This is a genomic window from Micromonospora mangrovicola (assembly GCF_047200535.1).
In the GTDB taxonomy this organism is placed as follows: Bacteria; Actinomycetota; Actinomycetes; order Mycobacteriales; family Micromonosporaceae; genus Micromonospora.
Map to the genome: position 1 here is coordinate 1 of NZ_JBJZOG010000017.1, position 56528 is coordinate 56528.

Annotated in this window: 51 protein-coding genes and 9 tRNA genes (1 of these 60 running past the window's edge); 47 read left to right on the plus strand and 13 right to left on the minus strand. The window is 74.0% G+C overall.

Features of this window, described 5'->3' with window-relative positions; translation table 11 throughout:
- Both ACL02O_RS09740 and ACL02O_RS09745 read left to right on the plus strand, forming a co-directional pair.
- Nucleotides 1–256, plus strand: a 256-nt coding sequence (locus tag ACL02O_RS09740) for a GntR family transcriptional regulator (RefSeq protein ID WP_412817673.1), incomplete at its 5' end; no start/stop codon positions are given.
- 60 nt (nucleotides 257–316) lie between these two features.
- The gene (locus ACL02O_RS09745; RefSeq protein WP_412817674.1) at nucleotides 317–1534 is read left to right on the plus strand and encodes a sensor histidine kinase; all 1218 of its coding nucleotides are present in this window, start codon (nucleotides 317–319) and stop codon (nucleotides 1532–1534) included.
- Nucleotides 1535–1671: 137 nt separating this feature from the next.
- On the opposite strand, the gene ACL02O_RS09750 is transcribed toward ACL02O_RS09745, so the two are convergent.
- Together ACL02O_RS09750 and ACL02O_RS09755 are read right to left on the minus strand one after the other, a co-directional pair.
- Nucleotides 1672–1812 carry a hypothetical protein gene (locus ACL02O_RS09750; RefSeq protein WP_412817675.1) on the minus strand — a complete coding sequence of 47 codons (141 nt, stop codon included), beginning with the start codon at nucleotides 1810–1812 and terminating at the stop codon, nucleotides 1672–1674.
- 140 nt (nucleotides 1813–1952) lie between these two features.
- Nucleotides 1953–3347, minus strand: a complete 1395-nt coding sequence (locus tag ACL02O_RS09755) for a serine/threonine-protein kinase (protein ID WP_412817744.1) — start codon at nucleotides 3345–3347, stop codon at nucleotides 1953–1955.
- 548 nt (nucleotides 3348–3895) lie between these two features.
- Between ACL02O_RS09755 and ACL02O_RS09760 the strand changes: the two genes are divergently transcribed.
- From ACL02O_RS09760 to ACL02O_RS09795, 8 genes are all read left to right on the plus strand, one after another.
- Nucleotides 3896–4537 (plus strand): RNA polymerase sigma factor, encoded by a 642-nt coding sequence (locus tag ACL02O_RS09760; RefSeq protein WP_412817676.1) that lies wholly within the window; start codon nucleotides 3896–3898, stop codon nucleotides 4535–4537.
- A 16-nt stretch (nucleotides 4538–4553) separates the two neighbouring features.
- Nucleotides 4554–5291: a hypothetical protein gene (locus tag ACL02O_RS09765; protein ID WP_412817677.1), complete on the plus strand. Its 738-nt coding sequence runs from the start codon at nucleotides 4554–4556 to the stop codon at nucleotides 5289–5291.
- Nucleotides 5292–5456: 165 nt separating this feature from the next.
- Nucleotides 5457–6692, plus strand: coding sequence for an ergothioneine biosynthesis glutamate--cysteine ligase EgtA (gene egtA, locus ACL02O_RS09770; protein WP_412817678.1), 1236 nt, complete (start codon nucleotides 5457–5459; stop codon nucleotides 6690–6692).
- The gene (gene egtB / locus ACL02O_RS09775; protein ID WP_412817679.1) at nucleotides 6689–8026 is read left to right on the plus strand and encodes an ergothioneine biosynthesis protein EgtB; all 1338 of its coding nucleotides are present in this window, start codon (nucleotides 6689–6691) and stop codon (nucleotides 8024–8026) included. Before egtA ends, egtB begins: the two co-directional genes overlap by 4 nt.
- Before the next feature lie 84 nt (nucleotides 8027–8110).
- The gene (gene egtC, locus ACL02O_RS09780; RefSeq protein WP_412817680.1) at nucleotides 8111–8869 is read left to right on the plus strand and encodes an ergothioneine biosynthesis protein EgtC; all 759 of its coding nucleotides are present in this window, start codon (nucleotides 8111–8113) and stop codon (nucleotides 8867–8869) included.
- Nucleotides 8870–8887: 18 nt separating this feature from the next.
- A complete protein-coding gene (gene egtD, locus ACL02O_RS09785; RefSeq protein WP_412817681.1) occupies nucleotides 8888–9853 on the plus strand; it encodes an L-histidine N(alpha)-methyltransferase in 966 nt (321 codons plus the stop codon).
- A 239-nt stretch (nucleotides 9854–10092) separates the two neighbouring features.
- The gene (locus tag ACL02O_RS09790) at nucleotides 10093–10680 is read left to right on the plus strand and encodes a TMEM165/GDT1 family protein (RefSeq protein ID WP_412817682.1); all 588 of its coding nucleotides are present in this window, start codon (nucleotides 10093–10095) and stop codon (nucleotides 10678–10680) included.
- A 162-nt stretch (nucleotides 10681–10842) separates the two neighbouring features.
- The gene (locus ACL02O_RS09795; protein ID WP_412817683.1) at nucleotides 10843–11046 is read left to right on the plus strand and encodes a hypothetical protein; all 204 of its coding nucleotides are present in this window, start codon (nucleotides 10843–10845) and stop codon (nucleotides 11044–11046) included.
- A gap of 34 nt (nucleotides 11047–11080) precedes the next feature.
- On the opposite strand, the gene nhaA is transcribed toward ACL02O_RS09795, so the two are convergent.
- A complete protein-coding gene (gene nhaA, locus ACL02O_RS09800) occupies nucleotides 11081–12400 on the minus strand; it encodes a Na+/H+ antiporter NhaA (RefSeq protein ID WP_412817684.1) in 1320 nt (439 codons plus the stop codon).
- 162 nt (nucleotides 12401–12562) lie between these two features.
- On the minus strand, nucleotides 12563–12700 hold the full coding sequence (locus tag ACL02O_RS09805; RefSeq protein WP_412817685.1) for a hypothetical protein: 138 nt from the start codon (nucleotides 12698–12700) through the stop codon (nucleotides 12563–12565).
- Between the two features lie 456 nt (nucleotides 12701–13156).
- Between ACL02O_RS09805 and ACL02O_RS09810 the strand changes: the two genes are divergently transcribed.
- Complete coding sequence (locus ACL02O_RS09810; protein WP_412817686.1) at nucleotides 13157–14608, plus strand: tyrosine-protein kinase domain-containing protein; 1452 nt, start codon at nucleotides 13157–13159, stop codon at nucleotides 14606–14608.
- Here the strand turns inward: ACL02O_RS09810 and ACL02O_RS09815 are convergent.
- On the minus strand, nucleotides 14589–15143 hold the full coding sequence (locus ACL02O_RS09815; RefSeq protein ID WP_412817687.1) for an arsenate reductase/protein-tyrosine-phosphatase family protein: 555 nt from the start codon (nucleotides 15141–15143) through the stop codon (nucleotides 14589–14591). The genes ACL02O_RS09810 and ACL02O_RS09815 overlap by 20 nt on opposite strands.
- A gap of 144 nt (nucleotides 15144–15287) precedes the next feature.
- Between ACL02O_RS09815 and ACL02O_RS09820 the strand changes: the two genes are divergently transcribed.
- From ACL02O_RS09820 to ACL02O_RS09875, 12 genes are all read left to right on the plus strand, one after another.
- Nucleotides 15288–16517 carry a glycosyltransferase family 4 protein gene (locus ACL02O_RS09820; protein WP_412817688.1) on the plus strand — a complete coding sequence of 410 codons (1230 nt, stop codon included), beginning with the start codon at nucleotides 15288–15290 and terminating at the stop codon, nucleotides 16515–16517.
- Between the two features lie 76 nt (nucleotides 16518–16593).
- Nucleotides 16594–17187, plus strand: coding sequence for a hypothetical protein (locus tag ACL02O_RS09825; protein ID WP_412817689.1), 594 nt, complete (start codon nucleotides 16594–16596; stop codon nucleotides 17185–17187).
- A gap of 74 nt (nucleotides 17188–17261) precedes the next feature.
- Complete coding sequence (locus ACL02O_RS09830) at nucleotides 17262–18365, plus strand: DUF4012 domain-containing protein (protein WP_412817745.1); 1104 nt, start codon at nucleotides 17262–17264, stop codon at nucleotides 18363–18365.
- 12 nt (nucleotides 18366–18377) lie between these two features.
- Complete coding sequence (locus ACL02O_RS09835) at nucleotides 18378–19010, plus strand: hypothetical protein (protein WP_412817690.1); 633 nt, start codon at nucleotides 18378–18380, stop codon at nucleotides 19008–19010.
- A 64-nt stretch (nucleotides 19011–19074) separates the two neighbouring features.
- Nucleotides 19075–19497 (plus strand): protein-tyrosine phosphatase family protein, encoded by a 423-nt coding sequence (locus ACL02O_RS09840; RefSeq protein WP_412817691.1) that lies wholly within the window; start codon nucleotides 19075–19077, stop codon nucleotides 19495–19497.
- A gap of 362 nt (nucleotides 19498–19859) precedes the next feature.
- Complete coding sequence (locus tag ACL02O_RS09845; protein WP_412817692.1) at nucleotides 19860–21785, plus strand: glycosyltransferase; 1926 nt, start codon at nucleotides 19860–19862, stop codon at nucleotides 21783–21785.
- Complete coding sequence (locus ACL02O_RS09850; RefSeq protein WP_412817693.1) at nucleotides 21782–23413, plus strand: glycosyltransferase family 39 protein; 1632 nt, start codon at nucleotides 21782–21784, stop codon at nucleotides 23411–23413. Before ACL02O_RS09845 ends, ACL02O_RS09850 begins: the two co-directional genes overlap by 4 nt.
- Nucleotides 23410–24438 carry a glycoside hydrolase family 6 protein gene (locus ACL02O_RS09855; RefSeq protein WP_412817694.1) on the plus strand — a complete coding sequence of 343 codons (1029 nt, stop codon included), beginning with the start codon at nucleotides 23410–23412 and terminating at the stop codon, nucleotides 24436–24438. The genes ACL02O_RS09850 and ACL02O_RS09855 overlap by 4 nt, the downstream gene beginning before the upstream one ends.
- 131 nt (nucleotides 24439–24569) lie before the next feature.
- Nucleotides 24570–25853 carry a D-alanyl-D-alanine carboxypeptidase family protein gene (locus ACL02O_RS09860; protein ID WP_412817695.1) on the plus strand — a complete coding sequence of 428 codons (1284 nt, stop codon included), beginning with the start codon at nucleotides 24570–24572 and terminating at the stop codon, nucleotides 25851–25853.
- A gap of 201 nt (nucleotides 25854–26054) precedes the next feature.
- Nucleotides 26055–28400, plus strand: a complete 2346-nt coding sequence (locus ACL02O_RS09865; RefSeq protein ID WP_412817696.1) for a flippase-like domain-containing protein — start codon at nucleotides 26055–26057, stop codon at nucleotides 28398–28400.
- 32 nt (nucleotides 28401–28432) lie between these two features.
- Complete coding sequence (locus tag ACL02O_RS09870) at nucleotides 28433–29656, plus strand: MGDG synthase family glycosyltransferase (RefSeq protein ID WP_412817746.1); 1224 nt, start codon at nucleotides 28433–28435, stop codon at nucleotides 29654–29656.
- Nucleotides 29657–29682: 26 nt separating this feature from the next.
- Nucleotides 29683–30375 (plus strand): polysaccharide deacetylase family protein, encoded by a 693-nt coding sequence (locus tag ACL02O_RS09875; protein ID WP_412817697.1) that lies wholly within the window; start codon nucleotides 29683–29685, stop codon nucleotides 30373–30375.
- 291 nt (nucleotides 30376–30666) lie between these two features.
- Here the strand turns inward: ACL02O_RS09875 and ACL02O_RS09880 are convergent, their stop codons facing one another.
- Nucleotides 30667–31731, minus strand: coding sequence for a fatty acid desaturase (locus tag ACL02O_RS09880; RefSeq protein ID WP_412817698.1), 1065 nt, complete (start codon nucleotides 31729–31731; stop codon nucleotides 30667–30669).
- Between the two features lie 155 nt (nucleotides 31732–31886).
- On the opposite strand from ACL02O_RS09880, the gene ACL02O_RS09885 reads away from it, so the two are divergent.
- Together ACL02O_RS09885 and ACL02O_RS09890 are read left to right on the plus strand one after the other, a co-directional pair.
- Nucleotides 31887–33545 carry an NAD(P)/FAD-dependent oxidoreductase gene (locus ACL02O_RS09885; RefSeq protein WP_412817699.1) on the plus strand — a complete coding sequence of 553 codons (1659 nt, stop codon included), beginning with the start codon at nucleotides 31887–31889 and terminating at the stop codon, nucleotides 33543–33545.
- A complete protein-coding gene (locus ACL02O_RS09890; RefSeq protein ID WP_412817700.1) occupies nucleotides 33542–34981 on the plus strand; it encodes an ATP-binding protein in 1440 nt (479 codons plus the stop codon). Before ACL02O_RS09885 ends, ACL02O_RS09890 begins: the two co-directional genes overlap by 4 nt.
- Nucleotides 34982–35017: 36 nt before the next feature.
- Here ACL02O_RS09890 and ACL02O_RS09895 read toward each other — a convergent pair whose 3' ends face one another.
- From ACL02O_RS09895 to ACL02O_RS09905, 3 genes are all read right to left on the minus strand, one after another.
- Nucleotides 35018–36229 carry a low temperature requirement protein A gene (locus tag ACL02O_RS09895; protein WP_412817701.1) on the minus strand — a complete coding sequence of 404 codons (1212 nt, stop codon included), beginning with the start codon at nucleotides 36227–36229 and terminating at the stop codon, nucleotides 35018–35020.
- 134 nt (nucleotides 36230–36363) lie between these two features.
- Nucleotides 36364–37050 carry a peptide chain release factor H gene (gene prfH / locus ACL02O_RS09900; protein ID WP_412817702.1) on the minus strand — a complete coding sequence of 229 codons (687 nt, stop codon included), beginning with the start codon at nucleotides 37048–37050 and terminating at the stop codon, nucleotides 36364–36366.
- Complete coding sequence (locus ACL02O_RS09905; protein ID WP_412817703.1) at nucleotides 37047–38222, minus strand: RNA ligase RtcB family protein; 1176 nt, start codon at nucleotides 38220–38222, stop codon at nucleotides 37047–37049. The genes prfH and ACL02O_RS09905 overlap by 4 nt, the downstream gene beginning before the upstream one ends.
- Before the next feature lie 349 nt (nucleotides 38223–38571).
- On the opposite strand from ACL02O_RS09905, the gene ACL02O_RS09910 reads away from it, so the two are divergent.
- The 3 genes from ACL02O_RS09910 (at nucleotide 38572) to katG (ending at nucleotide 42504) form a co-directional block, all read left to right on the plus strand.
- Nucleotides 38572–39663 (plus strand): SdiA-regulated/phytase-like domain-containing protein, encoded by a 1092-nt coding sequence (locus ACL02O_RS09910; RefSeq protein ID WP_412817704.1) that lies wholly within the window; start codon nucleotides 38572–38574, stop codon nucleotides 39661–39663.
- Between the two features lie 170 nt (nucleotides 39664–39833).
- Nucleotides 39834–40238, plus strand: a complete 405-nt coding sequence (locus ACL02O_RS09915; protein WP_412817747.1) for a Fur family transcriptional regulator — start codon at nucleotides 39834–39836, stop codon at nucleotides 40236–40238.
- A 61-nt stretch (nucleotides 40239–40299) separates the two neighbouring features.
- Nucleotides 40300–42504, plus strand: a complete 2205-nt coding sequence (gene katG, locus ACL02O_RS09920) for a catalase/peroxidase HPI (RefSeq protein ID WP_412817748.1) — start codon at nucleotides 40300–40302, stop codon at nucleotides 42502–42504.
- Between the two features lie 168 nt (nucleotides 42505–42672).
- Here katG and ACL02O_RS09925 read toward each other — a convergent pair whose 3' ends face one another.
- Nucleotides 42673–43689: a LacI family DNA-binding transcriptional regulator gene (locus ACL02O_RS09925; RefSeq protein WP_412817749.1), complete on the minus strand. Its 1017-nt coding sequence runs from the start codon at nucleotides 43687–43689 to the stop codon at nucleotides 42673–42675.
- Nucleotides 43690–43943: 254 nt separating this feature from the next.
- Here ACL02O_RS09925 and ACL02O_RS09930 point away from each other — a divergent pair, with 254 nt between their 5' ends.
- Both ACL02O_RS09930 and ACL02O_RS09935 read left to right on the plus strand, forming a co-directional pair.
- Nucleotides 43944–44909: an acetylxylan esterase gene (locus tag ACL02O_RS09930; protein ID WP_412817705.1), complete on the plus strand. Its 966-nt coding sequence runs from the start codon at nucleotides 43944–43946 to the stop codon at nucleotides 44907–44909.
- A gap of 95 nt (nucleotides 44910–45004) precedes the next feature.
- Nucleotides 45005–45844, plus strand: a complete 840-nt coding sequence (locus ACL02O_RS09935) for a M15 family metallopeptidase (protein ID WP_412817706.1) — start codon at nucleotides 45005–45007, stop codon at nucleotides 45842–45844.
- 37 nt (nucleotides 45845–45881) lie between these two features.
- Here the strand turns inward: ACL02O_RS09935 and ACL02O_RS09940 are convergent, their stop codons facing one another.
- Nucleotides 45882–46922, minus strand: a complete 1041-nt coding sequence (locus ACL02O_RS09940) for a M36 family metallopeptidase (RefSeq protein WP_412817707.1) — start codon at nucleotides 46920–46922, stop codon at nucleotides 45882–45884.
- Between the two features lie 102 nt (nucleotides 46923–47024).
- On the opposite strand from ACL02O_RS09940, the gene ACL02O_RS09945 reads away from it, so the two are divergent.
- A complete protein-coding gene (locus ACL02O_RS09945; RefSeq protein ID WP_412817708.1) occupies nucleotides 47025–47531 on the plus strand; it encodes a DinB family protein in 507 nt (168 codons plus the stop codon).
- 57 nt (nucleotides 47532–47588) lie between these two features.
- Here the strand turns inward: ACL02O_RS09945 and ACL02O_RS09950 are convergent, their stop codons facing one another.
- Nucleotides 47589–48314: an alpha/beta hydrolase gene (locus ACL02O_RS09950; RefSeq protein WP_412817750.1), complete on the minus strand. Its 726-nt coding sequence runs from the start codon at nucleotides 48312–48314 to the stop codon at nucleotides 47589–47591.
- 440 nt (nucleotides 48315–48754) lie between these two features.
- Between ACL02O_RS09950 and ACL02O_RS09955 the strand changes: the two genes are divergently transcribed.
- The 3 genes from ACL02O_RS09955 to ACL02O_RS09965 all read left to right on the plus strand — a co-directional run bounded on the left by ACL02O_RS09955 (nucleotide 48755) and on the right by ACL02O_RS09965 (nucleotide 50401).
- Nucleotides 48755–49147, plus strand: a complete 393-nt coding sequence (locus tag ACL02O_RS09955; protein ID WP_412817709.1) for a hypothetical protein — start codon at nucleotides 48755–48757, stop codon at nucleotides 49145–49147.
- Between the two features lie 83 nt (nucleotides 49148–49230).
- Nucleotides 49231–49608, plus strand: coding sequence for a hypothetical protein (locus ACL02O_RS09960; RefSeq protein WP_412817710.1), 378 nt, complete (start codon nucleotides 49231–49233; stop codon nucleotides 49606–49608).
- A gap of 232 nt (nucleotides 49609–49840) precedes the next feature.
- Nucleotides 49841–50401 carry a GNAT family N-acetyltransferase gene (locus tag ACL02O_RS09965; protein ID WP_412817711.1) on the plus strand — a complete coding sequence of 187 codons (561 nt, stop codon included), beginning with the start codon at nucleotides 49841–49843 and terminating at the stop codon, nucleotides 50399–50401.
- A 182-nt stretch (nucleotides 50402–50583) separates the two neighbouring features.
- Here the strand turns inward: ACL02O_RS09965 and ACL02O_RS09970 are convergent, their stop codons facing one another.
- Entirely contained in the window at nucleotides 50584–50718 is a 135-nt protein-coding gene (locus tag ACL02O_RS09970) for a hypothetical protein (RefSeq protein ID WP_412817712.1), read from the minus strand.
- An 8-nt stretch (nucleotides 50719–50726) separates the two neighbouring features.
- Here ACL02O_RS09970 and ACL02O_RS09975 point away from each other — a divergent pair, with 8 nt between their 5' ends.
- The 13 genes from ACL02O_RS09975 to ACL02O_RS10035 all read left to right on the plus strand — a co-directional run.
- Nucleotides 50727–52733, plus strand: coding sequence for a GTP-binding protein (locus ACL02O_RS09975; RefSeq protein WP_412817713.1), 2007 nt, complete (start codon nucleotides 50727–50729; stop codon nucleotides 52731–52733).
- A gap of 369 nt (nucleotides 52734–53102) precedes the next feature.
- Nucleotides 53103–53174, plus strand: a tRNA-Trp gene (locus ACL02O_RS09980).
- A 101-nt stretch (nucleotides 53175–53275) separates the two neighbouring features.
- A tRNA-Pro gene (locus ACL02O_RS09985) sits at nucleotides 53276–53348 on the plus strand.
- Between the two features lie 32 nt (nucleotides 53349–53380).
- Nucleotides 53381–53453 (plus strand) — tRNA-Glu (locus tag ACL02O_RS09990).
- Between the two features lie 26 nt (nucleotides 53454–53479).
- Nucleotides 53480–53553: transfer RNA gene (locus ACL02O_RS09995), tRNA-Gly, on the plus strand.
- Between the two features lie 31 nt (nucleotides 53554–53584).
- Entirely contained in the window at nucleotides 53585–54784 is a 1200-nt protein-coding gene (locus ACL02O_RS10000; protein ID WP_412817714.1) for an RtcB family protein, read from the plus strand.
- Nucleotides 54785–54825: 41 nt separating this feature from the next.
- A tRNA-Arg gene (locus ACL02O_RS10005) sits at nucleotides 54826–54897 on the plus strand.
- Between the two features lie 23 nt (nucleotides 54898–54920).
- Nucleotides 54921–54994: transfer RNA gene (locus ACL02O_RS10010), tRNA-Gln, on the plus strand.
- 5 nt (nucleotides 54995–54999) lie between these two features.
- Nucleotides 55000–55072: transfer RNA gene (locus ACL02O_RS10015), tRNA-Leu, on the plus strand.
- Nucleotides 55073–55081: 9 nt separating this feature from the next.
- Nucleotides 55082–55154, plus strand: a tRNA-Leu gene (locus tag ACL02O_RS10020).
- 30 nt (nucleotides 55155–55184) lie between these two features.
- Nucleotides 55185–55257: transfer RNA gene (locus ACL02O_RS10025), tRNA-Arg, on the plus strand.
- Between the two features lie 196 nt (nucleotides 55258–55453).
- Nucleotides 55454–56197 carry an ABC transporter ATP-binding protein gene (locus tag ACL02O_RS10030; RefSeq protein ID WP_412817715.1) on the plus strand — a complete coding sequence of 248 codons (744 nt, stop codon included), beginning with the start codon at nucleotides 55454–55456 and terminating at the stop codon, nucleotides 56195–56197.
- Nucleotides 56197–56528 carry the 5' end (the start) of an ABC transporter permease gene (locus ACL02O_RS10035; protein ID WP_412817716.1) on the plus strand. The gene runs 2272 nt beyond the window's last position, so the window shows 332 of its 2604 coding nt (coding positions 1–332); the start codon lies at nucleotides 56197–56199; the stop codon falls past the right edge of the window. Before ACL02O_RS10030 ends, ACL02O_RS10035 begins: the two co-directional genes overlap by 1 nt.

Below are 56528 nucleotides of genomic sequence, written 5' to 3' on the forward strand. Positions count from 1 at the left end.
GCTGGGAGTACTTCGCATGCCCGCACCACGAAAGTTCGAGCCGCACTATCGGCGGATCATCGCCGATATCAGGGGACGCATCGCCTCCGGCGAGTGGCCGCCCGGCCACAAGCTGCCGTCCACCAAGGCGCTCGCCGACCTGTACGAGGTGGGCAGCCAGTCCACGGTCCGACAGGCGATCACGATCCTCATCGAGACCGGCGAGCTCTACGGCCATCAAGGCTTGGGCGTCTTCGTCGCCGACCGCTCCTCGTGACGGCCGGCCGGCGGCACACCTGCGGGTAGGCGTCGACGTGTCGGGCAGCCCGTACGCTGGGTGACCGTGGACCGTGTGATCTTCGGCCGCCCGTTGCGGAGCGTCGCCTTCGACGTGGCCGTCTCCGGGCTGGTGGCGCTCCTCGCCGTCGCCGGGATCGTGGCCCAGCCGGGCGGCGGGAAGGCCACCACGGTCGGCGTCCTGATGGCGCTGGTCCTGCTGTTCCGGCGTACCCACCCGTCGGCGGTGGCGGCCGGGGTGGCCGTCCTCGCCCTCACGCAGGTGATCGCCGGCTGGGGGCCGCTCGCCTACGACCTGGGCGTGCTGATCGCCCTCTACAGCGTGGTCAAGTACGCCCGGCTCCGCGACGGGATCGCCGCCGGGATCGGCGCGGCGGTCGGGGTGGTGCTGGCCGCCCTCCAGGTGCGCGGACCGACCCCCTGGTGGGCCGGCGCGCTGTGGTTCGGGACGGTCACCGTGGCGGTCTGGCTGGTCGGGCTGAACGTGCGCACCCGCCGGCTGTACGTGCTGAGCCTGGAGGAGCGGGCCGCGACGCTGGAACGGGAGCGGGAGGCCGAGGCCCGGGCCGCGGTGGCCGAGGAACGCACCCGGATCGCCCGGGAGCTGCACGACGTGGTCGCGCACAGCATGGCCGTGATGATCGTGCAGGCCGACGGGGTCCGGTTCACCATCGACCGGGACCCGGACACCGCCCGGGAGGCGGCCAAGGTGGTCGCGGACACCGGCCGGCAGGCGCTGGAGGAGATGCGGCGGCTGGTCGGCGTACTGCGGGAGCCGAGCCGGCCGGAGCCGGCGGCCCCGGCGGTCGCGACCGCCGAACCGGTGCACCGCCGGCCGGCGCTGGTCGAGCTGCCCGACCTGCTGGACCGCTTCCGCGCCGCCGGGCTGACGGTGGCCTGCGCCACCACCGGCGAGCCGACGCCCCTGCCGCCCGGCCTGGAGCTGACCGTCTACCGGGTAATGCAGGAGTCGCTGACCAACACGCTCAAGCACGCCGGTGTGGGCGCTTCGGCCGAGTTGAGCCTCGACTGGTCGCCGGCCGCCGTCGTGGTCCGGGCGGTGGACGACGGGCGCGGCAGGCCGGTGGTCCGCCCGACGCCGTCCGGCGGGCACGGCCTGGTCGGCATGCGCGAGCGGGTCGGGGTGTACGACGGCGGCCTCACCGCCGGCCCCACGCCGGCCGGGGGATGGCGGGTCGAGGCGCGGCTGCCGCTACCGTCGGCACCCGGCACCGAGGAGGAGGAGAAGCCGGCGTGAGCGTGCGCCTGGTGATCGTCGACGACCAGGCGCAGCCCGGCCATGATCCGCTGCGTGACGTGTTGCGGCATCTCGTGGTTGATGTCGTTGGCCAGCTCGATGAACCGGAACTGCCGGCCGAGCCGCCGCTTGACCTGTCAGGACAGATAGCACGGGTCGATCGGCAGGCAGGGCCCGCCCACCCCCGGCCCGGGCCGGAAGGGCAGGAAGCCGAAGGGCTTCGTCTCGGCCGCCTCGATCGCCTGCCACACGTCGATGTCGAGCTGGTGGGAGCGCATCGCCAGCTACCGCCCGCTGCCCAGCGCGCGACCGAGGCGGGAGACGACGGAAGGTATCCCGTTGGTCATCCTAAATGCCCTGGACGAGCTGTATGTCCGGACCCGGGGCCCGTGAGTCTCCTGGGACGTCCCGGCGGGGCTCAGTTGCCGGTGCCGGCCGGCTGCTGGCCGCCACCCCCGCCGCCGGTCCCCGCGTCGGCGCTGGTGGGGGTCGCCGGCGGCGTCGTCTCCTGGGTCGGCGGCGGCGTGGTGGCCGGTGCCGTGCTCGGTGCGCTGGGTGCGGGCGACGGATCCTCCGACTGGCTCGGCTCGGCGGACGCGCTCGGCGACGGGCTCGGGGTCGCCGAGCGCGACGCGGACGCCTTCGGCGACCCGGTGGGCCGGTACGGCCGGCCACCCGTGTCGGTCGGGGGCGCCTCGGTGGTGACGGAGACCTCGCCGATGCTGGGGGCGACCGGGTGGGACGTCGGCTGGATGGTGGTGGCCGGCGGATCGCCCGCGTTCTTCGCCGCGCCGAGCGCCGCGCCCAGCGCGGCCAACGCCACCAGGACCGCGGCCGCCGCACCCACCAGCGTCCCGCGGCGACCACGTCGCCCGGCCCGCGCGACCGTGGCCGGCCGGGTCGCCACGGTCAGGTCGTCCCGGGTGTGGGCCGGGCCGGCCGCGCCACGCAGCGCCACCGGCACCACGGCGGTCGGCGACTCCCCGATCGCCGCGCGGGCCGCCTCGGCCATCGCCGCGCCCGACGGGTGGCGGTCCGCCGGGTCCTTGGCCAGTGCCCGGGCGACCAGGTCGCGGACCGGCGGTGGGATCTCCGCCGGCAGCTCCGGCGGCGCGTCGTCGAGGTGCCGTACGGCCACCTGCAGCGGGCTGTCGCCGGTGAACGGCGGGGTGCCGGTGAGGCAGCAGTAGGCGACCGCGCCGAGCGCGTAGAGGTCGGTGGCGCCGGAGACGGGCCGGCCGGCGGCCTGCTCGGGGGCCATGTAGAGGGCGGTCCCGGGAACCGCGTTCGTGCTGGTGATGCTGGTCACGTTGGTCGAACGGGCCACCCCGAAGTCGACCAGGACGACGCTGCCGTCGTCCTGCACCAGCAGGTTGCTCGGCTTGACGTCCCGGTGCACGATGCCCCGGGTGTGCGCCGCCTGCAGGGCCTGCGCCACCTGCGCGACGATGGACATCGTCTCGGCGACCTCGAGGTGACCGGCCGCCTCGATCCGCCGGGACAGCGGCTCGCCCGCCACGAACTCCATGACCAGGTAGTCGGCCCGGCTGCCGTCGGGTAGTTCGTCCTCGCCGCAGTCGAAAACCTGCACGATGCCCGGGCTGCGCAGCGACGCCATGATTCGCGCCTCGGCGCGAAAACGGGCGATGAAGTCGGGGTCGGAGACCAGGGCGGGAAGGAGGATCTTCACCGCGACGTGGCGGCCCAGCACCAGGTCCGTGGCGCGCCAGACGTCCCCCATGCCGCCGGTGGCGACACGGTCATCCAGGCGGTACCGACCGCTGAGCACGACCTCCGAGTTCAACACCTCAATACCGTACCCAGAGCAGGCGCGAAGTATTTCCCGCGTTCTCCGCCGTCGCTGCCGGCGGGCGGCTCGCCGTCGATCGGCCGAACGGTCAACGGTCCGCGCGCCGATAGGCTGAGGGTGACGAGCCCGGTACATTCGGGTAGCAAATGCGTCCGTGGGTTCGTATGTCCGACTTCTGGGCTGCCGTTCCGGGACAGGAGGCTCCCGGAAGCGAGCCCCGGGTGGTCTTCGTTACACCGACGCGCCGCCGGAGCCCGTAGACATTTCTCACTCTTTTCCCGATGGATGTCGGCTTGTCGACCCGTCTGTCCGCTCCTAGCGTTGGCCCGGCTCTGGGCCGCCCCATGACGCCGGTACGGTATCTCCGCCGACGGCCGTACCAAGCGGCACATGTCCATACGCGCGTCCGCCCGCTTCGGCGGCGGTCGCCGATCAGGTCAGCGGGGGGCTGATGGTACGGGTGGAGGTCCGGTCGCCGGGCCTGCGGAACGTCGGTCCCGGCACCGGCGGGCGCCGGTCCGGGGAGTCGATGCGGCGGGAACGGCAGGTCCATGACCGGTGAGCTGAGCGAGGCGGTGGCCGCGGCGCAGGCGGGCGACGAGGCGGCCTTCCGGTTCCTCTACCGCAGCCTCCAACCGGGCCTGCTGCGCTACCTCACCGCGCTGGTCGGCGCGGACGCCGAGGACGTCGCCTCGGAGACCTGGTTGCAGATCTCCCGTGACCTGCCCAGCTTCACCGGCGGCGAGTTCCGCGCCTGGACCGTCACCATCGCCCGCAACCGGGCCATGGACCACCTCCGTCGGCAGCGCCGGCGGCCGTCCCTGCCGGTGCCGGTGCAGGCGCTCAGCGAGCTGGCCGGCGACGCCGACACCGCCGAGCGGGCCGGCGAGACGATCGGTACCGAGACGGCGCTGGCGCTGATCGCCACCCTGCCGCCCCGGGAGGCCGAGGCGGTGCTGCTGCGCGCCGTGATCGGCCTCGACGCCGAAACCGCCGGGCGGGTGCTCGGCCGGCGGGCGGGCGCCGTCCGCACCGCCGCGCACCGCGGCCTGCGTCGCCTCGCCGCGCTGCTGGAACGCTCAGACGTGGAACAGTCACCGGGCCGGGCCGGGGGAGGCACCCCGCCCCGCCCGCGTACCGGCCGGAGACGGCAGGCGCCGAACGCGCCGAAGGCCGAACCGGCGGACGGATGACGTGAGGGGAACCTGGATGACTTTTCGCCGGTCCGACGGACCCGCCGACCGGGCGGAGTCCGAGCGGCTGCTCGACGCGGCCCGCACCGGAGGTTCCCCCGCACCCGGGGCCGCCGACCCACTGGCCCACCTGCTCGCCGCGGCCGCCGCGCCGGCCAAGCCCGGTGAGTTGTCCGCGGAGGAGCAGGCCGTCGCGGCGTTCCGGGCGGCCCGGGCGAACCCGGCGCCGGCGCCCACGCCGCCCCGCCGACGCCGCATCCGCGTCGGCGTGGCGGCCTGGGCGGCCGGCCTCGCCGCCACCGCCACCGCCGGCGTCGCGTTCGCCGCCGTCAGCCTCGACCGCCCGGACCAGCCGACGTCGCCGCCGGCGCCGACCACGGCGGGCAGCAGCGGCGCGCCGTCGCGGTCCGCGGGCGGATCGCCGGGCGCCGGCACCTCCGGGCCCGCCGTCCCGCCGACTCCCGACCGCTCCGGGGGCCCCGGCCGGCCGGCGACCGTCGAGCAGCTCACCGGCCTGTGCCGGGCGTATCTAGCCAAGCCGGCCGGGCTGCGGGCCAAGTCGCTGGAAACCCCCGCCTTCGCCGACCTGGTCGCGGCCGCGGGCGGGGCCGAGCAGGTCGACGCGTACTGCGTCCAGCTCGTCGCCGACCCGGGTCTGAAGGACTCGCCCGGCCCGCGGGCCAGCCAGTCGCCCGCGGACGAGGCCGCGCCCACCTCGGCGCACCCCACGGGCAAGCCGGGCAGCGCGGGATGAGCCGCCGCCAGGCCACCGCAACCGGAACCCGGACAAAAATTCATCTCCTCGGCAGCGCGGGCTCCGTCTGCTAGACAGAAGATGGTGGAACCGTGGACGCCCGCCGGCGCCGGACGGCGTCCACGCCGACGGAGTCGTCGCCACCCCGGGGAGAGGAGCCGTCTCTTGGTGATGTCACCCGAGCTGGACCGGACCACCGTCCTGCGGGAAGAGGCCGCCGCCGTCGGGCACATCGCCAGGATCTGCTTCAAGACCGGCCCACCCACGCTGACCGGCGTCGAGCTGGAATGGACGGTGCACGACGCCGCGGACCCGACCCGCCCGGTCGACCGCGAGCGCCTGCGCCGGGCACTGGGGCGGCACAGCCCCCTGACCATCGACCCGACGAGCCCCGCCGAAGGGCTCCGGCACGGCGGCGCCGTGACCGTGGAGCCGGGCGGGCAGGTGGAGATCTCCTCCGCGCCGCGACCGTCGATCGCCGCGCTGATCCAGGCCACCACGGCCGACATCGCCGAACTGAGCGCCGCGCTGGACGCCGCCGGCCTCCAGTTGGGCAGCACCGGGATGGACCCGTGGCGAGCCCCGCACCCGGTCGTCGAGACCCCCCGCTACCAGGCCATGCGCTGCGTCTTCGACCGGCGTGGGCCGGCCGGCCGGGCCATGATGTACAGCACCGCGGGCCTGCAGGTCTGCCTGGACGCCGGCGAGCCTGAGCGGCTTGCCGAGCGGTGGGCGGCCGCGCACGCCGTCGGGCCGCCGCTGCTGGCCGCGTTCGCCACCGCCGACCGGCACGCCGGCCGGCGTACCGGATGGGTCTCCGCCCGGATGGCGGCCTGGCTGGCCATCGACCCGGCGCGGACCGGGCCGGTCTGGACTCCGGACCGCGCCGACCACGACCCGGTCACCGCCTGGGCCCGGTACGCGCTCGCCGCGCCGCTGCTCTGCGTGCGCGACGACGGCCCCGACTGGACCCCACCGCCCGGCGTCACCTTCGCCGACTGGCTGGCCGGCGCGCTGGCCCGCCCGCCGACCACCGAGGACCTGGAGTACCACCTCAGCACGCTCTTCCCGCCGGTCCGCCCGCGTGGCTACCTGGAGGTCCGCTACCTGGACGCCCAACCCGGCCGGGACTGGACGCTGCCGCTCGCGGTGCTGGCCGCGCTCTTCGCCGATCCGGCCACCACCCGCGATGCCCTCGCGGCCGCCACCCCGGTCGCCGACCGGTGGCACGCCGCGGCGCGCCACGGCCTGGGCGACCGCGCGCTGGCCACCACCGCGGCGTCCCTGTTCGACCTGGCCCTGGCGGCCCTGCCCCGACTGGACCTGCCGGCGGGGCTGCACGACGAGACGAGCCGAGGAATCCGGCGGCACCGCGCCGCCGCGGAAGGGAGACACCGGTGACGACGACCGAGCGGCCCGCGACCGGGAGCGAACAGCTGCGCAGCGTGATCGCGACGGAATTGGACCGCACCCGGGCCCGCACCGCGTCACTGACCGACGCGGTGGACGACGATGACCTCGTGCGGCAGCACTCCACGCTGATGTCCCCGCTGGTCTGGGACCTGGCGCACGTCGGTAACCAGGAGGAGCTCTGGCTGGTCCGCGACGTGGGCGGCCGCGAGCCGGTCCGCCGCGACATCGACGACCTGTACGACGCGTTCAAGCAGCCGCGCCGGGACCGCCCGTCGCTGCCCCTGCTGCCCCCGGCCGAGGCCCGCGCCTACGTGCGCACCGTGCGGGAAAAGGTCTACGACCTGCTGGACGGCATCCGGTTCGACGACCGGAAACTGGTCGAGGACGGCTTCGCCTTCGGCATGATCGTGCAGCACGAGCAGCAGCACGACGAGACCATGCTCGCCACCCACCAGCTGCGCGCCGGGGCGCCGGTGCTGGACGCGCCGCCGCCGCCCGAGCCGCGCGCGCGGGTCGGTGGCGAGGTGCTGGTGCCGGCCGGGCCGTTCACCATGGGCACCTCCACCGACCCGTGGGCCCTGGACAACGAGCGGCCGGCGCACACCGTCGACCTGCCCGCGTACGTCATCGACGCGGCACCGGTCACCAACGGGCAGTACCGCGCCTTCGTCGCCGACGGCGGGTACGACGAGTCGCGCTGGTGGAGCGAGGCGGGCTGGCGGCACCGGGTCGAGGCGGAGCTGAGCGCGCCGATGCACTGGCGTCGGGACGGGGACGGCTGGGCGTACCGCCGCTTCGGCCGCTGGTCCCCGCTGCGCGACGACGAGCCGGTCGTGCACGTCTGCTGGTACGAGGCGGAGGCGTACGCGGCCTGGGCCGGCAAGCGGCTGCCCAGCGAGGCCGAATGGGAGAAGGCGGCCCGCTGGGACCCGGCGACCGGCCGCTCCCGCCGCTACCCCTGGGGCGACGAGGACCCGACGGTCGAGCACGCCAACCTGAACCAGCGGCACCTGTGGCCGGCGCCGGTGGGCGCCTACCCGGCCGGCGCGTCGCCGCTCGGCGTGCACCAGCTCATCGGCGACGTGTGGGAGTGGACCTCGACCACCTTCCGCGGCCACCCCGGCTTCGTGGCCTTCCCCTACCGGGAGTACTCGGAGGTCTTCTTCGGCGACGAGTACCGGGTGCTGCGCGGCGGCTCGTTCGGCACCGACCGGTCGGCCTGCCGGGGCACCTTCCGCAACTGGGACTACCCGATTCGCCGGCAGATCTTCAGCGGTTTCCGCTGCGCCCGCGACGCCCGCCCCGACGAGGCGCACGCGTGAGCGCGAGGAGTGAGCCGGTGTTGCGAGTCCCGCAGTCGCGAACTGGGGCGGCGGCGTGAGCGAACCACGCCGGGAGGGCGCCTGATGTGTCGCCACCTGGCGTACCTGGGGCCGCCGGTCACCCTGCGGAGCCTGCTCTACGACCCGCCGTACGGGCTGCTGCGCCAGTCCTGGGCGCCGCGCGACATGCGCGGCGGCGGCACCATCAACGCGGACGGCTTCGGGGTCGGCTGGTACCCGGGCGCCGGCGATCCGGTGCGCTACCGGCGGGCGCAGCCGCTGTGGAGCGACACCACGCTGCCGGAGCTGGCGACGGTCACCGTGGCCGGCGCGCTGCTGGCCGCCGTCCGCTCCGCGACCGTCGGCATGCCGGTGCAGGAGAGCGCCGCCGCGCCGTTCGCGGAGGGGCGCTGGCTGTTCAGCCACAACGGGGTGGTCCGGGGCTGGCCCGACGCGGTGGTACCGCTCGCCGCCGAACTGCCGGTCCGGGACCTGCTCACCCTGGACGCGCCGACCGACGCCGCGCTGCTGTGGGCCCTCGTCCGGCACCGGCTCCGGGCCGGCGCGGCGCCCGCCGTCGCGGTCGCGGACACGGTCGCCGCGGTCCGCGCGGTCGCCCCAGGATCGCGGCTGAACCTGCTGCTCACCGACGGCACCACGGTGGTGGCCAGCGTCGCCGGCCACGCGCTGTCGGTGCGCCGTACCCCGGATTCGGTGCTGTTGACCTCCGAACCCCTCGACGACGATCCCGGCTGGCAGTCCCTGCCGGACGGGCAGCTGGTGGTGGCCACCGCCACCGGGTTGGCGAGCCGGGAGCTGACGGCCGCCGGAAACCGCAGGTAGGACAGGAAGGGACACGACATGAGCGCGGAACCTCTGGAGATCTACCTGGAGGAGCAGGACCTCGGGCGCGGCCTGCGCGAGGACGTCCGGGCCGGATTGACCTCGACGCCGAAGTGGCTGCCGCCGAAGTGGTTCTACGACGCCCGGGGCAGCGAACTGTTCGAGGAGATCACCCGGCTGCCGGAGTACTACCCGACCCGCGCCGAGCGGGCGGTGCTGGCCGAACACGCCGACGACGTCGCCGAGTTGACCGGCGCCAAGACCCTGATCGAGCTGGGCTCCGGCTCGTCGGAGAAGACCCGGCTGCTGCTGGACGCCTTCACCCGGCACGGCGAGCTGGGCACCTTCGTGCCGTTGGACGTCTCGGTCAGCGCCCTGCGCCAGTCCACCGAGCAGATCGCCGCCGAGTACCCCGGGCTGCGGGTACGCGGCGTCGTCGGCGACTTCACCCGGCAGCTCGACCGGCTGCCCACCGGCGGCCGGCGGCTGGTGGTCTTCCTCGGCGGCACGATCGGCAACCTGCTCCCGGTGGAGCGGGCCGAATTCCTCAACTCGATGCGCTCCGCCCTGGAGGCCGGGGACTGGTTGCTGATCGGAACCGACCTGGTCAAGGACCCGGGGGTGATCGTGCCCGCGTACGACGACGCCGCCGGGGTGACGGCCGACTTCAACCGCAACGTGCTCCGGGTGATCAACCGGGAGCTGGGGGCGAACTTCGACCCGGAGTCGTTCCGCCACGTCGCGGTCTGGGACCCGGAGCACGAGTGGGTCGAGATGCGGCTGCGGGCGGAGCGGCCGACCCGGGTACGGGTGCTGGACCTGGACGTCGAGTTCGCCGCCGGCGAGGACCTGCGCACCGAGATCTCGGCGAAGTTCCGCCCGGAGGGGATCGCGGCGGAGCTGGCCGCCGCCGGGTTCGCCCGGCAGGCGTTCTGGACCGACCCGGCCGGGCTGTTCGGGGTCAGCCTCGCCCGGGCCGACTGAGCCTTCGGCGCCCCGTCGCCGGTGACGCTGTTCACCCGCGACGGGGCCGCCGGGCGCGGTGGGCTAGGCTGGGCGGCGCGAAGGGGAGTAGCCCCCAATGTCGTGGTCGACATACTGATGCGTTCCGCATCCGGCCACGCGGCCCCGGCCCCCGGGGCGGGCGAGACCTTCGACTCAGGCTGTCTCAGCCGGGTCGAGGGCGCCCCGTGCCTCCTCCCGGCTCGATCGGGAAGGTTCACATGGACGGTTTCCTCGTCGCGCTGGTGATCAGCTTCGGCGTCATCTTCGTCGCGGAGCTGGGCGACAAGTCCCAGCTCATGGCGCTCACGTTCGCCACGCGATTCAGGCCCGTACCGGTGCTCATCGGCATCACCGTCGCCACCGCGATCGTGCACCTGGCCTCGGTGGCGATCGGGTACAGCCTGCACGCGGCGCTGCCCACCGGCTGGATCTCGCTCATCGCAGGTCTCGCGTTCCTCGGGTTCGGGGCGTGGACGTTGCGCGGTGACAAGCTCACCGAGGAGGAGAAGCGCAAGGCGGAGAAGACCAGCAAGTCCGCCGTCGTGGCCGTGGGTGTCGCGTTCTTCCTGGCCGAGCTGGGCGACAAGACCATGCTCGCCACCATCACCCTGGCCACCAAGTACGGCTGGTTCGGCACCTGGCTCGGCTCCACCCTCGGCATGGTGGCCGCGGACGCGCTCGCCATCATGGTCGGCCGGCTGCTCGGCCGGCACCTGCCGGAGAAGGCCATCCGGTACGGCGCCGCCGTCCTCTTCGCCGTCTCCGGCCTCTGGCTGGTCCTCGAGGCGGTCAGCGAGCTCGCCTGACGGGCGCGGGATTCCGCCGTCGTCGCCGACGACGGCGGAATCCCGGCTCGGGTGATCGCGGAGCTTGTCGCTGGGTATGACGTCTGGGACGCGCCCCGACGGGAACGACCACCGCCGGGTCCGCGTCGGCAGAGCAGACCAGGACGACCGGGAGGTCCGCGCATGAGCAGGCACGACGAGCCCAACGAGTACGGTTTCGCCGGCGGGGCCACCGCCCCCGAGCCGCCGCCCGGCGGGCGCGCCGACGAGCAGGACCGGGCCGAGGCGGTCGCGGTGCCGGCCGACGACTTCACCGAGCCGTACGCCGAGGCGGTGGAGGAGGAGACCGACGGGACCGAGGAGGAGCGGGCCCGGCGCCGGCGTTGACCCCCGGTGCGGCGTGCCGGGCGGGCCACCCCGCTTACGCGGCCTCCTCCTGGTAGACGTCCGGCACGCCGTCACCGTCGCTGTCCCGGCTCTCCCGTTCCGAGATCCGCCGGTAGACCCGGTTGCGCCGGACCAGCACCACGGAGGCCAGTACGGCCGCGATCAGCGAGCCGAGCAGGACGGCCGCCTTCACCCGCTCGTCGGCGGCGCTGCCGGCGCCGAACGCCAGCTCACCGATGAGCAGTGACACGGTGAACCCGATCCCGGCCAGCAGCGCCAACCCGAACAGGTCGGCCCAGGTGATCTCCTCGTCCAACTCGGCCCGGGTGAACCGGGCGAGCAGGAACGTCGAGCCGAACACCCCGACGGTCTTGCCGAGCACCAGTCCGGCGACCACCGCGAGCACCAGCGGATCGGTGAGCACACCGGCGAGGTCCACGTCGACCAGTGACACGCCGGCGGCGAAGAACGCGAAGACCGGCACCGCCAGCCCGGCGGAGATCGGCCGCCAGCGGTGCTCCAGCCGCTCGGCCAGCCCCGGCCGGCCGGTGCGGGACGGCAGCACCGGCACGGCGAAGCCGAGCAGCACCCCGGCGACCGTGGCGTGCACCCCGGAGGCGTGCACCAGCGCCCAGGCCAGCCCGGCGAGCGGGAGCAGCGCCCACCACCAGGTGCGCCGCCGCTGGACCAGCAGCGCGAACGCGGCGATCGGCAGGAGCGCCCCGAGCAGCGGCAGCGGGTGGAAGTCGGCGGTGTAGAAGACCGCGATGATGATGATCGCGAAGAGGTCGTCCACCACCGCGAGGGTGAGCAGGAACGCGCGTAGCCCCTGCGGCAGATGGGAGCTGGCCACGGCGAGCACGGCGAGGGCGAAGGCGATGTCCGTCGCGGTGGGAATTGCCCAGCCCCGCAGCCCCGCGCCGCCGGTGGTGAGGATCACCGCGACGTAGCAGAGGGCGGGCACCACCATGCCACCCATCGCGGCCACCACCGGCAGCGTGGCCCGCCGGGGGTCACGCAGGTCGCCGGCGACGAACTCCCGCTTGAGTTCCAGGCCCACCACGAAGAAGAAGATCGCCAGCAGGCCGTCGGCGGCCCACGCGTTCAGGTCGAGATCCAGGTGCAGCCCGTGGCCGCCGGGGAACGGCACCCAGGTGCCGAGTGCGGCGTACGCGGACCGCCAAGGGGAGTTGGCCCAGATCAACGCGATCACCGCGCCGAGCAGCAGCAGCCCGCCACCGACCGTCTCGGTGCGCAGCACGTCGGCCAGGAAGCGCGCCTCCGGCCACGATCGCCGGGAGAGGAGGCGGTAGGGCCGGCGGGTGCGTGCGGGACTCGGGGTGCGTTCGGTCATGCGGTGTCCACCTCGGGGTCAGGGGTCGGCGAAATGATCGCCGACCAGACTTCCCGGCACACCAGCTCCGACCCTATCCGGCCCGACAGGCGGTTCGCGGACGCGGGCGATGAGAGGCACCTCCCACCTGGTGGACCGAGCGTCCGCCGCGGTCAGCTCCGGTCAGCGCTGTCCGGGCACCGCCGTCAGCGCCGCGCCGGTGACGTCGCAGAGCGCCGACAGGCACTTCACCAGCTCGTCCGGGTCGGCGTACGGGTCCAGTCCGCGTACCTCCGCCGGGTCGAGCGGTGGCACCCGCACGTGCGAGATGAGCGGGTGGCGGCCGGCTGTCCGCCTCGTCGGCGCCGAACAAGGTGCTCGTGCAGCTTCTCCCCGGCCCGCAGCCCGGTGTAGACGAGGTCGACCGGGCGGTCCGCCTCCGCGGCGAACTTGTAGCGGGTCCACGCCGCCCCAGGAAGCCACCGCACCACGCGGCGGTGTCCAGCGTTAACAGGGAAAGGGTTGCCGCGCGGCGGCTGGCCCGGGAACGGGTTCGTGCGGCGTCGGCGGCGGGCGGTTCGCGATCCATGGCTGCCCTCTGGGTCCGATCCAGGAATGGGAGGATTTACGGCCTCAATGCGGGTCTAGTCGTTTAGATTCTTCGAGTCACTTACTGTCCGCGTATGAGCGGCTTCGATCCTGACACGGACACTGGGCGTTTTAGGGGGCTTTCGTGCAGTTTGATGGGCTGACCGGCGTGTCGCGAGGGGGAACGTGATGGACGTTCTCGGCTACCTGCATCTCGTCCGGCGGCACTGGTGGATCGTGTTGGTGACGCTCATGGCGGCCCTCGGTACGGCAGCCGCGGTGACGGTCCGTACCTCGCCCCGGTACGAGGCCTCCGTAACCTTCTTCGTCACCACCCCGAGTCAGGGCGTGGCCGACGCCTACCAGGGCGGCCTCTTCCTTCAGCAGCGGGTGAAGTCCTACGCCGACCTGCTCACCAGCGACCGGCTGGCGCAGAGCGTGGTGGCGGACAGCCCGCAGGGGTTGACCGCCGACCAGGTGCAGCGGCGGATCAACACCAGCTTCGAGGCGGGGACGGTGCTGCTGAAGGCGACGTTCACCGACACGGACCAGACCCGGGCGCTGAAGACCACCGAGGCGCTCTCCGCCAAGTTCGTCGAGCTGGTGCAGAAGGTGGAGACCCCGCCGAACGGCAACTCGCCCCCGATCAAGCTCGAGGTGGTGAGCGGCCCCCGGGTCACCGCCAGCCCGGTCACCCCGCAGCCGGTGCGCAACCTCGTCCTCGGCGGGCTGCTCGGCCTGCTGGTCGGGGCCGGGCTGGCCGTGCTGCGCGGACTGGCCGACGTGCGGATGCGGGACGCGGCCGCGCTCCAGCGCGTCACCGGCAGCCCGCTGCTGGGTGAGATCCCGTTCGAGGCCGGTGCCAAGGCCTCCCCGCTGATCGTCGGCGACGCGGCCAACTCGCCCCGGGCCGAAGCGGTCCGCAAGCTCCGGACCAACCTGCGCTTCGTCGACGTGCACGAGCCGGCCCGGGTCATCGCGGTCACCAGCGCCCTGCAGGGCGAGGGGAAGACCACCATGGCGTGCAACACCGCCATCGCGCTGGCCGAGGCCGGCTGGCGGGTGCTGCTCATCGACGCCGACCTGCGTCGGCCCAAGGTGGCCGACTACCTCGGCCTCGACGGCGGGGTCGGACTCACCGACGTCCTGGTGGGCGATGTCCAGGTCGGCGACGTGGTGCAGCGCTGGGGCGACAAGTCACTGCTCGTGCTCCCCAGCGGCGCCACCCCGCCCAACCCCAGCGAGCTGCTCGGCTCCAAGGCGATGGCGGACCTGCTGGTGGCCCTGCGGGAGTCGGCGGACATCGTGATCATCGACACCGCGCCGCTGCTCGCGGTGACCGACGGTGTGGTGGTGGCCGTGCAGGCCGACGGTGCGCTGCTGGTCACCCAGCAGGGGCGTACCTCGCGCAACCAGGTGGCCGCCGCGGCCCGCGCGCTGCACTCGGTCTCGGTGCGGTTGCTGGGCTGCGTGCTCAACATGGCGAAGGTGGCCAAGGCGGACGCCTACCAGTACGAGGCGTACAAGGTGGTCCTCCCGCCCGCGGCGCCGTCGGTGCCGACCGACCGGGCCGGGACAGCCCGGCGCGGTGGACGCTCCGGCAGCGACCGTACCCAGGAACTCACCCGGCTGTCCCGATGAGTGCCAGCACGGGCCGGATCGCCCGCTCGATCTCCTCCGCGCAGCGGCGGAAGTCGGCGGGCGAGCCACCGATCGGGTCGCGCAGGTCGTCCGCGTCGGGGGCGGCGGGTTGCAGCCGCCCCCGGGCGAGGGCGGCCGCCCGCACCGCCGCGCGCAACGGGGATCTGTCGCGCGCGGCGGGGGCGTCGGCCTCGGCGGCCAGCCGGGCGAACTGGCGCAGCGTGAACGTCCGGTGCAGCGCGGCCGGGGCCAGCGACGTGCAGACGGACCGCTGCCGTCGGGTCGCGGTCAGCACCAGCGTCGCCCCGGTCAGGTGCTCGGGGCGCAACCGGCGGGTGCGGAAGTCCGCCGGGTCCGCGCCGGTCCCGGCGGCCACCTCGACGGCGTACGGGTGCATCGGCGCGCCGTCGAGGGCGTCGGTGCCCGCGCTGGCCAGGTTGACCGGGTGGCCGGCGAGGAGCCGTCGCGCGATGTACTCCGCCATGGGCGACCGGCACATGTTGGCGTGGCAGACGAAGAGCACCTCGTCGACCATCTGCACCCCTCTCGGAGAAGCCGTCGCGGCGTGCTGCGCACCGACGGCGGTCAGCCGGCCTGCGCGGCCGGTTGCGGAGGGGATGCGGGCATCGTACGGGGTGCGTCGCGCCGGACGCCGCGATGCCGCGCCGGGAGCGCGACCATGAAGATCGGAATTCTCTCGTACCACTTCCCGCCGGAGCCGGCGTTCATCCCCGGCAGCCTGGCGGAGGAACTGGCCGCCCGCGGCCACGAGGTGCGCGTGCTGACCGGGTTCCCGGACTACCCGGGCGGGCACGTCTACCCGGGCTGGCGGCAGCGTTGGCGACACCAGACACGCAGCGAGCGGCTTACCGTGCGCCGGGTACCCCGGTACACCGGCGGCGACGGGTCGACCCGGACGCGCATGGCCAGTTGGCTCTCGTTCGCCGGCAGCGTGGCGCTGACCGGGCGCCGCTACCTCAGCGACGTGGACGCCCTCTACGTCTTCCAGCTCCCCGCGGTCACCTTCGCCGCCGCCGGCCTGCTGCGGCTGCTCGGCCGGGTGCCGACCGTGCTGCACGTCCAGGACGTCTGGCCGGAGGAGGAGCCGGCCCGGCCCGGTGAGATCCGCCGGTGGTCGGGGCGGCTGGACGCCACCGTGCGCCGGCTCTACCAGGAGGCCGGGGGTGTCGCCGTGACCGCCCCCTCGATGCGGGAGCTGGTGGTCGCCGGCGGTGCCGACCCCGACCGGGTGGGCGTGGTGCTCAACTGGACCGACGAGCGGATCTTCCGGCCGACCCCGCCGAGCCGGGCCGCGCGGCGGCTGATCCGCCGCGACGGCCGGTGCGTGGTGATGCACGCGGGCACGATCGGCGTACGCCAGGGTCTGGAGACCGCGGTACGCGCCGCGGCCGCGCTGGGGGACCAGATGGACCTGGTCATGGTCGGCTCGGGTGCCGAGGAGCGGCGGGTGCGGGGGCTCGCCGCCGAACTCGGGGCGGAGAACGTCCGGTTCGTCGAGCGGCGCTCGCCGCTGGACATGCCGGAGCTGTACGCGGCGGCGGACTACCAGTTGGTCATGCTGCGCGACGTGCCCGAACTGCGGGGCACGGTGCCGGCCAAGCTCCAGGCGGCGCTCTCCTGCGCCGCCCCGGTGGTCGCCTCGGCCGGTGGCGACACGGTGGCGCTGGTGGAGCGGGCCCGGGCCGGGCTGTCCTGCCCGCCCGACGACTGGGCGGCGCTGGCGGACCGGTTCTGGCTGGCCTCGACGATCCCGCCTGCGGCGCGGGCGGAGATGGGCCGGCGCGGGCGGGACGTCTACCAGCGGGAGATGTCGCTGCGTGCCGGGGTTGACCGGATCGAGCAGCTGCTGCGCGACGTCTCCGCCCGCGCCGGCCGGGCGGCGCGGTAGCGGCGAGCCGAGACACCGCTTTAACAGTCATTCATGTCTGACCCGGACCCGGGAGAGTGGTGTGGCGGACAGGGGCGTGTCGCATCGGGCGCGGCGCGGTGGCCGGCGGCGACGCCGGGCACGCGTACGGCGGATCCTGCTCACCGGCCTGGTGGTGGTCTCGATGCTGCTCACGGCGGGCGGCTGGGTCGGCTTCCGGGGCTGGCAGGCCCGGGCGCACCTGCTCAACGCCGCGGCCCTGGCGAAGGAACTCAGCGTGGAGGTGGTGGGCGGCGACGCCGGCCGGGCCGGGCGCACGCTGGCGGCCCTGCAGGAGCAGGCCGGCGCCGCGCGGGCGGCGACCGGAGACCCCGCCTGGTGGCTCGGCCAGCGCACCCCGTACGCCGGTGACGACCTGTCCGCGGTGCGGCAGATCGCGGTGGCGGTGGACGAGTTGGCCCGGCTCGCCTTCCCACCCTGCTCCGGATCGACCTCGCCTCGCTGGTCCCCCGGGAGGGGCGTCTCGACCTGGGCCGGTTGCGGGCGGTCTCGGCCGAGGTCTCGGCCGCCGACCGGGCGGTCCGGGAGACCACCGGCCGGCTGGCCGCCGTGCCGACCGAGGGTCTCGTCGGCCAGGTCCGCGAGGCGCTCCTGGGGCTGCGCGCGGAGCTGGACCGCCTCGGTGACCTGACGGCCGCCGCGGACCAGGGTGCCCGGCTGCTGCCACCACTGCTCGGCGCCGACGGCCCGCGCAGCTACCTGCTCGTGTCGCAGAACCCCGCGGAGCTGCGGGCCACCGGCGGCATGTTCGGCGCGTACGCGGTCATCCGGGCCGAGGGTGGCCGGATCCGGATGACCGGCCAGGGGACGAGTGGCAGCCTCGGGCGGTTCGACCCCCCGCTGCGGGTGATCGAGCAGCTGCGCCGGCTCTGGCACGACCTGCCGGGGATCTATCCGGCCGACGTCAACCTCGGCCCGGACTTCCCGGCCGCGGCCGCGCTCTACCGGGAGATGGTCCGCCGGCGCACCGGGACGACCGTGGACGGGGTGCTCGCGGTTGACCCGGTGGTGCTGTCGTACCTGCTCGGCGTCATCGGTCCGGTGTCGGTGCCGGGCCGGCACGCCCTGGCCGGCGGCACCGTGGTCCGGACGCTGCTCAGCGACGCCTACCGGGACCTGGACATCCGCGCGCAGGACGAGTACTTCGCCGCCGCCGCCGCGGCGGTGTTCGACGCGCTCTTCACCAGGACGGTCGACCCGCGGGCGCTTTTGACCGTTTTCAACCGTTCTGTTATCGAACGGCGGATGTTGTTCTGGAGTGTCCACCCCGAGGAGCAGCGTGTCCTGGGCGACAGCCGGTTGGCCGGGAAGCTCCCCGAGAAGGACATCGTGCCGACGGTCGGCGTGTTCCTCAACGACGGCAGCGGCGCGAAGCTCGGCTACTACCTCAGGTTCTCGGCCACCCTGACGTCCGGCGACTGCCAGTCGGACGGGCGGCGGGAACTGCGGCTGCGGGTCACCGTGCACTCCACGGCACCGCCGTCCGGCCTGTCCAGGTCGGTCACCGGCCTCGCCATGTCCGGTGACCGGTACACCGCCCGCACCTTCGTGTCCGTGTACAGCCCCACCGGCGGTGCCGTGCTCGGCGGCCGGCTGGACGGGCGGGACGCCGCGATGGGCAGCGGGATGGACCGCCGCCGTCAGGTGGCGGTGGCGAACGTCGAGGTCGGCCCCGGGAGGACCGGGACCCTCGACGTCACGCTGCTCACCGGGACCACCACCGGAGGCGGTACGGCCGAACTGGTGCTCACCCCCACCGTCACCCCATGGACCACCCAAGTTGTAAGCGCACCAAGCTGTGATCAGTAGGGGGGATCCATCATGCGGCTATCCCGCATCATGGCGCTCACGGTCGGCCTGACCGTGGCCGCCGTGCCGAGCGCGGCGGGGGCGGCGCAGCCGCAACCTTCACCGTCGGTCAGCCAGTCCCAGCCGCCGTACGTGCCGCAGACGGCGCAGCTGACCGTCGACCCGACCAGCATCACCCTGGGCGCCACCGGCACGCTGACCGGCTCGGGCTTCACCCCGCACGAGTTCGTGGACCACGTGGTCAGCGTCTCGGCGCTGGCGGTGGCGGCGCCCGCGCGGCTGAGCAACGGCAGCACGGTCGGGCTGAGCCCGGTCGCGTACCTGCAGGCACCGCAGCCCGCCCCGCTGAACTTCAGCGTGCAGGCCGACGGCGACGGCAACTACACGGTGCAGTACCGGCCCACCCGGGTGGGTGTGCACACCTTCACCGCCACCGGACGGTCGTCGGGTCTGACCGACGACGCGGTGCTGACGGTGCGCAAGGCCGGGCCGCCCCGGCCACCACACGGTGGTGGCCACCTGCCGGTGACCGGCGCCAGCCTCAGCACGCCGGTGAAGCTCGGCGTGGGCCTGGCCGGTGGGGGCGCGGTGCTGGTGCTGCTCTCGCTGGCGTGGCGTCGCCGCTTCGGGATGGGCTCGCGCTGACCCGAGGCGCGCCGGGCAGGGCCCGGACCTTCCCCGGGTGCCGCCGCCCCGGCACAATGACCGGATGGACACAGGCGCGGCGTGGGCGGACCGGACCGGGCTGCTCGAACTGCCCGGCGGGGCCGCCGTCCGTGGCCGCCGGATCGCCGCCGCGACCCTCGCACCCGCCGACTTCGCCCTGCTCCTGGCGTCCGGGCCGACTCCGGGCTGGCCGCACCGGAGGATCCGCTGGCCCGACTTCTGGGTGCCGCTCGACGCGGCGGACGCGTTGGACGCGGTGCGGGAGGCGTGGCGGCGGGCGTACGCCGGACAACGGGTGGAGGTGGCCTGCCGGGGCGGCGTCGGCCGGACCGGCACCGTGCTCGCCGCGCTCGCCGTCCTCGACGGGCTGCCCCCGGAACGGGCGGTGGCCTGGGTGCGCGCGCACCACCATCCGCGCGCGGTGGAGACGCCCTGGCAGCGCCGCTGGCTGCGCCGGGTCGGCTGACCCCGGCCACCGACGCGGCCGGCACCACCGCCACCCAGCGGCGCCCGGGCCCAACCTCAGCGGGTCCGCGTCGGACCCGACCCGTCGCCCCTGGCGAACCGGGCCGCGTCGCGGTGCGACGGCCGGCGCGAGCGCGCCAGCCCGCGCATGTGTCCCTCGCCACGGCTCCGATTGCGCCGCCCGGCCGAGGGTAGGAGGGGCGGGACCCGACGTGGAGCGTGGAGCCTCCGGTCGGGTCGAGCCGGGTCCGGGTCCTGCCGGTCGCCGGCACGTCGGCGGACCGGCCGCCGACCGTGACGGTCACCGTCGCGCCTCCGCGAACAACCGGGCACCGCGTTCCGCCGTGCCTCGGGAAGGACACCGTGCGTCCCCTCATCGAACTCATCCGTGCCCGTGAGTCGTGGCTCTTCCTGGCCGTCGGCGCGGCCGTGGCGGTGGTCGGACACGCGCTGCTGGCCTTCCTGATCGGGCAGGGCTTCGCGCCGGCCGCCGCGAACGCGGTGCAGTTGGCGGTCACTCTCCAGCTCAGCTTCGTCGCCCACGACCTGCTCACCTGGCGTCGCCACACCGCCGGCCGGGCCCACCGGCGGGCCCGCCGGTGGCGCCGATTCCAGGCGACGCGGGGTGCCAGCGCACTGCTCAGCCTGGTGGCGTTCCCGTTCCTCGCCCCGGTCGTCGGCACCGGCGTCGCGTACTGGGGGCTGTTGGCCGTCGGCACCGCCGTCAACTACTGCTCCGACCGGTTCTGGTCGTTCTCCCACGAGGCTGGTATCCGCATGACCGAGACCCGTCACCACCCGCGTCACCGGGGCGTGCACCGCCGACCGACCCCGGCCGGCTGGCGGGTCGCGCGGCTGGTCGGCGCGCTCGCCGTGCTGTGCCTGCCGGCGGTCCTCTTCCTCGACCTCTTCCTCGTCGCGGTGTCGCTGTTCATGCTGGTCGTCGCGGTCACCACGCTGGCCTTCCAGCTCTACAAGTGGTGGCTGCCGGAGCACAACGACCCCGACCGGTACGGCGAACCGGACGAGCCCCGGCTGCCCGGCGTGATCCTGGTGCCGATGCGCCACGAGGAGGCCGTCGCCGGCCACACCCTGGAGCGGCTGGCCAACCTGCACCACCCCGACTACGTGGTGATGCCGATCATCGACCACCCGGACGACCCGGGCACGGCGGCGATCGCCCACGAAAAGGCGGCCCGCTATCCGGGGCGGGTGCTGGTGGCGCCGTACCCGGAGGACACCGACGTGCACAACAAGCCGATCGGGCTCAACGCCGCCGTCCGCGAACTGGACCGGCGCCGCATCCGATACGAGTGGATCGGCGTCGCGGACGCCGAGGACCTGTTCCATCCCGAACTGCTGCGTATGGTCGACTACCGGTTCCGGCGTACCGGCGCGGGGATCGTGCAGTGCGGCGTGCAGCTGATGAACTTCAGCGCCGACGCCCGTACGCTTCCGCTGCCCGCCGGCCGGCTGCCCCGGCTGCGGCGCTGGCTGCTGGCCAACACCTCCGGCTGGTGGCGGGCCGCCAACGTGCTCGAGTACTACAAGTGGTTCCAGTCCCGGCTCAAGTTGCAGGCCGCGACCAAGGTGATGCCGCTCGGCGGCAACACCGTCTTCTTCCGGCGCGAGTTCCTGGACGCGCTGCGCCGCCGGTACGGCGCGTACTGGGACGAGGACTGCCTCACCGAGGACTGCAAGATCGGGATGGTCGCCTCGGTGCTCGGCTACGACGTCGACGTCGTCTACGTCGACGAGATGGTCACCCGGGAGGAGACCCCGGACACGCTGCGTGGCCTGGTCCGCCAGCGGGTGCGCTGGATGCAGGGATTCATCCAGGTCTTCACCGAACGGGAGTGGCTGGCCCTGCCCCGGGCGTCGCAGAAGGTGCTCGCCGTCTACGTGCTCGGCTTTCAGTTCTTCCAGGCGTTCTCGGTGGTCTTCGCACCGGTGGCGCTGGCGCTCGCGCTGGCCCACAAATCGCCGGTCGTGGTAGCCCTGCTGGCCAGCGTGCCGCTCGGGATCAGCCTGCTCACCATCGCGCTGGACGTGCTGATGCTGCACCAGTTCGGCCGGACCTTCGGGCAGAAGGTGCGACTGCGCGACCACCTCGGGGTGGTCCTCGGCGGCTACCCGTACCAGGCGGTGCTCTCGGTGGCCGGGGTGTGGGCACTGCTGCGGCACGTGCTGGGGCGTACCAACTGGGTGAAGACCGCGCACAGCGGCGCGCACCTGGCCGCGGCGCCGGTGGGCGACGGTGGTCGGATCCCCGCGGGGGCGGTCGCGTGAGCCGCACCCTGGAAGCCCCCACGCTCGACCTGCGCGACGTCGCCGACGTCGACCGGGCGCTGCCGGCGCACCGGCGGGCGTTGATCGCGCTCCAGGTGTGGACCGCCCGGCACGCGCGCAGCATCGCCCTGCTGGTGCCGCTGCTCGTCCTGGTCGGCGCCGTGCACGCCGTCGGCATGTCCACCTTCCCCGGGTACGTCGACGACCCCGGCACCTACCTGTCCCAGGCCTGGTCACTGCGCTATGAGGGGCAACTCTCGCCCTACTCGTACTTCTACGACCACGCGCCCGGCGGCTGGATCCAGATCGCCGCATGGGCGGCGCTCACCGACGGCTTCGACCGCTACGACTCGGCGATCGCCTTCGGCAACGAGTGCATGCTGATCGCGCGGGTGGTCAGTGCCGGGCTGCTGTTCGCGCTGGCCCGCCGGCTCGGCCTGGGCCGGGTCGCCGCGTCGGTGGCGGTGCTGCTGTTCGGCCTCTCCCCACTCGCGGTGGTGTACGGCCGGTGGACCTTCCTCGACAACCTGGTCACCCCGTGGCTGCTGCTGGCGTTCGTGCTGGCGTACGCGCCCCGGCGCAGCCTCGCCGCCGGCATCGGCGCGGCGCTCGCCTTCGCCACGGCCGCCCTGACCAAGGAGACCACGCTGCTGCTGCTGCCCGCGTTCGGTTGGGCGCTGCTGCAGAACCTGGACCGGCGCAACCGGCCCCAGGTGCTGGTCACCGCCGGCTTCGCCGGCTTCCTGCTGATGGCGATGTATCCCCTCCTCGCCCTCTTCAAGGGCGAGCTGTTCGAGGGCCCGGGCCACAACAGCCTGCTCGGCACTGCCCGCTGGCAGCTGGCCGACCGGGCGGCGTCCGGATCCGTCCTCGACCCGGACAGCGCCACCTCCCACCAGCTGCACAACTGGCTCCAGTACGACCACTGGCTGCCGCTGCTCGGGCTGGCCGCACTGCCGGTGGCCCTGCTGGTACGCCGGCTGCGCCCGGCCGCGCTTGCCCTGGCCATCGGCTGGCTGGTCCTGGTCCGCGGCGGCTACGTGCCGTTCATGTACGTGATCAATCTGCTGCCCTGGAGCGCGCTGCTGGTCGCCGGAGCCGGTGCCGCCCTCGCCGGCACCCCCGGACTGGTCCCGACCGGCCGGCTGCGCCGCCGGGCCGCGGAGGGCTTCGGCTACGGCTTCCGGATCGCCACCGCGGTGATCCTGCTGGTCGGGCTGACCGGCGTCGCCACCGTCTCGTGGGCGCCGGAGTTGCGCGGGATGATGACCGTCAGCCAGGAACAGCCGCTGCGCTCGGCCACCAAATGGCTGGCGCGCAACGTGCCCCGGGACAAGACCCTGGTGGTGCACGACTCGATCTGGACCGACCTGGTGCAGCACTACGGCTACGACCCGCAGCCGATCATCGCCTACAAGCTGGACACCGACCCGGCGGTCCGCGCCGCCGTGAAGCGGATCGACTACCTCGTGGTGCCCGACTGGTACTACCGGACCGCCGACGCGGCGGAGAAGTACCCGACCCTGATGGAAGCCCGCAAGCACGCCGTACCGGTGGCCGCCTTCGGCACCGGCGACGACCGGGTGCAGGTGCTCCGGGTCAGCGACCGCTGGGAGCTGCCGTCGTGAGCCATCTCCGTGCCCTCCTCGCGTCCGCGCTCGTCGTCGGGCTGGCCGCCGGCTGCGCCCATCAGCCGGACCGCACCCTGCACCCCGACCCGTCGCCGGTGACCTACGCCCCGGAACGGCACCCGTTCCACGGCGCCACCCTCTACGTCGACCGGGACACCGCCGCGGCTCGCTGGCAGGCCACCCACGGTGGGTCGTGGCTGGACCCGGTCACCAGCCGGCCGCAGGCCCGCTGGGTCAACGACCCCCGGGACGTACCCGCCGTCGCGACCCTCGCGCGGCGGGCCGGGCAGCGCGGCGAGCTGCCGGTGGTGGTCGCGTACTGGATCCCGAACCGGGGGTGCGCCGGCTACCGCGAGGGCGCCCCGGACGCCGCGGCCTACCGCGACTACGTGGGAAAGCTGATCGGAGCGCTGGGGCGTACCCGGTCGGTGGTGGTGATGGAGCCGGACGCGATCGCCGCCGACTGCTTCGACGCGGCGCGGGGCAGGCTGATCGCCGAGGCCACCGAGCGGTTCGCCGCCGCCGGCCACGCCGTCTATTTGGACGCCGGGCACGCCCGTTGGCGCTCCACCGGGGAGACCGCCGAGCGGCTGCTCGCCGCCGGGATCACCGCCGCCGAGGGCTTCGCGGTCAACGTGTCGAACCGGCAGACCACGGCGGAGAGCTACCGCTGGGGACGGGAGCTGTCCGACCTGGTCGGTGGCCGGGAGTTCGTCATCGACACTTCCCGCAACGGCACCGGGCCGCCGCCCGACGAAGCCGGGCGCGACGACGAGTGGTGCAACCCGGCGCAGCAGGCGCTCGGGGAGTCGCCCCGCCCGGTCGGCGACCGGCCCGGCCTCGCCGCGCTGCTCTGGATCAAGGCGCCGGGGGAGTCCGACGGGAAGTGCGGCGGGGAGCGGACGTACCTGTTCACTCCCACCCAGGCCCGGACGCTGATCGTCGGAGCGGCGTGGCTGCCGGCGGCGCAGCGGGCGGCGGCGCGGGCCGCCCGCCCGGCCCCGGTGGTCGACGCCGGCTGACGGGCCCACCCCGGCGGCGCGACCGCGGCGACGGCACTCCTCGGCACCCTGCGTGGTCGGCCGGTGGACCTGGCGTGGTGACCGTGGCCGCTGTCACCGTCGATCGATCTTGCGGGTTAGTCTCCCTGGTCATGAGAGCTCGGGCCCTGGCCGCCGTGACCGCCGCCATCCTCCTGGGCACCGGAACAGCGGTTCCGGCCGCGTACGCCGCACCGACGGCGACCGCCGCCGCGCACGCCGTCCCCGGGCCGGTGCCCTGCCCCAAGGCGCCGGCGCCGAAGGTCTCCCGGCCGCCGCGGCCGGTGCCGCCGCCGAACGTGCCGGCCGATCGGGTCGTCGGCGGCGAACGGCTCGACACCCCGGGCCTGGTGGTGCAGGACGGCGCGCCCGCCCCGCCCGCCCTCACCGCGACGTCCTGGCTCGTCGCCGACCTCGACACCGGTGCCGTGCTGGGTGCCTGCGGCCCGCACGAGTACGGCACCCCGGCCAGCACCCAGAAGCTGCTGCTGGCGGCCACCATGCTGCCCCGGCTCGACCCGAAGCAGGTGGTGACCGTCACCCGGGGCGACCTGAACATCGTCCGGGGCAGCTCGGCCGTCGGCCTGCTCGTCGGCGGGAAGTACACCGTCGAGACGGTGTGGCTCGGACTGCTGCTCAATTCCGGCAACGAGGCGGCCAACGTGCTGGCCCGCCTCGGTGGCGGCGCCGACGGCGTGGCCGGCGGGGTCCGCGCGATGAACGAGGAGGCCCACCGGCTCGGCGCCCGGCAGACCCACGCCGTGACCCCGTCCGGGCTGGACGGAAAGGGGCAGTTCACCAGCGCGTACGACCTGGCGCTGATCGGGCGGGCCTGCTTCGCCAACCCGCTGTTCCGCCGCTACACGCTCACCGAGCGGACCCAGATCCCCGCCCAGCCCGCACTGAAGGCGGGCGGCTTCCAGATCCAGAACGAGAACCAGCTCATCTACCGCTATCCGGGCGCGCTCGGCGGCAAGACCGGCTTCACCGAACTCGCCCGGCACAGCTACGTCGGCGCCGCCCAGCGCAACGGCCGCCGGCTGGTGGTGACCCTCCTCGGCGCGGAGGGCCGCCCGCTGCGCGGCTGGCAGCAGGGCGCGCAGTTGCTCGACTGGGGGTTCTCCCTGCCGAAGGACGCCTCGGTCGGCCGGCTGGTCGAGCCCGGCGAGCTGGACGCGGCGGAGGCCGCCCCGGACGGCTCCTCGGCGGCGCCGACGCCCGCCGCGACACCCGAGTGGCGAGGGCCGGTCGGAACGGCGCTGCGACGGATGGCCGACGGTGACTGGACGGTGATCGCGCCGGCTGCCGGCCTGCTCGCCCTGACCGTCGGGGTCCTGGCCGCGGTGGTGGTCGCCCGCCGGGGCCGGCCCCGCCGGGTCGGCCGCCGCCGCGCCTGACCCGCGCCCGCACCGCCCGTCGCGGCGGGCGTCGGCCGGGCCGGCCACGGCCCGACCGTCCGGGCGGATCGGCGGCGTTGCCGCCCGGCACGGCGGCGGGTCGCCCTATGGTCGACTCATGCGGGACAGCGCGGCAGCAGTCGGGACGACGCCCGCACCCACCGGCGTCGGTCGTCCGCCCACCCCCCGCTGACGTCGGCGATGCCCCGGACCCACCGCCCGTCCCCGGCGCTGGTCCTCAGCCTGGTCCTCTCCGGAGGGCTGTTCGCGCTGGTCAGCGCCGGAGTCCGCCACCGCCCGCCCGGTCGCTGGGAGCGGGACCTCTTCACGCTGGTCAACCACGTTCCCGGGCCGGCCGCTCCGGCGCTGCTGCTGGTCATGCAGCTCGGGGCGTACCCGGCGATCCTGGTGGCCGCGGCGGTCGCCGCGGCGGCCCGGCAGTGGCGGCTGAGCCGCGACCTGCTGGTCGCCGGCAACCTGGCGTACTGGGGGGCGATGCTCGCCAAACTCGTGGTCGCGCGGGCCCGCCCCGCCGCCTACCTCGCCGACATCCGCTTCCACGAGACGATCACGGGGCGCTACGGCTACCCCTCCGGTCACGTGGCGGTGGTGACCGCGCTGGCGGCGGTGCTCGCCCCCGTCCTGCCCCGCCGGTTACGCGGGCTGGTCTGGCTCGCGGTCGCCGTCGTCGCGGTCGCCCGGATCTACGTCGGCGCGCACCTGCCGGTCGACGTGCTGGGCGGGTTCCTGGTCGGCTGGTTCGCCGCCAGCCTCACCCGGGTGCTGGTCGGGGACGTGGGGCCCAGCGGCACCGCGGGCCGGCTGCGGCAGGTGCTGCTCGGCAGGGGCATCCAGGCCGCCGAGTTGGTACCAATCGCCGGGGACGCCCGGGGCTCCCGCCCCTGGCAGGTCACCACCGTTGACGGCCGGCACCTCTTCGTCAAGGTGACCGGCGGCAGCCAGCGGGACGCCGACTGGCTCTACAAGCTCTACCGCCGGCTGCGCTACCGGGGCATCGGCGACGAGCCGCCGTACGTGACCGCGAAGCAGAAGAGCGAGCACGAGGCGTATCTGCTGCTGCGTGCCGAACGGGCCGGGGTACGGACGCCCCGGCTGGTCACCACCGCCACCGACCCGGCCGGGGACGCCCTGCTGGTACAGGAGTTCGTGCCCGGCCGGCCGCTCGACGCGCTCGACCCGGCCGCACTCGACCGGGACACCCTCGACGACATCTGCCGGCAGGTGGCCCGGCTGCACCGCGCCGGCCTGGCGCACCGGGACCTGCGGGCGGCCAACGTGCTGGTCGCCGACTCCACCGCCTGGCTGGTCGACCTGGGCTTCGGCACCGGCGAGGCATCCGCCGACCAGCAGGCCCGCGACCTGGTGGAACTCCTCGTCACCCTGGCCGCGCTGGCCGGTGTCCGGGAGGCGGTCGACGCCGCCGTCCGACAGCTCGGCGCCGGGCCGGTCGCGGACAGCCTGCCCTGGCTGCAACCCGCCCTGCTCTCCCGCGCCGGCCGCGCGCTGGCCGACACCCGCCCCGACCTGCTCGGCGACCTTCGGGAGGAGATCGCCCGACGCTGCCCCGGCCGGGGCGACCATCTGGCCCGGGTCGTCCGGATCACCCGTCGGGACGTGTTCCTGCTGATCATGCTCGGCCTGCTGGTGCACTTCCTGCTGCCACAGATCGGCCAGGTCCGTGCCGCGCTGCAGGCGGTGCTGCACGCCGACCCGCTCGTGGTGGCCGGTGTCCTGCTCGCCTCGGTCGCCACCTACCTGCTGAGCGCACAGGCGCTGCGGCTCGCCGCCGCCGGCCGGGTGCCGTTCGGCCGGACGCTCGCGGTCCAGGTGGCCGCGTCCTTCGTCAACCGGCTCGCCCCGGGCGCGGTCGGCGGTGCCGCGCTGAGCGTGCACTACCTGCGCCGGCAGGGGCTGTCGGTGCCGGCGGCGGCCACCGCGGTCGCCGTGGACCGGGTGGCCGGCGTGCTCGGGGTCGCGCTGCTGCTGCCCGCCCTGCTGCCGTTCGCCCGGGGCACCCGCCAGCACCTGATGAGCGCCGCCGCCGGGCGAGGGCTGGCCGTGCTGCTGGCCGTGCTGGCGGTGCTGCTGCTGGCCGCCGCGGCCTTCTCCGTACCCCGGTGGCGGGCCCGCGTCCGCGCGGCCCGGCGGCAGGCCGCGGACGCCCTGCGCGCGCTGGCCCGCAGCGGCCGGATCGGCCCGCTGCTCGTCGTCAGCGTGGCCCTCACGCTCGCCTACGGCGCGGCGCTCTGGCTGGCCCTGCTCGCCGTCGGCCTGCCGGCCGATCCGGCCCTGATCGCGCCGGTCGTGCTGGTCTGCGTGGTAGGGGAGGGGGTGTCCACGGCCGCGCCGACCCCCGGCGGTCTGGGCGCCACCGAGGCGGCCCTGGTCTCCGGACTGCTGATCTACGGTGTCCGGCCGGAGACCGCGGTGGCCGGGGTGCTGATCTACCGCCTGGCCACCTTCTGGCTGCCGGTGCTGCCAGGCTACGCGGCGCTGCGCCTGCTCGTCCGTCGGCACGCGGTGTGAGGGCGGGTCCGGACGGCGTGAATGCCGTGACCATGGGTAAGCGCCGCCGCATGGAGCACCCGGGCCGGATCGTGGTGGTCTCCGCGGACATCGGCGCCGGCCACGACGCGGCCGCCGCCGAGCTGGCGCGGCGGCTGCGCGACCGGGGCTTCGCCGTGGACCGGCTCAACCTGCTGGACGTGCTGCCGCGCCCGGTGCACTGGGCCTTCCGGGAGGCGTACCGGGGCATCCTGCGTTGGCTGCCCTGGGGTTACCACGTGCTGTTCGGGCTGACCAGCAGGTCCCGGTTGTCCGTTTCGGTGCTGCGTGCGCTGCTCCGGCCGGTTCGTCGCCGGATGCGCGGGTCGATTCCCCCGGACACCCGCGCGGTGGTGACCACCTACCCGTTCGCGAACCAGCTGCTCGGGCCGTTGCGCCGGCAGGGGCGGCTGGCGGTCCCGGTGATCACCTACGTGACCGATTTCGTGGTCCATCCGACCTGGCTCTCCCCGGGCGTGGACGTCTACTGCGCGGTCCGGCACGCCGAGGTGCAGCCGGCCGGGGCCGCGGCCGGCATCGACGTCACGGTGGTCCAACCGCTGCTGTCCCGGGCCTTCGCCCGCCCGGCACCCACCGACCGCCGGCACGCCCGGCAGCGCTTCGGGCTGCCCCCGGGCGACCGGCTGGCGCTGATCGTGGCCGGTTCCTGGGGCGCCGGGGACGTGGCGAGCACGGTGGCGGACGTCCGGGCGACCGGCTGTCGTCCCGTGGTGGTGTGCGGGCGCAACGAGGAGCTGCGGGACCGGTTGCGCGGCGACCACGAGCACGTCTTCGGCTGGGTGGACGACATGCCGACGCTGATGCGCGCGGTGGACGTGGTGGTGGAGAACTCGGGCGGCCTGACCTGCCAGGAGGCGCTCGCGTGCGGGGTGCCCGTGGTGACCTACCGGCCGATCCCCGGGCACGGCCGGGCGAACGCCGCGATCCTCGCCCGATCCGGCCTGACCCGGTGGGTGCCCGGGCGGGACCAGTTGGGGCCGGTGCTGGCCGCGTTGGCCGGCCGGGCGCCGCCGGCCGCTGCGGGCGGGAGCGTCGGCGACGCGGACCCACATCCGCACCTCGCGGAGACGGGGGATCCGGCGGGGCTGATCGCCGAGGCCGCGAGCCGCGCCGGTAGCGCCGGCACCGACGAGCGGCGCCGCGTCCTGGTCGACTCCGTCGGCGACGCCGTCGCGGTGGTCGCGGCCCTGCTCCAGGCCTCCGGCGGCAGCAGGTGAGGTGCGGCCCCGGGTGGGCCGCGGCCGTGTTGGCGCTTCCGGTGCTGCAGGCGGCGCCGGCGCTGACCGCCGTACCGGCCGCCCGGGCGCGGTTCCTGCCCCGGCTGCACGGTGTGGGCCGGCCGGACCGGGTCGCGCTTACCTTCGACGACGGCCCCGACCCGGAGTCCACCCCGCGCTTTCTGGAGGTGCTCGCCGCCCACCGGGTACGGGCCACCTTCTTCCTGCTCGGCACGATGCTCCGCCGCTCGCCGGACCTCGGCCGGCAGCTCGTCGACGCCGGTCACGAGGTGGCCGTGCACGGCTGGACGCACGACAACCTGCTGCTGCGCGGACCGGTGGCCACGCTGGGGGACCTGGCCCGCGCCCGGGCGCTGGTCGCCGAGGTCACCGGCCGGACACCCCGGTTCTTCCGCCCGCCGTACGGGGTGCTGACCGGGGCGGCGCTGCTGGCCGCGCGCCGGCTGCGGCTGGAGCCGGTGCTGTGGAGCTGCTGGGGGCGGGACTGGACCCGCTCGGCCACCGGCGACACGGTGTACCAGGCGGTCCGCGCCGGCCTCTCCGGCGGCGGCACCGTCCTGCTGCACGACTCCTCGTGCGCCGCCGCGCCCGGCGCCTGGCGGTCCGGCCTCGCCGCCCTGCCGGGGCTGTTGGCCGAGTGTCGCCGGCAGGGGTGGGTGGTCGGACCGCTGGGCGCGCACCGGGATCCGACCCGGTGACCCGCCCGCGCGGTGGTGGCCGGCACCGTCGCGGCGGCTGGCCGGCGGGAAGCGCCGGCCGTGGCCCGGTCGGTTGAACCGTGCCGACGGCGTGCGCCCGGCACGCCGTCGGGTCGCCCCTCCTGGCTGCCCGCTACGAACCTGATGACGTGGGCGACTCGGTGGTGTCGCCGTCGTCGGCGGGCCCGGGGACGGGCGGTACGGGTCGCCTGTCGCCTGATCCGTTCACGTCATCAGGTTCGTAGCCTCCCGACCAACTACTGTCCGGCGGTCCGGCGGGCGGCGCAACGGTCAGCCGGAGGCAAGGCGGACCGGCCCAGGCTCGGCGCGGACCGGTTCCGGGCGGGGCGGCCCGGGCGCCCGTCGAGCAGCTCCGGCACGGCCGCCGGCGGAATGCCCACCCCCGGGTCGACCACCTCCACCGGGGTCGTGCTGCTCACCGGACCCGGCGGGGATCGGGCCGCGCAGCTGCCGGGCGACCGCCGCGAACCAGCCGAGGTGCAGTCGGTCGCCGTCGGCCTGGAAGGCGGCACGGAGCCGGTGCCACGGCAGGCCGGGGTGCCGATGGTGCACGCCGTGCAGGTTGAAGGCGAGAACGAACAACTCCAGGAACCGGGGCAGCCGCAGGTTCATCGCCTCCAGCGGCCGGTCCAGCTCCGTCCCGTAGTGGTAGGCGTTGTCGGCGACGGAGACCAGCAGGGCCCGGCCGGCCACCGCGGCGAACAGCAGCCAGGCGTGCCGCCCGTACGCGACAACCGCGGCGCCGTGGCCGAGGACGATCGCGGCGGAGTCCCACCGGAAGGCGCGCAGGTGCCGCCGCCGGACGCCGTCGAGCAGCAGTCCGGCGACGCTGTCCGGCCCGTCGAGCCGGCGGGCCAGGCGGCGCCAGAGCGCGCCGGGGAGGGCGGCGAGCAGCACCGACGCCACCTCGAGCAGATAGAGCCCGCCGAGCAGCCGCAGGTGGTAGCCGACGGCGACGCCGGCCCGGCTCCGAGCGGCCGGGCCGTAGACCTCGGTCCGCTCGCGTTCGGTCCGGCTGTACCGGTGGTACAGCAGGTGTCCGGTCTTGAGCAGGGCGAACGGCGCCCCGTAGCCCAGGGCGAGGAGCCGGGCGCAACGGTCGTTCCAGCGCCCGTCGGGCAGGAGCAAGCCGTGGATCGCCTCGTGCACCAGCGACCAGTACGGCGTGGTGAGCAGCACCGTCGGCAGGAGCAGCCAGCCCCACCGGGGGTCGGCCGGCAGCAGGACGAGCGGCAGCAGCACGAGCTGCAGCAGGGTCGTGGCCAGCGCCGCGACGACGAGGAACGCGGAGGTCAGGTGCAGGGCCCGCGGGGTGGCCGGCTCACCGGTGCGCACACTCCAGCAAGGTACGGGGCCCCGGCCAGCCGGAGGCGTACGGCCCGCAACGAGCAGGTGCCGACGTGGGCGACGGCCGATGCCGCCCGGCCGGTCGGGTGTCGGCGGCTGTCGCATGGTGGGGTTCGATCGCCGATGGTGCTTAAGTAGACGCCATGCCCAACCCCGCGATCCTCACCGTCGACGACGACCCGGCCGTCTCCCGCGCGGTCGCCCGCGACATCCGTCGCCGCTACGGCGACCGTTACCGCGTGGTGCGGGCCGACTCCGCCGAGACGGCACTGGAGGCGCTGCGCGAGCTGAAACTGCGCGGCGAGCAGGTGGCCGTGCTGATCGCCGACTACCGGATGCCCCAGATGAACGGCATCGAGTTCCTCGAGGCCGCCATGGACCTCTTCCCGGCCGCCCGCCGGGTCCTGCTGACCGCGTACGCCGACACCGACGCCGCGATCAACGCGATCAACGTGGTCGACCTCGACCACTACCTGCTCAAGCCCTGGCATCCGCCGGAGGAGAAGCTCTATCCGGTGCTGGACTCGCTGCTGGAGGCGTGGTCGGCCGGCGCGGCGGCGCCCGCCACCGACCTGCGCGTGGTGGGGCACCGCTGGTCGGCCCCCTCCTTCAAGGCGCGCGACTTCCTGGCCCGCAACCTGGTGCCGTTCCGCTGGGTGCTCGCCGACGACCCGGAGGGCGCGCAGCTGCTGGCGGCGGCGGGGGTGAACGCGAACGACGTACCCCTGGTCGTGACGACCGACGGCAAGTCGCTGGTGCAGCCCACGGAGGCCGAACTGGCCGCGCACGTCGGGCTCGCCACGACACCGGCCGCGGACTTCTACGACCTGGTGGTCGTCGGCGCCGGACCGGCCGGGCTCGGCGCGGCCGTCTACGGCGCCTCCGAGGGCCTGCGGACCGTCCTGATCGAACGGCGGGCCACCGGCGGTCAGGCCGGGCAGAGCAGCCGGATCGAGAACTACCTCGGGTTCCCGGACGGCGTGTCCGGCGCCCAGTTGACCGACCGGGCCCGCCGTCAGGCGCTGCGGTTCGGCACCGAACTGCTCAGCACACGCGAGGTGGTGGGCCTGGCGGACGCCGGGGCGGCGCGGGTGCTGCGGTTCGCCGATGGCGGCAGCGTCGCGGCCCACACCGTCGTGCTCGCCACCGGCGTGTCGTACCGGATGCTGCCCGCGCCGGGGCTGGCGGAGCTGACCGGCCGGGGCTGCTTCTACGGCTCCGTGGCGAGCGAGGCGCCGAGCTGCTCCGGGCAGGACGTCTACATCGTGGGCGGGGCGAACTCCGCCGGCCAGGCGGCGGTGCACTTCTCCCGGTACGCCCGGCGGGTGCACCTGCTGATCCGCGGCGACGACCTGGCCCGGTCGATGTCCAGCTACCTGATCGAGCAGATCGCCCGGATCGACAACATCGAGGTGCACCCGCACACCGAGGTGGTCGGCGGCGCCGGTCAGGAGCACCTGGAACAGGTCACCCTGCGCGACGTCCGGACGGGGGAGACCCGCCGCGTCGACACCTCGTGGCTGTTCGTCTTCATCGGTGCGGAGCCGCGCACCGACTGGCTCGACGGCGCGGTGGCCCGGGACCCGCGCGGCTTCGTCCTGACCGGCCCCGACCTGACCAGAGGGGGCCGCCGGCCGGCCGGCTGGACCCTGTCCCGCGATCCGTACCACCTGGAGTCCAGCATGCCCGGGGTCTTCGCCGCCGGTGACGTGCGGGCCGAGTCGGTGAAGCGGGTGGCCTCGGCCGTCGGCGAGGGCGCGATGGCGGTCTCGCTGGTGCACCGCTACCTGGAGGCACAGTGACCACGGAATCCGACCGGCTCACCCCCGACGAGCTGCGACGCCTCTTCCTCTTCGACTCGCTCGACCCGGACCAGCTGGCGCACCTGTGCGAGCACGGCCGGGTCGAGCGACGCCGGGCCGGGGAGGCCGTGTACGTCGAGGGGGAGCCGGCGAGCTGCTTCTACGTGCTGCTCGACGGCACGGTGACGATGCACCGCCGGGTCCACGGCGACGACGTCGAGGTGAGCCGGACCAGCCAGCCCGGCGTGTACGGCGGCGCGATGCAGGCGTACATCGGTGACCCGGCCGAGCAGCGGTACCTGAACAGCCTCTTCGCGGTCACCGACTGCGCGGTCTTCGCGCTGCCCGCCGCGATCATCGCCGACGCGATGCGGACCTGGTTCCCGATGGCCACCCACCTGCTGGAGGGGCTCTTCATCGGGATGCGCAACACGCAGACCATCGTCGGTGAACGGGAGCGGCTGCTGGCCCTGGGCGCCCTCTCGGCGGGGCTCACCCACGAGCTCAACAACCCGGCGGCGGCCGCGGTCCGGGCCACCGCCGCGCTGCGCGACCGGGTCGCCAAGATGCGGCACAAGCTGGCCATGATCGCCGACGGTCGGCTCGACGGACGGCGCCTGCACGACCTCGTCGGGCTCCAGGAGGAGGCGGTTAAGCGGGCCGCCGCGGCGCCGCCGCTGACCCCGTTGGCGGCCAGTGACGCCGAGGACGAGCTGGCCGACTGGCTCGACGACCACGGCGTACGCGGCGCCTGGGACCTCGCCCCGACGCTGGTCGCGGCCGGGATCGACGGCGGCTGGCTGGGTCAGGTCGACGCCGCGGTCGGCGGCGAGGACGTCGAGTCGGCGATCCGCTGGATCGCGTACACCATCGACACCGAGCTGCTGATGGGCGAGATCGACGACGCGGTCTCCCGGATCTCCGGGCTGGTCGGGGCCGCGAAGCAGTACTCCCAGCTGGACCGTGCGCCCCACCAGACCGTCGACGTCCACGACCTGCTCGACGCCACCCTGGTCATGCTCCAGGCCAAGATCCCGCCCGGCGTCCGGGTGGTGAAGGAGTACGACGAGACCCTGCCCGCCATCCCCGCCTACGCCGCCGAGCTGAACCAGGTCTGGACCAACCTGGTCGACAACGCGCTCGCCGCGATGGCGGGAACCGGCACGCTGACCATTCGGACCGCCCGCAAGGAGGACTGGCTGATCGTGGAGGTGCGCGACACCGGCAGCGGGATCCCGCCGGAGATCCGGCCGCGCATCTTCGAGCCGTTCTTCACCACCAAGCCCGTCGGTGAGGGCACCGGCCTCGGGCTGGACATCTCCTACCGCATCGTGGTCAACAAGCACCACGGGGACATCCGGGTGCAGTCCCGGCCCGGCGACACCCGGTTCGTCGTGCTGCTGCCGATGACTCCCGTCGAGGCACGCGGCACCTGAGACGACGGCTCACCGGCCCCTCGGCCGCGACCCGGCTCACTCGCCGCGCAGGCCCGGACGGATGTCGGCGTAGCGGATGGTCTCGGCGACGATCAGCGCGGCGAGGACGACGGCCAGCACGGTGAGTCCGACCAGCGGGGGCAGCGCCGCGGCGGCCGGCAGCCAGGCCAGCAGGACGAGGATGGTGACGAACCGCCCGACGTGCAGCCCGAAGTGCATGCGGTTGGCGAACAGCAGGTGGCCGGCCAGGTAGAGCGCCGTCCCGCCGCACAGCGCGGAGGCGTAGAAGACGCCGAGCGGCTCGTGCCCGGCCGCGTGCGCGAGGGCGCCCTCGACGCCGAGCGCGGCGAGGACGATGCCGGCGATGATCGGAAAGTGGCCGTAGGTGTACGCCTCGACGGCGAGGGTCGCCCGGGCCTGGCCCTGCGCCTCTCGCAGCCGGTGCTCGGTGGCCGGCGACACGAGGTCGAAGTAGAGCCACCACAGGGCGATGGCGACGGCGACGCCGAGGACGGCCGCCACCAGCAGCGGGGTGCTGACGGGTTGGTTCGCGGCGCCGACCCCGATCGCGACGATCGACTCGCCGACGGCCAGGATGACGAACAGGCCGTGCCGCTCGGTCCAGTGGGTGGCGCTGTGGATCCGCCAGTTGCCCCGGCGGGAGGTGAGGTAGACGATGCCCCAGTCCACGGCCAGCGCGGCGGCGAAGAGCAGGGTCTGCCGCGTGCCGCCGAGCGACACACCGAACAGGAGCAGGGCGGCGCCGGCCAGGGTGGGGATCCAGCTGATCGCGAGCTGGCGCCGTAGGCCGGGATCGCCGGCCGCCGCCGCGGAGTACACGACCAGGTGCACGCACCGGACGACGAGGTAGGCGCCGACCAGCACCAGCGGGCCGTCCAGGCCGCCCGGCGCGTCGTGCCACGCCTCGGGGATGGTCAGGTCGACCACGAAGATGGCGGCCATCGCCGCCGACATCGCCGCCCGCAGCAGGGCCTGGTCCGCCCGCGCCTGGTTGCCCAGCCACGCGTACGCGGACCAGGTCCACCAGAGCAACGCGAGCAGCAGCAGGCCCTGCACGACCCCCTGTCCGCTGTGCGCGTCCGCCATGTACTCGGAGACCCGGGTGACGGCGAAGACGTACACCAGGTCGAAGAGCAGCTCGAACCGGGTCACGGACTGGCCCTCGCCGGTGGGACTGACCGCGGCGTGCAGTCCCTGCCGTCGCCGATCGCCGCGCCCGTCCGCCATGGCACGCCACCTCCGCTCCGAACCGCCCCGGCCGTCCCCCTGATCAACGCCGCCGCGGGCCGCGGATGACGCACCTGCCGTTCCCCGGCGTCGAGCGTCGGCCGTCGGTGGGCGCCTCCCGTGGCGGGGCGGCGTCACCGGGCACGGGACGGCCGGCGGTGCGGCCGGGCGGACCCGCGCCGCTGCCGCGGCGCGGCGTCCGGTGCCGGCGGTTCCGGGCGCTCGACCCAGGTGGGATCGCCACGGACGAGTTCGTCGTGGATGCGCCAACGGGCGGTCGTGTCGGCGCGCCGGGCGGCCTCGTCGCCGTCCCCGATCCGCCGGCGGAGCAGGTCCAGGGCGATCCGGCGGTTCAGGCTGAACTGCCGCTCGGTGTCGACCACCACGACGAGCCCCGAGGGACGGTGGGTGGCCCGGACAGCCGTGCTGGCCTTGTTGCGGTGCTGGCCGCCCGGGCCGCCGGTCCGGCAGGCCACCACTTCGACGTCCGCCTCCCGGAACGTGGTCACCGGGGTGTCGACCCGGCACGGCCGGGCGATGACGTACCAGTTCTTCCGGCCGGTGGACACCCGGTAGGGGCTGGGGGCCTGCCAGCACAGGGTGCCGGACCACGAGGCGGCGAACGCCGCGGTGTCGGCGCCGCGGATTCGTACCAGCACCGACCGGTAGGTGTCGGGCCGGTCACCGGGCACGGCCTGCACCCGGTGTGTGGTCAGGCCCCGCCGGGCGGCGTCGGCTTCGAGCCGGCCCAGCAGCCGCGCCAGGGCCCAGGCGCACTCCTGCGGGCCGCGCCCGGCGGACATGAGCAGGTGGACGGTCACGGCCGGCCCCGCCGGCGCCGTTCGTTCCGCCGGCCCGCGTGGGGCGCGGACCCGACGTCGGGCGTCTTGTAGGTGACCACGGGGACCGTGGTGGCGACGGGGGTGGCCAGGTCGTGGTCGACGAGGTCGGCGATCACCTGCTCGATGCGCTTGTAGGCCGAGGGTGCCTCCTCGAAGAGCAACTGCCGGTCGCCGCACACCACCAGCGACCCCGCCCGGGTGCGGCGCAGCTCCTCGACGGTGTGCTTGGCCCGGCCCCGGCGCAGCGCGTCGGCCCGGGACATCTTGCGGCCCGCGCCGTGCGCCACCGAGTGGTTGGCCTCCGGGCCGGCGTGGGCGGCCACCAGGTAGGAGGGGGTGCCGCGGGTGCCGGCGATCAGCACGTCGCGCCCGTCGCCCGGCGCCGCGCCCTTGCGGTGCAGGTACCGCCCGTCGCGCACCTCGACCAGGTTGTGGCACTGGTCCACGATCGGCTCGGTCGGCTCGGCCCCGAGGGCGTGGGCGACCCGGGCGGCCAGCAGCCGCCGGTTGAGCGAGCCCCAGCGTACGGCGTCGTCGTGCCGCGCCAGGTAGGCGGCGGGATCGGGCGAGGGGCCCGCGCCGTGCACCTCGGTGTGCGCCCGCAGGATCCGCTCGCCCAGGCCGCGGGAACCACTGTGGACGATGAGCACCAGGTCGCCGCCGTCCAACCCGAGCCGGTTCGCGTGCTCCGGGTCGAGGACGGTCCCGATCCGCGCCAGCTCGACGAAGTGGTTTCCCCGGCCGACCGTGCCGAGTCCGTCGACGTGGCCGGCCGGAACGTCGCCGGTCAGGGCGGCCCAGGCCGGGTCGTCGGCGTCCTGCTCGGGGTCGAGGGCGCGGTCGAGGTCGGGGAACCGGGTGGCGAGCCGCTCCGGTACGGGTCGCCTGAGCGCGATGGGGAACACGGCGATGCCGCAACCGATGTCGGAGCCGACCAAAAACGGGTACAGCACGGTCGACGCCATGGCGGCCCCGATCGGGGCGCCCTTGCCGGGGTGCAGGTCCGGCATGCCGGCGACGTGAATCATGCCGTCGAGGGCGGCCACCTGGTGGCACTGCGCGACGGCCGCCGACTCGATCCAACTGGTAGGGGAGGCGAACACGGTGACGGTGGCCGGCGCGGAATCCGGCTGGAAAGGGTGCGTGGACAAAGACGCTCGCTTCTCACGAGAAGGGTTGGGCGGACGGCAGCACGGCGCCGCGTCGGCGCGGTGGGCCTGAGGTGCAACGGGTGCGGTCCGTCAGAACGTCATGGACCGCAGCCTCCCGGAGCGGACACCGCCCGGCAACCGACTTTCCGCCGCGGGGTTCGCCGGTGGGGTACGAGCGGACCACGGCCCCTGGGCCACCCGGGCCCGAAGCGTGGACGCCGGGCCCCGCCGGGTCCGGTGCCCACGTATCCTCCACGGGGTGCCGGCGGCGTGGCCCGGGCCGCGCCCGGCGTCGCGGGCACCGGCGGAGGCCGGGTGCCGACGGGCGGCGGGGGATCGGGGCGAGGCCGTGGGGAAGCAGCGCAGGCCACCGTGGTGGTGGACGGCCGTCCGGCAGGTCGTGGCCGTCGCCCTGCTCGTCACCCTGCCGGCCGGCGCGGCGGTGGCCGGGCCGTCGTCGTCGCCCGCGCCGGCTGCCGGAACGCCGGTCTGCCAGGTACGCGACAGCCGCCTCACCGAGATCTCCGGGATGGTCGCGACGGACACCGGGTTCGTGATGGTCAACGACAGCGCCGACGAGGAGTCCCGGCGGCGGGTCTTCTTCCTCGACAACCACTGCCGGGTGGTACGCACGGTGCGGTACCCGTCCCGCCCGCGCGACACCGAGGACCTGGCCGTCGCGGCCGACGGCACGATCTGGATCGCGGACATCGGCGACAACGACCGCTCGCGGGAGACGGTCGCCGTGTGGACGCTGCCGAAGGGTGCCGACCGGCCGGTGTTGCACCGGCTGACCTACCCCGACGGGCCGCACGACGCGGAGGCGCTCCTGTTGACCGCCGACGGCCGGCCGCTCATCGTGACGAAACAGGGCGGCGCCGCCGGCATCTACACCCCGACGCGGGATCCGGTGCCCGGTGGGACGGTGCCGATGGCGCGGCGGGGGCAGGTGGACCTTCCCGGCACGGACACCGCCAACCCCTTCGGCTTCCTCGGCCGCGCGGTGGTCACCGGCGCCGCCGCCGCACCGGACGGGCGGCGTGTGGTTCTGCGCACCTACGCCGACGCGTTCGAGTTCGACGTCGCCGACGGCGACGTGGTCGCGGCGCTGACCACCGGGGAGCCGCGGGTGGTCGCCCTGCCCGACGAGCCGCAGGGCGAGTCCGTCACCTACACCCGGGACGGCCGCTTCCTGCTCACGGTCTCCGAGACCGCCGACCAGCCGGCCGGCACCCGACCCACGGTCCTGCGCTACCCGACGCCCCCGCTGCCGACCGGGACCCCCCGTCCGGCCGCCGGGGTCACCGGGTCGCCGACCGCCACCGGCCCTTCCCGTCGGCGGGACTTCGGGGATGCGCTGGGCGCGCTGGCCCTGGTGGGGGTGGGCCTGATCGGGGTGGGACTGCTCGGCGCGGCCCGGTCCCGCCGCGCGAGGCGCTAGCCACCGGCCGGCGGCAAACGGACGGCCCGGAGGGAAGCGCCTTTCCGGGCAGATCCGTGCGCCGTGCGGCATGGTGGCCCGAGGTGGTCGATCCTCCGCACCTATTCTTGACTCATTCCAGAAAACGCGCGAGACTTCCAGCCGTGGTCACGACGCTGGACTTCCACCAGATGCTGCGCGGGGCCGCGTTGCGCGTGACCCGTCCCCGGGTGGCGGTGCTGAACGCGGTGCACACGCATCCGCACGCCGACACGGACGCCGTGATCGGCGCGGTGCGCACCGACCTGCCCGGGGTGTCCCGGCAGGCCGTGTACGACGTGCTGCACGTGTTGACGGCCGCGGGTCTGGTGCGGCGCATCCAGCCATCCGGCTCCGTGGCTCGCTACGAGTCGCGGGTCGGGGACAACCACCACCACGTGGTGTGCCGGTCCTGCGGCCGTATGGCCGACGTCGACTGCGCCGTCGGTGCGGCACCCTGCCTGACCGCATCGGACGACAGCGGCTTCTCGATCGACGAGGCCGAGGTCGTCTACTGGGGCCGGTGCCCCGACTGTTCCACCGTACGGAGTTGCTGAAACACCCCCCGATCCCGGAAGGATTCCTGTGGCTGAGAACCATGATGCAGTCGTCGGCGACATGAACTCGGAGGAGAGCGAGGCGCGCTGCCCGGTCGCCGCCGTGCGCGCTCCGCACCCGACCCAGGGCGGGGGGAACCGGGGTTGGTGGCCCGACCGCCTCAACCTGGGGATCCTCGCCAAGAACCCCGACGTCGCCAACCCGCTCGGGGCGGAGTTCGACTACGCCGAGGCGTTCAAGAGCCTCGACCTCGCCGCCGTGAAGCGGGACATCGCCGAGGTGCTGACCACCTCGCAGGACTGGTGGCCGGCCGACTACGGCCACTACGGCCCGTTCATCATCCGGATGGCGTGGCACAGCGCGGGTACCTACCGCATCAGTGACGGGCGTGGCGGTGCCGGTGCCGGGCAGCAGCGCTTCGCACCGCTCAACAGCTGGCCGGACAACGCGAACCTCGACAAGGCCCGCCGCCTGCTCTGGCCGGTCAAGAAGAAGTACGGCCAGCAGCTCTCCTGGGCCGACCTGATGATCCTCGCCGGCAACGTCGCCCTGGAGTCGATGGGCTTCAAGACGTTCGGCTTCGCCGGTGGCCGCGCCGACGTCTGGGAGCCCGACGAGGACGTCTACTGGGGCCCGGAGAGCACCTGGCTCGGCGACGAGCGCCACACCGGCGAACGGGACCTCGAGAACCCGCTCGCCGCGGTCCAGATGGGCCTCATCTACGTGAACCCGGAGGGCCCGCACGGCAGCGGGGACCCGATCGCCGCGGCCCGGGACATCCGCGAGACGTTCCGCCGGATGGCGATGAACGACGAGGAGACCGTCGCGCTGATCGCCGGTGGGCACACGTTCGGCAAGACCCACGGCGCGGCCGACCCGAACGAGTACGTCGGCCCCGAGCCCGAGGGTGCCTCGCTGGAGGAGCAGGGCCTGGGCTGGAAGAACACCTTCGGCACCGGCAAGGGTGGGGACACGATCACCAGCGGGCTCGAGGGCGCGTGGACGAACACCCCGGTGGCGTGGGACAACAGCTTCTTCGACATCCTGTTCGGCTACGAGTGGGAGCGGACCACGAGCCCCGCCGGCGCGATCCAGTGGAAGCCGAAGGACGGTGCCGGCGCGGGCACCGTGCCCGACGCCCACGACCCGTCGAAGAACCATGCCCCGACCATGCTGACGACCGACCTGGCGCTCCGGTTCGACCCGGTCTACGAGCCGATCTCGCGGCGCTTCCGGGAGAACCCGGCCGAGTTCGCGGACGCCTTCGCCCGGGCCTGGTTCAAGCTGACCCACCGCGACATGGGTCCGATCGCCCGCTACCTCGGTCCGGAGGTCCCCACCGAGACGCTGATCTGGCAGGACCCGGTGCCGCCGGTGACGCACGGCCTCGTCGCCGCCGCGGACGTCGCCACCCTCAAGGAGCAGATCCTCGCCTCGGGGCTGTCGGTGTCCCAGCTGGTCTCCACCGCGTGGGCCTCGGCGTCGACGTTCCGCGGCAGCGACAAGCGCGGCGGCGCCAACGGGGCGCGTATCCGCCTGGAGCCGCAGATCGGCTGGGAGGTCAACAACCCCGAGGAACTGGGGACGGTGCTGCACACCCTGGAGAAGATCCAGGAGGCGTTCAACGCCGCGCAGACCGGCGGGAAGAAGGTCTCGCTCGCGGACCTGATCGTGCTCGCCGGTGGGGTGGGCGTCGAGCAGGCGGCCAGGAACGCCGGCTACGCCGTCGAGGTGCCCTTCACGCCGGGCCGGACGGACGCGTCGCAGGAGCAGACCGACGTCGAGTCGTTCGCCGCGATGGAGCCGACCGCGGACGGGTTCCGTAACCACCTCGGCAAGGGTCACCGCCTGCCGGCCGAGTTCCTGCTGGTCGACAAGGCGAACCTGCTCACCCTGAGCGCGCCGGAGATGACGGTCCTCGTCGGCGGCCTGCGCGTGCTGGGCGCGAACCACCGGCAGTCGCCGCTGGGTGTGCTCACCACCGCCCCCGGGTCGCTGACCAACGACTTCTTCGTCAACCTGCTCGACCTGGGCACGACGTGGCGGCCGACGGCCGAGGACGCGAACATCTTCGAGGGTCGGGACGTCGCCACGGGCGAGGTCCGGTGGACCGGCAGTCGGGTCGACCTGGTCTTCGGCTCGAACTCGGAGCTGCGCGCGCTGGCCGAGGTCTACGCCAGCGACGACGCGCGGGAGAAGTTCGTGCACGACTTCGTCGCGGCGTGGGTGAAGGTGATGAACCTCGACCGGTTCGACCTCGCCTGATCCCCGAGCCGAGCCCGGGCCGGCCCGTGCGGGGCCGTCCCGGGCCTCCCGGCCGGCCCCGGGGCGGCGGGTCGGGCATCAGACGGAGGCGGGCGGCGTCGCCCGCGCCACCGTCCCGACGCCCGCCTCACCGACGCCGAAAATTCCGGAAGGCGGGTGAGAAGTAGCTCAGCGGAGAGCGGCGGAGCTGTCCCGCACCACCAGTTCGGTGGCCAGTTCCACCCGGGGAGACTCGATCTCCTCGCCCTGGGACAGCCGCAGCGCCGTGCGGGCGGCGAGCCGCCCCATCTCGACCAGCGGCTGCCGCACGGTGGTCAGCGGGGGTGACGCCCAGCGGGCCTCCGGCAGGTCGTCGAAGCCGACCACGCTGACGTCGTCGACGACCCGCAGCCCGCGACGGCGCACCGCCTCGTAGACGCCGAAGGCCATCTGGTCGCTGGCCGCGAAGATCGCGGTGGCCGGTTCGTCCAGCTCCAGCAGGGCCGAGCCCGCGGCGAAACCGGAGGAGTGGTAGAAGTCGCCCCGCTGCACGAGCTGATCGTCCAGGGGCACGCCGGCCCGCTCCAGGGCGGCCCGGTAGCCGTCCAGCCGGGCCCGGCTGCACAGCAGGTGGGTGGGGCCGGCGACGAGACCGATCCGCCGGTGCCCGAGCCCGAGCAGGTGCTCGGTGGCGGCGAGGCCACCGGCCCAGTTGGTGGCGCCGATCGTGGGCACGTCGGTGGCCGGCACGCCGGCCGGGTCGACCACCACCACGGGCACGTTGAGCCGGCGCAGCTGGGCGTGCACCGGCTGGCTCAGGTGCGAGGTCACCACGATCACCCCGTCGGAGGCGCGGGCGCGCAGGTTCTGCAGCCACTGCCGGGTCGAGGTGGACTCGCTGTGGATCGCCGAGACCACCGTGCCGACGCCGGCCGCGTGGCCGACGTCCTCCACTCCCCGGATGATCTCCACCGCCCACGGGCTGTCCAAATCGGGGAAGACCAGGTCGAGCAGGCCGGCCCGGCGGACCGTGCGGCTGCCGCGCCGCCGGTAGCCGTGCTGGCGCAGCAGGTCCTCGACCCGTTCCCGGGTGTCGGGGGCGACGTCGGAGCGCCCGTTGAGCACCCGGGAGACGGTGGGCACGGAGACGCCGGCCTCCTGCGCGATCGCAGTGATGGTCACCCTGCGCCCGTCGTCCGCCTTCACCCGCGCCTCCTTCACCCGCGTCTCCTCCACCCCACCGTGCCGCCGCAGCTGCGGAACCGCGTCCCGCCCCAGGGTCATCTTGCCGTACCGGCGGGGGGTTGACGACGGCGCGGTACGGTCCTAGCGTTCCGACAAGTTGCGGAGCTGTTCCGGAAATCCGCCCCACCCCTCTCGGTGGTCCGTGCACCCGGCACCGTCGACCACACCCGCCGGCGCGCCGACTTTTTGGTGACCCCGACGGACTGAGGAGCCGCGTGTACACCGACCTGCCCGAGGCGCAGCTGCGCGCCCACCACAGCGACCTGCGCGAGCCGGCGGACTTCGACGCCTTCTGGGCCGACACCCTCGCCGAGGCCCGGGACTGCGGCGGCGCCGTCGACGTCACGCCGGTGACCACACCGCTGACCGGTCTGGACGTGTTCGACGTGACCTTCCCCGCCTTCGCCGGTCAGCCGGTGAAGGCGTGGCTGCGCGTTCCGCGCGGCGCGCCCGGGCGACTGCCCACCGTCGTGCAGTACGTCGGCTACGGGGGCGGCCGTGGGCACCCGCTGGAGAACCTGCTCTGGGCCGCCGCAGGCTACGCCCACCTGCAGATGGACACCCGCGGCCAGGGCTCCGGCTGGAGCCGGGGCGACACCCCGGACCTGGCCGGGGCCGGCCCGCAGGCACCCGGAGTGGCCACCCGGGGCATCGACGATCCGCGCCGCTACTACTACCGCCGGTTCCTCACCGACGCGGTCCGGGCCGTCGACGCGGCCCGCCGCCTGCCGGCCGTCGACCCGAGCAGGGTTGCCGTGCTCGGGCACAGCCAGGGCGGCGCCGCCGCGCTGGCCGCCGCCGCCCTGGTGCCGGACCTGGTGGCCGCGGTGGCGTACGTGCCGTTCCTCTGCGACATCCCGCGCGCCGTGACCATCACCGACGCCCACCCCTACCGGGAGATCCGGGACTACCTGGCCGTGCACCGGGACCGGGAGGAGCAGGCGCTGCGCACCCTCGGCTACGTCGACGGGGTCGCCTTCGCGCGGCGGGCGGGCGTGCCGGCCCGGTTCTCCGTCGCGTTGATGGACGAGATCGTGCCCCCGTCCACGGTCTTCGCCGCGGTCAACGCGTACCGGGGGCCGGCGGAGCTGGCGGTGTGGCGGTACAACGGCCACGAGGCCGGCGGCATCGACGACGACGCGGCGGCGCTGGAGTTCCTCCGGCGGGCAGTTGGCGACTGAGCGTCCGCCGCACGACCCGGTCGGCGGCCCACAGCCGCCATGCTGTCGCGCGATCCCCGACGGCTCCGCCCGCCGGGACTGGTAGACAGGGCACCATGGGCGCAGCGAGACGGCTGGCGGTGGTGGTTGTCCTGGCCGCGACGGTCACCGCCGCCTGCCAGCGGCCCGAGCCGCGCCCGCGCCCGTCGCCGTCGCCGAGTCCGTCGCCCACGCCGACGTCGTCCGCCACCGGCCCGCGCGCCCCGGCCGACTTCGTCGACCTCGCCGCCGTCGACCCGAGCATCCGCACCGACATCCGCTACGCCACCGCGCACAACTTCGTCGGCCGGCCGGTCACCGGCTACGCCGAGCCGCGCTGCCTGCTCACCCGGCGGGCGGCGGAGGCCCTGCACCGGGTGCAGGCCGCCGCGCTCGCCCAGCACCGCAGCCTCAAGGTGTACGACTGCTACCGCCCCCAGCAGGCGGTGAACGACTTCGTCAGCTGGGCGAAACTCCCCGGCGAGCAGCAGATGAAGGGCGAGTTCTATCCCGACGAGCCCAAGGACCGGCTGTTCGCCGACGGCTACATCGGCGCGCCGACGGCGCACAGTCGGGGCAGCACGCTGGACCTCACCCTGGTCCCGGTGCCCACCCCAGAGCAGCCGGCGTACGTGCCGGGGCAGCCGCTGGTGGCCTGCACCGCGCCGGCGGGCCGGCGGTTCCCCGACAACTCGGTCGACATGGGCACCGGCTTCGACTGCTTCGACTCGCGCGCCCACACCGCCGACCCCCGGATCACCGGGGCGGCGCGGGACAACCGGCAACTGCTCAAGCGGCTGATGAGCGCGCAGGGCTTCGAGAACTACCCCCGCGAGTGGTGGCACTACCGCTACGTCGACGAGCGGTACCCGAAGACGTACTTCGACTTCCCGGTGGCCCGCTCGTCGCTGCGGTGAGCGCCGCCCCGGCGGGGGGCGGCGCCCACCGGCGGCGTCAGAGGATGCCGCGGGCGGCGAAGGCGGCCCGGGTCGCGTTCGCGGCCGGGGTGCCGTAGAGCCGCTGGGCGGCGGCCACCGTGGCCAGCGCCGCGTCGCGGAACGTGGTGTCCTTGGCGAAGTCGAACTGCGCGTCGACGATCAGCGTGGTCGCCTCGCGGTCACCGAGCGCGGCGCGGATGTCCCACAGCGCGCGCGACCAGATCTCGCCGTCGGCGTGCACCTCCCCACGCAGGTCGGCCGGGTAGACCTTGGTACCGTCGAGGCGGCGCAGGCAGTGCGGGACGGTGCGGGTGTACGACACGGAGTCCCAGTCGGCCACGCAGGCCTCCGGGGTTTTCGTCGGCACACCGGCGGCCCAGCTGGTCACCACGACCGCCAGGTAGTCGCCGAACGCCTCACCGATCGCGCCGGACTCCAGGGTGGTGCCGAAGCCGGGCACCTGGCCGTCCTGCACCGAGTGGCCGTACTCGTGGATGATCACCTCGGCGTCCTCGGCGTCGTCCACCCCGCCCTTGCCCAGGGTGATGTTCGCCTTGTCGTCGCGGAAGAACGAGTTGTCCCCGCCGAACTGGTCGATGCGCAGCTCGATCTGCCGCTGGTTGACCGGCCGCAGCGTGCTGCCGAAGCCGAGCGACTGCAGGTACGCCTGGGCGGTGTTCACCCAGTGGTAGCCCATCACCTGCTCGAACTCGTCGGCGTCGCGGTGCCACGCCGGGTACGCGCCGTCCACCGCCCGCGCGGCCTTGCCGGTGCTGCTCTTGACCACCACGTACCGGCCGGTCAGGGTGCCGGAGCCGTCCAGGTTGGTCAGCAGCACCGACCGGTACGCGGCGGCCAGCGCCGGGTAGTCGGCGTCCTTCTGGTCGGTCAGCGACTCGTCGCCGAGCTGCTGCACCGGGTTCGGCGCGAAGACCGTCGCGGTGGCGGTGTGGTCGTAGGGATCGCCGGCCGCCTGGACGGTCGTGCCGCCGGCGACCAGCGCCGCGCCGACCGCCGAGGCGATCAGCGCGGAACGTCGGATGTGGGGGTGCATCATGATCCCTTCAGAGGTGGATCGATCCGCTGAGATTAAGCTCCCCGTCGAGCACTGCCAAGCACCGACGAGCAGGCCAACGGGGGCTGCGAGGAAGGACGGATCGTGGAGACCGAACGGATCGGCCCGCCACTGCGGGCCGGGGAGCGGGAGATGCTGCGCGCCTTCCTCGACTTCCACCGGGCCACCCTGGAGCTGAAGTGCGAAGGGCTCAGCGACGAGGAGCTGCGCCGCCGGTCCTCGCCGCCGTCGGCGCTGTCGCTGCTCGGCCTGGTCCGGCACATGGCCGAGGTGGAGCGCACCTGGTTCCGCCGGGTCATCAACCAGGAGGACATCCCGCTGGTCTGGTCGGAGACCGGCGACTTCCAGCAGGCGTACGACGCCGGCACCGCCGACGCACCCGAGGCGTTCGCCGCGTGGCGGCGGGAGGTCGAGCACGCCCGCCGCATCGAGCGCGAGGCCGAGTCCCTCGACGTCACGGCGTACAACGCGCGCTGGGGCGAGGACGTCTCGTTGCGGCTGGTGATGCTGCACATGATGCACGAGTACGCCCGGCACAACGGCCACGCGGACTTCCTCCGCGAGGCCGTCGACGGCACCGTCGGCGTCTGACCGTGTCGCCGGCCGGGACCGAGGTCCCGGCCGGCCCGTCGAGCCGGACCGGGTCGCTCACCTGTCGCCGAGCGGCAGCCAGGCCAGCACGTCCTGGATCCGCGCGTCCCAGTACGCCCAGTCGTGGCCGCCGGGGGAGAAGTCCACGGTCAGTGGCGCACCGCGCCGGCGGGCGGTCTCGACGAACCGGGTGTTGTCCTCGTGGAGGAAGTCCTCGGTGCCGCAGGCGACGTAGAGCGCGGGCAGGTCGCCGCCGGCGCGCTCCAGCAACGCCACGGTGTCGTCGTCGGCGCTGGCCACCTCCCGGTCGCCCCAGACCGTGTGCCAGACGGCGGGGTCCATCGGGCTGGTCGGGTGGTTGCGCCGGTGGGCGACGTTGAGCGCGCCGGAGAGGCTGGCCGCCGCCGCGAACCGGTCCGGCTGGCGCAGCGCCCATTTCATCGCCCCGTAGCCGCCCATCGACAGGCCGGCGACGAAGGTGTCCTCGCGGCGGTCGGAGAGGCGGAAGAAGGATCGGCAGACCTCGGGCAGTTCCTCGCTGAGGAAGGTCCAGTACCGGTTGCCGTGCGTCTCGTCGGTGTAGAAGCTCCGCGCCACCTGCGGCATCACCACCGCCAGACCGAGCGGCGCCACGTACCGCTCGATCGAGGTGCGCCGCGTCCAGATGGTGTCGTCGTCGGTCAGCCCGTGCAGCAGGTAGAGCACCGGCGGGTCGTCGTCGCCGGTGCTGCTGCCGGCCATGCCGATCCCGGCCGAGCTGCGTTCCGGCAGCAGCACCGTCATCGAGGTGCCCAGGCCGAGCGCCTCGGAGAAGAAGTCACATCGGATCCGCGCCACGAGGCTGGATCGTACGCCGGTCGTCGCGATCGGCCCGCGTACCGCGGGGCGACGCAGGCCCACGGCCGCGACCGCCGCGAGCATCCCGGCGGTGGAGGTCGGCGCCGGTTCCGGCCGGGTCGCCCGCCTCGGCCGGCCCAGGTCGGGCGGCGTGCGCACCACCGCGGCGGGACCGAACAGTGCGACCGCGACCGGCGCGGCCGGGGCCGCCGGCCGGGCCCGCGCAGCGGCCCGAAGGGGGTCAACCCGGGCCGGGCCGATGGAAGCGGAATCTGGAGTTCCTATTGCCGAGGGCCCCCGGGCGGGACAGGATGACCATGCGCGCCGGAAACACACCCGTAACCTGCGTGCAGCTGGTCTCTGTCACAAGGAAGTGGGAGTCAGTCATGAGCGACGTGTCGACGGCACTGGGTGTGCGTCTCTACCCGGACCTGGTCGAGCAGGGTGGTCTGGCGCCCGCGCTGGCCGACGCGGCCGCTCGGGCGCAGCTCGACGTCGGGCAGGTGACCGCCCCGGACCACGGCCGCGCCCGGTTCACCTGCGCCGAGATCAGCTCCCCGCAGGGCGTGGTCTGCGTCGGCCTCGGCTCCCAGGCCCGATATTTCATGATCGACCTGCGGGTGGCCGGCGAGGTCCGGGCCCGCGGCGACGCCACCGACCTGGTCCAGGTGGCGCAGGTGGCCACCGCCTGGCGGGCCGGGGCGACGATCGCCGAACTCACCGCGCGGTTCCCCTTCATGGAGGAGATGAAGCGCTACCCGGTGGCCCAGGCCGGCTAAGCGTTTCCCCGCTGCGGGGACGGTCGAGAGCTCGACCGGAGCGCGTCCCGGCTGACCAGGCGCTCCCCGGGCCCGCCCTCGTCGTGGGCTACGCCGTCGTCATCGGCCTGCACCAGGCACTCGTCGCGGCATTCGACCTGCCGCGAAACGTGCGCGTACCGGTGTGGCTCGCCGCCGGCGTCTTCTACGGCGGCATCGCAGCGGTTGTCGTCGCCGGCGCCGTCGTCGCCGTGCGGGTCGCCCTACGAGACACGCCCCGCATCCGGCACACCGCCACGCGGATGGCGCTGCTGCTACCGCCCGCGCTCGCGGCGGCGATCGTCGCCGCGAGCGCTTTCGGCTGGGCGCTCAACTTCCCGCTCACTCCGGTCGCGATCGGCACCGAGGCGGCGATTGTCCTCGCGACGTTCCTTGCCGCGGCGGCGTCGGCCCGTCGCTGGTCGCTGACCGCGAGAGGGTGAGCCGGCCGGCGCGACGGTGCCCGGCTCCGTACACCGGTGCCCCCGCAACGAGAGGCCGCGATCCGACTCGTCACCGGGCCTGGGGCCCGGGCGCCGCACTGGTCCCACCCGCCGGCTCCAAGCCGGCCCGGCCGCAGCAAGGCGCCGAAGTCGACGGCCGATCGCCGTCCCGTCCGCGCTGCCGTCGGGTAATCGAGAGGCCGTCCGGCGGCGGCTTCCCTAGGATCGCCTGATGTTCCGGCCGACGTACCCGATCCGCTCCGCCCGGCTCACCCTGCGCCCGGTCACGCTGGACGACCTCGACGACGTGCACGCGTACCAGCGCCGGCCCGACGTCGTCCGGTGGATGCTCGGCGCCGGGCCCCGCACCCGCGAGCAGTCGCGGGCGTCGGTGGTCGCCATGGCCGGCGAGGACGCGCTGCGCGCGGAGGGTGACTGCCTGACCCTCGCCGTGGCCACCGACGCCGGAGTGATCGGGACCGTGGAGCTGGTCTGGCGCAGCCGGCGCGACCGCACGGCGGAACTCGGGTACGTGCTCCACCCCGACCACGGCGGCCGTGGGCTGGCCACGGAAGCCGCCACGGCCCTGCTGGACTGGGGCTTCGACGAGTTCGGCCTGCACCGGATCTACGCCCGGTGCCACGGCCGCAACGAGGCATCCGCCCGCCTGATGGCCCGGCTCGGCATGCGCCAGGAGGCGCACCACGTCCAGAGCTACCGGTTCCGGGGAGAGTGGGCCGACCAGCTCGTCTTCGCCGTCCTGGCCGACGAATGGCGGTCCCGACCGGGTTGACTGGGTCGTCTCAGTCTGAGGACACCGCATGATCCGAGGGCGCGCGGCCCGGCCGCACGCCTTCACGGCCGTATTCCGGTGGACTCTCTGAAGCTCGACGGCGACCGACGTCTCTTCGACCTGCTCATTGCCTGGGATCCGGAGCAGCAGGAAGACCCGTAGCTCAACTCGCTCCGAAACGATCAGTAAATCGGTTGCCGGCGCCACCCGCCGGTTGCTGCAATCCCACCGACGACGTCCACCGGTTGGAGGAGCACCACGATGCGAGCCGCGTCCATGTCCCACCAGGAAGGAATGCCCGCCTGCTCGAAGGACATGACGCCTCGTGAAAACTCTCAACCTCGGAATCCTCGCCCATGTCGACGCCGGTAAGACCAGCCTGACCGAACGGCTGCTGCACACCGCCGGTGTCATCGACGAACCCGGCAGCGTCGACGCGGGCAGCACCCGCACCGACACCATGGCGCTGGAGCGGCAGCGCGGCATCACCATCCGCTCCGCCGTGGTCGCCTTCACCGTCGCCGGGATCACCGTCAACCTGATCGACACCCCCGGCCACCCCGACTTCATCGCCGAGGTGGAACGGGTCCTCGGCGTACTCGACGGCGCGGTGCTGGTGGTCTCCGCCGTCGAAGGCGTGCAGGCCCAGACCCGGGTGCTCGCCCGGACCCTGCACCGACTCGGCATCCCCACCCTGCTCTTCGTCAACAAGGTGGACCGGTACGGTGCCGACCCGGACGCGGTGCTGCGCCAGATCGCCGACCGGCTCACCCCCGACGTGGTCGCCCTCGGCCGCGTCGTGGCCGCCGGCACCCCGGCCGCCCGCTGGCTCCCCGCCGCCCCGCAGGACCCCGACCACACCACCCGGCTGGTCGACCTGCTCACCGCGCACGACGACGCGCTGCTCACCACGTACGTCCGGGACGAGTGCGCGGTGACCGCGACCCGGCTGCGCGCGGCGCTCGCCGCCCAGACCGCGCGGGCCCGGGTCCACCCGGTCCACGCCGGCTCGGCCATCACCGGCGCCGGAGTGGACGACCTGCTCACCGGTATCGCCGAACTCCTGCCGGCAACCGAGGGCGACGACACCGCCCCGCTCTCCGGCACCGTCTTCAAGGTCGAGCGCGGCCCGGCCGGCGAGAAGATCGCCTACGCCCGGATCTTCGCCGGCATTGTCCGGGTCCGCGACCGGATCCGCTACCGGGGCGGACACGAGGCCAAGGTCACCGCGATCGCCGTCTTCGCCGACGGCGACGCCGTGGCGCGCGACGCGGTCGGCGCGGGCCGCATCGCCCGGCTGCACGGCCTCACCGACGTCCGCGTCGGCGACCACCTCGGCACCCCGCCCGCCCGGCCCGCCGGGCGGCACCACTTCAGTCCGCCCACCCTGGAGACGGTCGTGGTGCCCGACCGACCCGCCGACCGGCCCGCGATGCACGCCGCCCTCACCCAGCTCGCCGAGCAGGACCCGCTGATCAACCTGCGTCAGGACGACCTGCGCCAGGAGATCGCCGTGTCCCTCTACGGCGAGGTGCAGAAGGAGGTCATCCAGGCCACCCTCGCCGACGAGTACGGCGTGCCGGTCACCTTCCGGGAGACCACCACCGTCTGCGTGGAACGGGTGATCGGCGTCGGCGCCGCCGTCGAGTGGATCGGCAAGGACCCCAACCCGTTCCTCGGCACCGTGGGCCTGCGGATCGAGCCGGCGCCGGTCGGCAGCGGCATCGAGTTCCGGCTCGGCATCGAACTCGGCTCCATGCCGATGGCCTTCCTCAAGGCCGTCGAGGAGACCGTCCGGGAGACTCTCCGCCAGGGCCTGCACGGCTGGGCGGTCCTCGACTGCCTGGTCACCCTCACCCACGGCGGCTACTGGGCCCGGCAGAGCCACGCCCACGGCGTGTTCGACAAGAGCATGTCCAGCACCGCCGGCGACTTCCGCAACCTCACCCCGCTGGTGCTGATGACCGCGCTGCGCCGGGCCGGCACCCGGGTCCACGAACCGGTCCACCGCTTTCACCTCGACCTGCCCGCCGACCTGCTCGGCACGGTGCTGCCGGTGCTGGCCACCCTGGACGCGGTGCCCCGCAGCGCCACCCTGCGCGGCGGGTCGTACCTGCTCGACGGGGACGTGCCGGCCGGGCAGGTGCACGCGCTGGAGCAACGCCTGCCCGCCCTCACCCGGGGCGAGGGAACCCTGGAGTCCGAGTTCGACCACCACCGGCCGGTACGCGGGCCGGTGCCCAGCCGCCCCCGCTGGGACCACGACCCGCTGCACCGCAAGGAATATCTGCTCGCCGTGGCCCGCCGGGTCACCGCCCGGCCGGAGCGGTGACCGGCCGCGGCCACCGGGCGAACAGGTCGGCCGGGATCATCCCGCAGCAGGCTACGGCGGGGACTGTTCAGCGCCGGTCGAAACGTTCTCGCGAATATTCGTTGCGGCCGTCCCGGCGCGGCACCTACCTTTGTTGAGCAACGTCAACCGGTTCCACACCCAGGGAGCACACCGTGTCGCAGCAGTACCGCACACAGGCCGAGCGGCCCACGCCGCGCGGTGGTGCCCTGCTGCCGGAAGGCAACCTGGGCTCCTGCCGACGGCAGCGGTGGCAACCGGGGTGGTGGCGCGACTAGCGCCGGCGCGACACACGCGCAGCCGCCCGCCCCGTGACCCGGGACCGGGCGGCTTTTCGTCACCCGGGGTCCGAGGGGTGTAGCTCAAAGGAAGAGCACCGGATTCCAAACCCGACGGTTGCAGGTTCGAATCCTGCCGCCCCTGCCTCACCTGTCCCGGCCCGCCGCCGGCGACGTCGCTCCTTCTCAACTCCACAGTGGACGGCATGAACACGATCCCGGCCGGCGCGCGCGCCGGCCGGGCATCCGGGACGTGGGAGCTGGCTGACCCGCTCGCCTTGGGCGCGAGAGACACGCGGTTCGATTCCGCGGTCCCGGACTTGCGCGTGGACGGCGACCGCCGTCCCGCACGGGCCGTTGGAGCAACAGGAAGCTCACCCGGTTCTCACCCGGGAGGCTGCGGGTTCGAGTCCCGTACGGCCTACGCCGGTCCCGCCCCGGGACCAGCCCGCGGTTGTAGCGCAGTCAGGCAGCGCGTCACCCCGCCACGGTGAAGATCGCCGGTTCGAATCCGGCCAACCGCTCGAACAATCAGCGAAATTCAAGGAGACGACGATGGGTTTCACCCCGCTGGCCGGTACCCGGGCGCCGGTCCGGGTCTGGACCGACCCGTACACCATCGAGGCGCAGGCGGCGAAGCAACTGCGCAACATCGGTGCGCTGCCGTGGGTGCAGGGCGTCGCCGTCATGCCGGACGTGCACTTCGGCAAGGGCGCGACGGTCGGCTCGGTCATCGCAATGCGGCAGGCCGTCTCGCCCGCCGCGGTCGGCGTCGACATCGGCTGCGGCATGTCGGCGGTCCGCACCTCGCTCACCGCCGCGGACCTGCCCGACGACCTCGCTCCGCTGCGTACGGCGATCGAGGCGGCCGTCCCGGTCGGCTTCGCGATGCGCGACGACGCGGTCGACCCGCGCCGGATCCGGGGCCTGGAGCAGCGCGGCTGGGACGACTTCTGGCGGCGCTTCGGCACCCTCGACCGGAAGGTGGCGCAGCTGGAGACCCGGGCCCAGCGCCAGCTCGGCACCCTCGGCGGGGGCAACCACTTCATCGAGGTCTGCCTGGAGCAGGGCAGCCCCGACGACGGCCGGGTCTGGCTGATGCTGCACTCCGGTTCCCGCAACATCGGCAAGGAACTGGCCGAGCGGCACATGGCGGTCGCCCGCGGGCTGCCGCACAACGTGGACCTGCCCGACCGGGACCTCGCGGTGTTCCTCGCCGGCACCCCGGAGATGGACGCCTACCGCCGGGACCTCTGGTGGGCGCAGGAGTACGCGCGGCGCAACCGGGCGGTCATGCTCGCCCTGCTGTGTCAGGTCGTGCGGGAGGAGTTCCCGCAGGTGACCTACGACGAGCCGATCTCCTGCCACCACAACTACGTGGCCGAGGAGACGTACGACATGGTGGAGGTGCTGGTCACCCGCAAGGGGGCCATCCGGGCCGGGAAGGGCGACCTGGGCATCATCCCCGGCTCGATGGGCACCGGCTCGTACATCGTGCGCGGCAAGGGCAACCTCGACGCGTACAACTCGGCCTCGCACGGCGCCGGGCGGCGGATGTCGCGCGGGCAGGCGAAGCGGACGTACACCACCGAGGACCTGGCCCGGCAGACGGCCGGCGTGGAGTGCCGCAAGGACGCCGGGGTGGTCGACGAGATCCCCGGCGCGTACAAGGACATCGCCCAGGTGATGGCCCAGCAGGAGGACCTGGTCGAGGTGGTCGCCCACCTCAAGCAGATCGTCTGCGTGAAGGGTTGACACCCGGACCGGCGCCCTCGGGGGGTGGGCGCCGGTCACTCGCCCCGGTGGCGCAGCGGATAGCGCGCCGGTCTACGAAACCGGAAGCCCAGGTTCGACTCCTGGTCGGGGCACGGTCCGCCGTCGGCGGACGCCTTGCGAGCTGGTGCAATTGGCAGCACACCCGATTCTGGATCGGTGAGGTTCGAGGTTCGAGTCCTCGGCTCGCAGCTCACGCCCTCGTAGCCCAACGGGAGAGGCAGCGGTCTGAGGGGCCGCGCAGTGCGCGTTCGAATCGCGCCGAGGGCACGTGTTCACGCCCGGGTAGCCCAACGGCAGAGGCACCGTTTTCAGGAAGCGGCCAGTGTGCGTTCGAATCGCACCCCGGGTACGTACGGCGGGAGGGCATCCCGCCGCTCATGCCCCCGTGGCGCAGCGGAGAGCGCGTCGGAATCCGGATCCGAAGGCCGCTGGTTCGACTCCAGCCGGGGGCACGAAGGTTGCGTCCACGAGAGTGGTGTGCGACTTGCCCGTGATGGGCGTGTTCTGCACTACAGCTAGCTGTACCTCATGTCCGGTGGTACGGGGTATCGATCCAGGTCGCGGCCCAACCTAACGTCGGACGGCGTGAGATCAACGAGGGACCCGTCGAGGCGGCGCGTCGCGCAGGCCGAAACCACCGCGACCGCAATGCCGACAGTCGGGACATCGTCCTATGCAGTGCGCCTGGATTCGGTGTCGAAGGAGTACCGGTCGGGGAAGAACGCGGTACGGGCTCTCGACGCGGTGACAGCCGGGTTCCCACGCGGTACGTTCACCGCCATCATGGGCCCGTCCGGGTCCGGCAAGAGTACGTTTCTGAACTGCGCGGCCGGTCTGGACCGGCCCACGTCGGGTCGGGTCGTGCTGGGCGACACGGAGTTGTCCAGCCGGTCGGAGACCGAGTTGACCGAGTTGCGGCGGGACCGGATCGGGTTCGTCTTCCAGGCGTACAACCTGCTGGGCTCGCTGAACGTGGAGGAGAACGTCACGCTGCCGCTGCGGCTGGCGGAACGGAGGATCGACCGCGCGTTCCTGCGCCAGGTGCTCACCGCGGTCAGCCTCGGCGAGCACCTCAAGCGGCGGCCGAGCGAACTCTCCGGCGGTCAGCAGCAGCGGGTCGCAGTTGCCCGCGCGCTGATCAATCACCCGGACGTGGTGGTCGCGGACGAGCCGACCGGTGCGCTGGACTCCCGGTCTAGCCGGCAGGTTCTGGAACTGCTGCGACAAATCGTGGATGACATGGGGCAGACGGTGCTGATGGTCACCCACGACCCGGTCGCCGCATCGTACGCCGACTCGGTGGTGTTCCTGGCCGACGGCAAGCTCGCGGGTGAGCTGACCCGACCCACTCCGGAGCAGGTCGCGGCGCGCGTGACGCACCTGGGCGAGTAGTGATCCGCCGCATCCGGCGGCTGGTCCGCCTCGTGGTGCCGTTGCCCAGGGACCTGTCGTTGGCGTGGAGCACGATCAAGCAACGCAAGGGCGGTTTTGTCGGCTCCTTCATCGCGATCGCTGCGGGCTCGGCGGTGATCACCGCATGCGGGATTCTGCTGCAGTCGGGGCTCGGCACCGGCGTGACCCCCGAGCGGTACTCGGGCGCGGCGGTGGGCGTCGGCGCGGACCAGTCGTTCTGGCTGGACGAGTCCTCGGCGGTCCGGTACAGCGAGCGCGTCACGCTGCCCGCGGACAAGGTCGCCGCCGTCGCCGCGGTGCCCGGTGTCCG

Excerpts from the sequence above, each read along its gene's own strand:
- ACL02O_RS09750 (WP_412817675.1), bottom strand. The coding sequence starts at position 1,812 with ATGCGCTCCCACCAGCTCGACATCGACGTGTGGCAGGCGATCGAGGCG.
- ACL02O_RS09760 (WP_412817676.1), top strand. The coding sequence starts at position 3,896 with ATGACCGGTGAGCTGAGCGAGGCGGTGGCCGCGGCGCAGGCGGGCGAC.
- ACL02O_RS09765 (WP_412817677.1), top strand. The coding sequence starts at position 4,554 with ATGACTTTTCGCCGGTCCGACGGACCCGCCGACCGGGCGGAGTCCGAG.
- egtC (WP_412817680.1), top strand. The coding sequence starts at position 8,111 with ATGTGTCGCCACCTGGCGTACCTGGGGCCGCCGGTCACCCTGCGGAGC.
- egtD (WP_412817681.1), top strand. The coding sequence starts at position 8,888 with ATGAGCGCGGAACCTCTGGAGATCTACCTGGAGGAGCAGGACCTCGGG.
- ACL02O_RS09790 (WP_412817682.1), top strand. The coding sequence starts at position 10,093 with ATGGACGGTTTCCTCGTCGCGCTGGTGATCAGCTTCGGCGTCATCTTC.
- ACL02O_RS09795 (WP_412817683.1), top strand. The coding sequence starts at position 10,843 with ATGAGCAGGCACGACGAGCCCAACGAGTACGGTTTCGCCGGCGGGGCC.
- nhaA (WP_412817684.1), bottom strand. The coding sequence starts at position 12,400 with ATGACCGAACGCACCCCGAGTCCCGCACGCACCCGCCGGCCCTACCGC.
- ACL02O_RS09810 (WP_412817686.1), top strand. The coding sequence starts at position 13,157 with ATGGACGTTCTCGGCTACCTGCATCTCGTCCGGCGGCACTGGTGGATC.
- ACL02O_RS09815 (WP_412817687.1), bottom strand. The coding sequence starts at position 15,143 with ATGGTCGACGAGGTGCTCTTCGTCTGCCACGCCAACATGTGCCGGTCG.
- ACL02O_RS09820 (WP_412817688.1), top strand. The coding sequence starts at position 15,288 with ATGAAGATCGGAATTCTCTCGTACCACTTCCCGCCGGAGCCGGCGTTC.
- ACL02O_RS09835 (WP_412817690.1), top strand. The coding sequence starts at position 18,378 with ATGCGGCTATCCCGCATCATGGCGCTCACGGTCGGCCTGACCGTGGCC.
- ACL02O_RS09840 (WP_412817691.1), top strand. The coding sequence starts at position 19,075 with ATGGACACAGGCGCGGCGTGGGCGGACCGGACCGGGCTGCTCGAACTG.
- ACL02O_RS09860 (WP_412817695.1), top strand. The coding sequence starts at position 24,570 with ATGAGAGCTCGGGCCCTGGCCGCCGTGACCGCCGCCATCCTCCTGGGC.
- ACL02O_RS09865 (WP_412817696.1), top strand. The coding sequence starts at position 26,055 with ATGCCCCGGACCCACCGCCCGTCCCCGGCGCTGGTCCTCAGCCTGGTC.
- ACL02O_RS09870 (WP_412817746.1), top strand. The coding sequence starts at position 28,433 with ATGGGTAAGCGCCGCCGCATGGAGCACCCGGGCCGGATCGTGGTGGTC.
- ACL02O_RS09885 (WP_412817699.1), top strand. The coding sequence starts at position 31,887 with ATGCCCAACCCCGCGATCCTCACCGTCGACGACGACCCGGCCGTCTCC.
- ACL02O_RS09895 (WP_412817701.1), bottom strand. The coding sequence starts at position 36,229 with ATGGCGGACGGGCGCGGCGATCGGCGACGGCAGGGACTGCACGCCGCG.
- ACL02O_RS09915 (WP_412817747.1), top strand. The coding sequence starts at position 39,834 with ATGCTGCGCGGGGCCGCGTTGCGCGTGACCCGTCCCCGGGTGGCGGTG.
- katG (WP_412817748.1), top strand. The coding sequence starts at position 40,300 with ATGAACTCGGAGGAGAGCGAGGCGCGCTGCCCGGTCGCCGCCGTGCGC.
- ACL02O_RS09935 (WP_412817706.1), top strand. The coding sequence starts at position 45,005 with ATGGGCGCAGCGAGACGGCTGGCGGTGGTGGTTGTCCTGGCCGCGACG.
- ACL02O_RS09940 (WP_412817707.1), bottom strand. The coding sequence starts at position 46,922 with ATGATGCACCCCCACATCCGACGTTCCGCGCTGATCGCCTCGGCGGTC.
- ACL02O_RS09950 (WP_412817750.1), bottom strand. The coding sequence starts at position 48,314 with ATGACGGTGCTGCTGCCGGAACGCAGCTCGGCCGGGATCGGCATGGCC.
- ACL02O_RS09955 (WP_412817709.1), top strand. The coding sequence starts at position 48,755 with ATGAGCGACGTGTCGACGGCACTGGGTGTGCGTCTCTACCCGGACCTG.
- ACL02O_RS09965 (WP_412817711.1), top strand. The coding sequence starts at position 49,841 with ATGTTCCGGCCGACGTACCCGATCCGCTCCGCCCGGCTCACCCTGCGC.
- ACL02O_RS09970 (WP_412817712.1), bottom strand. The coding sequence starts at position 50,718 with ATGTCCTTCGAGCAGGCGGGCATTCCTTCCTGGTGGGACATGGACGCG.
- ACL02O_RS10000 (WP_412817714.1), top strand. The coding sequence starts at position 53,585 with ATGGGTTTCACCCCGCTGGCCGGTACCCGGGCGCCGGTCCGGGTCTGG.
- ACL02O_RS10030 (WP_412817715.1), top strand. The coding sequence starts at position 55,454 with ATGCCGACAGTCGGGACATCGTCCTATGCAGTGCGCCTGGATTCGGTG.